General features: G+C 39.0%; 38 protein-coding genes, 3 tRNA genes and 2 pseudogenes. 24 read left to right on the forward strand and 19 right to left on the reverse strand.

Annotated elements, in window-relative coordinates; genetic code table 11:
• Together LGZ98_RS15360 and LGZ98_RS15365 are read right to left on the reverse strand one after the other, a co-directional pair.
• A partial coding sequence (locus LGZ98_RS15360; RefSeq protein WP_262978249.1) for an inverse autotransporter beta domain-containing protein occupies positions 1–2,459 on the reverse strand: 2,459 nt, incomplete at its 3' end.
• A 256-nt stretch (positions 2,460–2,715) separates the two neighbouring features.
• Positions 2,716–4,398 (reverse strand): phage tail protein, encoded by a 1,683-nt coding sequence (locus tag LGZ98_RS15365; protein ID WP_262978250.1) that lies wholly within the window; start codon positions 4,396–4,398, stop codon positions 2,716–2,718.
• 364 nt (positions 4,399–4,762) lie between these two features.
• Here LGZ98_RS15365 and pth point away from each other — a divergent pair, with 364 nt between their 5' ends.
• Entirely contained in the window at positions 4,763–5,353 is a 591-nt protein-coding gene (gene pth, locus LGZ98_RS15370) for an aminoacyl-tRNA hydrolase (protein ID WP_113024373.1), read from the forward strand.
• Between the two features lie 134 nt (positions 5,354–5,487).
• Positions 5,488–6,579 carry a redox-regulated ATPase YchF gene (gene ychF, locus LGZ98_RS15375; RefSeq protein WP_113040690.1) on the forward strand — a complete coding sequence of 364 codons (1,092 nt, stop codon included), beginning with the start codon at positions 5,488–5,490 and terminating at the stop codon, positions 6,577–6,579.
• Positions 6,580–6,829: 250 nt separating this feature from the next.
• On the opposite strand, the pseudogene LGZ98_RS15380 reads toward ychF, so the two are convergent.
• Positions 6,830–7,124 (reverse strand): annotated as a pseudogene (locus LGZ98_RS15380) (transposase); the annotation flags it as partial.
• Between the two features lie 179 nt (positions 7,125–7,303).
• Here LGZ98_RS15380 and LGZ98_RS15385 point away from each other — a divergent pair.
• The 5 genes from LGZ98_RS15385 to LGZ98_RS15405 all read left to right on the forward strand — a co-directional run bounded on the left by LGZ98_RS15385 (position 7,304) and on the right by LGZ98_RS15405 (position 11,892).
• Positions 7,304–7,483 (forward strand): hypothetical protein, encoded by a 180-nt coding sequence (locus tag LGZ98_RS15385; protein ID WP_113040691.1) that lies wholly within the window; start codon positions 7,304–7,306, stop codon positions 7,481–7,483.
• 101 nt (positions 7,484–7,584) lie between these two features.
• Complete coding sequence (locus LGZ98_RS15390) at positions 7,585–8,772, forward strand: hypothetical protein (protein WP_113040692.1); 1,188 nt, start codon at positions 7,585–7,587, stop codon at positions 8,770–8,772.
• Positions 8,759–9,946, forward strand: coding sequence for an MFS transporter (locus tag LGZ98_RS15395; protein ID WP_113040693.1), 1,188 nt, complete (start codon positions 8,759–8,761; stop codon positions 9,944–9,946). The genes LGZ98_RS15390 and LGZ98_RS15395 overlap by 14 nt, the downstream gene beginning before the upstream one ends.
• Before the next feature lie 18 nt (positions 9,947–9,964).
• Positions 9,965–10,648, forward strand: coding sequence for a hypothetical protein (locus LGZ98_RS15400; RefSeq protein ID WP_262978251.1), 684 nt, complete (start codon positions 9,965–9,967; stop codon positions 10,646–10,648).
• A gap of 11 nt (positions 10,649–10,659) precedes the next feature.
• Positions 10,660–11,892: a DUF2087 domain-containing protein gene (locus tag LGZ98_RS15405; RefSeq protein WP_113040695.1), complete on the forward strand. Its 1,233-nt coding sequence runs from the start codon at positions 10,660–10,662 to the stop codon at positions 11,890–11,892.
• Between the two features lie 31 nt (positions 11,893–11,923).
• Here the strand turns inward: LGZ98_RS15405 and LGZ98_RS15410 are convergent.
• A pseudogene (locus LGZ98_RS15410) lies at positions 11,924–12,772 on the reverse strand (IS982 family transposase).
• Between the two features lie 158 nt (positions 12,773–12,930).
• Between LGZ98_RS15410 and LGZ98_RS15415 the strand changes: the two are divergent.
• A complete protein-coding gene (locus LGZ98_RS15415; protein WP_262978252.1) occupies positions 12,931–13,152 on the forward strand; it encodes an AbrB family transcriptional regulator in 222 nt (73 codons plus the stop codon).
• Positions 13,149–13,583, forward strand: a complete 435-nt coding sequence (locus LGZ98_RS15420; RefSeq protein ID WP_113040696.1) for a type II toxin-antitoxin system VapC family toxin — start codon at positions 13,149–13,151, stop codon at positions 13,581–13,583. Before LGZ98_RS15415 ends, LGZ98_RS15420 begins: the two co-directional genes overlap by 4 nt.
• Positions 13,584–13,651: 68 nt before the next feature.
• On the opposite strand, the gene LGZ98_RS15425 is transcribed toward LGZ98_RS15420, so the two are convergent.
• The gene (locus tag LGZ98_RS15425; protein WP_262978253.1) at positions 13,652–14,860 is read right to left on the reverse strand and encodes a phage tail protein; all 1,209 of its coding nucleotides are present in this window, start codon (positions 14,858–14,860) and stop codon (positions 13,652–13,654) included.
• Complete coding sequence (locus tag LGZ98_RS15430) at positions 14,850–15,026, reverse strand: hypothetical protein (protein WP_262978254.1); 177 nt, start codon at positions 15,024–15,026, stop codon at positions 14,850–14,852. Before LGZ98_RS15430 ends, LGZ98_RS15425 begins: the two co-directional genes overlap by 11 nt.
• A gap of 799 nt (positions 15,027–15,825) precedes the next feature.
• Between LGZ98_RS15430 and LGZ98_RS15435 the strand changes: the two genes are divergently transcribed.
• Both LGZ98_RS15435 and LGZ98_RS15440 read left to right on the forward strand, forming a co-directional pair.
• Positions 15,826–16,632 carry a hypothetical protein gene (locus LGZ98_RS15435; RefSeq protein ID WP_262978255.1) on the forward strand — a complete coding sequence of 269 codons (807 nt, stop codon included), beginning with the start codon at positions 15,826–15,828 and terminating at the stop codon, positions 16,630–16,632.
• 694 nt (positions 16,633–17,326) lie between these two features.
• Positions 17,327–18,169, forward strand: coding sequence for a hypothetical protein (locus LGZ98_RS15440; RefSeq protein WP_113040699.1), 843 nt, complete (start codon positions 17,327–17,329; stop codon positions 18,167–18,169).
• An 82-nt stretch (positions 18,170–18,251) separates the two neighbouring features.
• On the opposite strand, the gene vapC is transcribed toward LGZ98_RS15440, so the two are convergent.
• The 3 genes from vapC to LGZ98_RS15455 all read right to left on the reverse strand — a co-directional run bounded on the left by vapC (position 18,252) and on the right by LGZ98_RS15455 (position 20,479).
• A complete protein-coding gene (gene vapC, locus LGZ98_RS15445; RefSeq protein WP_262978256.1) occupies positions 18,252–18,659 on the reverse strand; it encodes a type II toxin-antitoxin system tRNA(fMet)-specific endonuclease VapC in 408 nt (135 codons plus the stop codon).
• Positions 18,659–18,889 carry a type II toxin-antitoxin system VapB family antitoxin gene (gene vapB, locus LGZ98_RS15450; protein ID WP_110090524.1) on the reverse strand — a complete coding sequence of 77 codons (231 nt, stop codon included), beginning with the start codon at positions 18,887–18,889 and terminating at the stop codon, positions 18,659–18,661. The genes vapC and vapB overlap by 1 nt, the downstream gene beginning before the upstream one ends.
• Before the next feature lie 162 nt (positions 18,890–19,051).
• A complete protein-coding gene (locus tag LGZ98_RS15455; protein ID WP_262978257.1) occupies positions 19,052–20,479 on the reverse strand; it encodes an aminotransferase-like domain-containing protein in 1,428 nt (475 codons plus the stop codon).
• 131 nt (positions 20,480–20,610) lie between these two features.
• Here LGZ98_RS15455 and LGZ98_RS15460 point away from each other — a divergent pair, with 131 nt between their 5' ends.
• The 7 genes from LGZ98_RS15460 (at position 20,611) to LGZ98_RS15490 (ending at position 28,542) form a co-directional block, all read left to right on the forward strand.
• Entirely contained in the window at positions 20,611–21,948 is a 1,338-nt protein-coding gene (locus tag LGZ98_RS15460) for a cytochrome ubiquinol oxidase subunit I (RefSeq protein ID WP_262978258.1), read from the forward strand.
• Positions 21,938–22,945: a cytochrome d ubiquinol oxidase subunit II gene (cydB, locus tag LGZ98_RS15465; protein WP_262978259.1), complete on the forward strand. Its 1,008-nt coding sequence runs from the start codon at positions 21,938–21,940 to the stop codon at positions 22,943–22,945. The genes LGZ98_RS15460 and cydB overlap by 11 nt, the downstream gene beginning before the upstream one ends.
• Positions 22,926–23,084 carry a DUF2474 domain-containing protein gene (locus tag LGZ98_RS15470; RefSeq protein WP_071824106.1) on the forward strand — a complete coding sequence of 53 codons (159 nt, stop codon included), beginning with the start codon at positions 22,926–22,928 and terminating at the stop codon, positions 23,082–23,084. The genes cydB and LGZ98_RS15470 overlap by 20 nt, the downstream gene beginning before the upstream one ends.
• A 208-nt stretch (positions 23,085–23,292) precedes the next feature.
• The gene (locus LGZ98_RS15475) at positions 23,293–24,381 is read left to right on the forward strand and encodes a histidine kinase (protein WP_262978260.1); all 1,089 of its coding nucleotides are present in this window, start codon (positions 23,293–23,295) and stop codon (positions 24,379–24,381) included.
• Between the two features lie 138 nt (positions 24,382–24,519).
• Positions 24,520–25,353, forward strand: a complete 834-nt coding sequence (locus LGZ98_RS15480) for a siderophore-interacting protein (protein WP_228902294.1) — start codon at positions 24,520–24,522, stop codon at positions 25,351–25,353.
• Positions 25,354–25,879: 526 nt separating this feature from the next.
• Complete coding sequence (locus LGZ98_RS15485) at positions 25,880–27,799, forward strand: lipase family protein (protein WP_262978261.1); 1,920 nt, start codon at positions 25,880–25,882, stop codon at positions 27,797–27,799.
• Positions 27,796–28,542 (forward strand): hypothetical protein, encoded by a 747-nt coding sequence (locus tag LGZ98_RS15490; protein ID WP_113040708.1) that lies wholly within the window; start codon positions 27,796–27,798, stop codon positions 28,540–28,542. The genes LGZ98_RS15485 and LGZ98_RS15490 overlap by 4 nt, the downstream gene beginning before the upstream one ends.
• A 268-nt stretch (positions 28,543–28,810) precedes the next feature.
• On the opposite strand, the gene phoH is transcribed toward LGZ98_RS15490, so the two are convergent.
• The 10 genes from phoH to LGZ98_RS15540 form a co-directional block, all read right to left on the reverse strand.
• Positions 28,811–29,602 (reverse strand): phosphate starvation-inducible protein PhoH, encoded by a 792-nt coding sequence (gene phoH / locus LGZ98_RS15495; protein WP_113040709.1) that lies wholly within the window; start codon positions 29,600–29,602, stop codon positions 28,811–28,813.
• A 482-nt stretch (positions 29,603–30,084) separates the two neighbouring features.
• Entirely contained in the window at positions 30,085–31,068 is a 984-nt protein-coding gene (locus tag LGZ98_RS15500; RefSeq protein WP_387491251.1) for an endonuclease, read from the reverse strand.
• Between the two features lie 378 nt (positions 31,069–31,446).
• Positions 31,447–32,745 (reverse strand): phage tail fiber protein, encoded by a 1,299-nt coding sequence (locus tag LGZ98_RS15505; RefSeq protein WP_113040711.1) that lies wholly within the window; start codon positions 32,743–32,745, stop codon positions 31,447–31,449.
• A gap of 287 nt (positions 32,746–33,032) precedes the next feature.
• The gene (locus tag LGZ98_RS15510) at positions 33,033–33,659 is read right to left on the reverse strand and encodes a tail fiber assembly protein (protein ID WP_113040712.1); all 627 of its coding nucleotides are present in this window, start codon (positions 33,657–33,659) and stop codon (positions 33,033–33,035) included.
• A gap of 21 nt (positions 33,660–33,680) precedes the next feature.
• Entirely contained in the window at positions 33,681–34,400 is a 720-nt protein-coding gene (locus LGZ98_RS15515) for a phage tail protein (RefSeq protein ID WP_262978262.1), read from the reverse strand.
• Positions 34,401–34,719: 319 nt separating this feature from the next.
• Entirely contained in the window at positions 34,720–35,415 is a 696-nt protein-coding gene (gene aqpZ / locus LGZ98_RS15520) for an aquaporin Z (protein ID WP_228903146.1), read from the reverse strand.
• Between the two features lie 294 nt (positions 35,416–35,709).
• Positions 35,710–36,147 carry a universal stress protein gene (locus tag LGZ98_RS15525; RefSeq protein ID WP_113040715.1) on the reverse strand — a complete coding sequence of 146 codons (438 nt, stop codon included), beginning with the start codon at positions 36,145–36,147 and terminating at the stop codon, positions 35,710–35,712.
• A gap of 242 nt (positions 36,148–36,389) precedes the next feature.
• Positions 36,390–36,728, reverse strand: coding sequence for a hypothetical protein (locus tag LGZ98_RS15530; RefSeq protein WP_113040716.1), 339 nt, complete (start codon positions 36,726–36,728; stop codon positions 36,390–36,392).
• 163 nt (positions 36,729–36,891) lie between these two features.
• Positions 36,892–37,320: a universal stress protein gene (locus tag LGZ98_RS15535; RefSeq protein WP_113040717.1), complete on the reverse strand. Its 429-nt coding sequence runs from the start codon at positions 37,318–37,320 to the stop codon at positions 36,892–36,894.
• A 236-nt stretch (positions 37,321–37,556) separates the two neighbouring features.
• On the reverse strand, positions 37,557–37,781 hold the full coding sequence (locus LGZ98_RS15540) for a DUF2594 family protein (protein ID WP_113040718.1): 225 nt from the start codon (positions 37,779–37,781) through the stop codon (positions 37,557–37,559).
• A 499-nt stretch (positions 37,782–38,280) separates the two neighbouring features.
• Between LGZ98_RS15540 and uvrY the strand changes: the two genes are divergently transcribed.
• From uvrY to LGZ98_RS15570, 6 genes are all read left to right on the forward strand, one after another.
• Positions 38,281–38,946: a UvrY/SirA/GacA family response regulator transcription factor gene (uvrY, locus tag LGZ98_RS15545; protein ID WP_113040788.1), complete on the forward strand. Its 666-nt coding sequence runs from the start codon at positions 38,281–38,283 to the stop codon at positions 38,944–38,946.
• The gene (gene uvrC, locus LGZ98_RS15550; RefSeq protein WP_113040719.1) at positions 38,930–40,762 is read left to right on the forward strand and encodes an excinuclease ABC subunit UvrC; all 1,833 of its coding nucleotides are present in this window, start codon (positions 38,930–38,932) and stop codon (positions 40,760–40,762) included. The genes uvrY and uvrC overlap by 17 nt, the downstream gene beginning before the upstream one ends.
• A 57-nt stretch (positions 40,763–40,819) precedes the next feature.
• Entirely contained in the window at positions 40,820–41,368 is a 549-nt protein-coding gene (pgsA, locus tag LGZ98_RS15555) for a CDP-diacylglycerol--glycerol-3-phosphate 3-phosphatidyltransferase (RefSeq protein ID WP_049581866.1), read from the forward strand.
• Between the two features lie 144 nt (positions 41,369–41,512).
• Positions 41,513–41,588: transfer RNA gene (locus LGZ98_RS15560), tRNA-Gly, on the forward strand.
• Between the two features lie 90 nt (positions 41,589–41,678).
• A tRNA-Cys gene (locus LGZ98_RS15565) sits at positions 41,679–41,752 on the forward strand.
• Between the two features lie 6 nt (positions 41,753–41,758).
• Positions 41,759–41,845, forward strand: a tRNA-Leu gene (locus LGZ98_RS15570).
• Positions 41,846–41,975 lie beyond the last annotated feature (130 nt).

Here is a 41,975-nt window from a genome sequence, read left to right on the forward strand (position 1 = left end):
TTCACTGCCACTGTGCTGGTTAAGATCGCGGTAACCTGCCCCTGCGCGTTACTGACCGAATTGCTCTGTTTTGTCAGGGTTAACCCGTCAACCGCTGGGTCGGTCTGCCAGTCAATGTCGATCGGGTGACCCACCACCAGATTGCCGTGCCCATCCTTCACCGTCGCCGTGAAGGTATAACTGTCGGTACCGTTGTTGTAGCGCTTCTTGTCTTTATCCACGTCCACCGTCACGCTGGCGACATAGTAACTGGTGCTGAACTCCGCAAAACTGACTTTTCCGTTCGCGTTCACCGCCGTCTGCTGGCTGGCCGTTTTCGCCGATACCTGCACATCTTTCACTGCCACTGTACTGCTTAACGTCGCGGTCACCTGTCCCTGCGCGTTACTCACCGAATTGCTCTGCTTCGTCAGTTTTAACCCGTCAGCCTTTGAATCTGTCTGCCAGTCAATGTCGATCGCTTTATCCGCTACCGGCTTGCCATGCCCATCCACCACCGTCGCCGTGAAGGTATAAATATCAGTACCGTTGTTGTAGAGCGGCCCCTCTTTATCCACCGTCACGCCGGTGACTCGATAACTGCTGCTGGACTCTGTAAAACTGACTTTTTTATCCGTAGTAACACGTTCGCCATTAATACTGACACTGACTTGTATATCGGATAATGGCGTTGTACTTGTTAATGTTGCAGTCTGTTGTCCATTTTTATCTGTTGTCTCTGAATCAGGCTTTAATTTCAATCCAGGATCTTTTTTATCCGTATCCCAAATCAATTTTGCATTTTCTATCGGCGTTTTTTTGTCAGCGCCAAACAGAGTAGCTGTATAAACATATTTCGCATTTCCATCAGCAATTAAAGGATCGGTTGTGTTAACACTCAAAGAAATATTACGTTGTAATACATGAGCTTGTATTTGCACCCTTAGCTGATCATCTTTACTTGTACCTGTTATAGTATAGTCATTTTTTCCATTAGGCTGATATTCCGGTAACTGAATGGTATAACCATGAGTACTTTCTATATTTATAATCCCGCCATTCTTCTGGAATAACTCAGGCATATCCCAAATCATATTTTTGAATGGAGTATCAGATTGAATTTGTATTGGTTTAGCCTCACCACCATAACCACTAATTTCTAATACAGGAACCAGTAACCTAAAATGTTGCGGTTTTTTCAAATAATTCAAAATAATATTATTATTTCTTTCAACTAAGTCGTAACGACTCCCTGCCAAGCTTCGTAGTGAAGAAACATTTTCTGGTGAAAGTTGTTCTGATAACGGAACACCAAATCGGTAATTCACATTGAATGAAAATATACCATCACTTTTTCCCTCTTTTCCTAATTTATAGTCAATCCCTGCTGTGATCAGTGGAATCGGGGTATAATTTACCCCAATAGTTGCCGCATAGGGATCTTTTTGTCTCTTGTTCTTTCCGAATAATGCAACATTATCACCAAAATATTGTTCATATTTTATTTTGGCACCGAGTGACGGCATTGAAGGTAAATACATGTCGGCAATAAGGTCATAACCATTGGCAGGGCGCTCATAATAATTGGTTAAATCACGGGAATTATGCCAATTACTCAGGCGAAAATATGCGTTAGCAGACATTTTTAGGTAGTTAGTCCATAGTTCACCACCCAGGCTGAATCGGCTATTATTGCCGGTTAAATCATTATCGTAAAAAGTGTTCGCCCCATACATCCAGTCATTTATAAATAAACGGCTTCCAACACCTAAATTCACGGTGTCACGGCTATCTTTATGACGATATCCATATTGACTGTAAACAAGCCAATGATCTTTATCATCATAAAAAGGAACGAGTAAGTCTACAGAACTTTCATCCAAGTGCCCATGATGATCAACTTTTAGATCAATTTTGGCTGTACCAAACTGGGATAACCATTTCTGAGTATTACTTGTTATCTGACTATTTAACTTGTTGACAATATAATCCTGGGCTAATTTTTTCGGATCTTTATTTAATAACCCAAGGAATTCGGGGCCACGAGAGAGAATTAAAGGAGGAGTATTTTGATTATCATCTTTATGACTATTTTCATATAACTGGGGTATTTTGGGTTTTTCACCACCATCGTTTTTTCCTACTATGCTTCTCTTTGATAAAAAATTACCACATCTCCTCGGCTCTGATCGCTTTTTCTCTTTATAAGTAACGTTTTCGTGCAATTTATTGCCAGCCTGCTCGGTTATCTGTTTTTTGCTATCAATATTATGCTCTATAACTGCTTTTGGGTATTCCTGACAATTTTCAATACCAATCAAAGACTTTACTGGCTCAGATAAAGCAGGATAACTTTTTAGTAGCATAATCGCTGCAAATAAAAAACAAACGATTAGCACACTCTTATTTATACTACGAAAAGTACGATTAATGTTCATCAGTAATACCATAAAGTCATTGCCGTTATATTCAGTTGTCACTACTGAGCACATTAAATTACTTTCTATGATTTTGTATAATGAAAATAAATTATCAGTCGATAACCATAAGTAATCACTTAGCAAAATAAAAGTCGTCGTAAATGCTTTCCTAATACAGCATTAAGTATTTATACCCGTCATCTTTTAAGCTGCCTCTTTGTTGGCTGCACTCGCTCACCCCGGTCACATCGTTATCTATGCTTCCGGGGATTCGTTCCCTTGCCGTCGCGATGCAACTTGAAATCCATAGGGTATATTATGATTTTTCCGGCAGTTGGACTCGAACATTAATCACTCGTCCATCGGGGATATCGCATAGTTCACCATCATTATAATAAATGACTTCTCCATTGCCATTAACGTTCTTGACGCGCCTATTTTGAGCAAATATCGGCGCATCTTTATTTTGACGATGATAACATTCGATGGTTATATTGCCATTAGATGGATCTACTGATTCACAAACCCAAATCAGATTTAACCCGTTGCTATCTGCTGGGACGATAGTACCACCGTGAATTCCCCATGCCCCATCTTTAGCGAAACCGTTGCAACCGCTAATGCGATATTTCCCTGTCTCTATCCGCTCAACAATCATACCTTCCGCTTCACGAGTGAGATCATAAGTTCCGTCTGGATGAATATTCACTACGGGGCTGGATACTTTGAGATTGCCGTTAGTATCGGCGATACAGTTATCATTAAAAACTGCAATAGGATTACCGTTATATTTTAACTTATCGCCAACTGTCAGCCTGCCATATTTTTTTTCATTGCAAATATCAAAATCCGATGATCCGTCACCTGGAAATCCAACGAATGCCGTTCTTGTTGCCCCTTCATAAAACTGCAAATATGCATGTCCGCCTGCATCGTATGCTACGTTAAAAACACCCCCAGCCCCCTTTAAATTCGCCGACCCAGCATCAATCCGACCCGCCGGAGAAACAGAGAAAACCCGATTGTTATTAATATATGCCGCCAACTCTCCACCAATTGTTAATTTGCTAGATTTTTTTTCGTTGCAAATATCAAAATTCGGCGACCCGTCACTTGGAAATCCAACATAAGCCGTTCTTTTTGCTCCCTCAATAAACTGAAAATATGCATGTTTACCCGTATCATGGGTTATGTTAAAAACTCCCGCGTTCCCCCTTATATTCGCTGACGCGGCTTCAATCCGCCCCGCAGGAGAAACAGAAAAAACCCGTTTGCCATTAATATCTATTGTATATCCGTAGGTATCAACGCTACTGCCACGCACAATACCTGTTTTAATATAATTGTCATACCAATTGTAAAGCGTAAACCCGACTATCTCATTTGTCGGTTTGGCGCCCTGTAAAGAAACTAACATCGTCGCATTACGTTCAGTGGGCAGTGTTTCAACCTGTTTAAACCTAAAATACTGTGGATAATTCCCCCCATTGGTCGATACCGCATTTTTCGCCAATTCTACTGTTTCCGATAAGCCGAGGTTTTTCACAAACGCGTTTTTGTCAGGAATATCTGCGCCATTTTGATTTTTTGCCAATCGGTTATTAGCGTTATCATTTACATCAGAAACAAGCTTCTGCGTTACCGCGAGGGTATTGCTATTACCTATTTTATCTGTGAGCTGAGTAACACCTTTTTGTGTTAATGAAGCATCTGGTACTTTTATTGCTATTTTTTGTTCTAACGCTCTATTTAATTGAACAATAAGTTTAGCTACATCCCCATCATCCAGAATATCATTGCCGGAATATGTTGCGATAAAATCAGCCACAACAGATGTTATTGTCGACGACTGACGTAATACCTTGTTGAGTAAATGAGTAGTAATATTTTCTGGTGGAAACCCCGTCTTTAAACTCCGGCTTTCTTCATATCCTTCTTGGCTCACCACATTAGCATTATTACTAATAGAAAAAGCTTTAAAATCATTTTTTTGACTCATATATCCTCCTAAAATAAAAAAACATCATTTCATAATCAACATGTTGAATTATCGTAAAAATCGTTCTGCATAATTTATTTAAATTATAGTCTATCTCGAAAAAACAATAATAAAACTTTCTTATGACTTAGGTAGTTAACTATTTTTGTACCACTGGCAACAATAAAAAATTAAATATTTTCAAACCAGAAAGATATCAAAACTATTTGTGCTTAATCTCTGTAAATGACTATTCTCCTTCCAATTTCCTCTCGAAAATTTTCGTAACAATATTTCCAAGCTTTCAAACTGAACTTTGTACTTGTAGCCGCCGACAGGTAAACTATCCTCCTTTTTGTTTTACTGTCAAAAGTGAAGAAAAATAGTGAGTAACATAAAACTAATCGTCGGTCTGGCTAATCCCGGTGCTGAATATGCCCAAACCAGACACAATGCCGGAGCCTGGTATGTTGATCTACTCGCTCGGAGCCACAATCAATCACTAAAAGAAGAGAGTAAATTTTTCGGTTACACTGCCCGGATTAATATGTGCGGTCATGATATTCGTCTGTTAGTGCCAACGACATTTATGAATCTCAGTGGTAAATCTGTCGCTGCCCTCGCCTCCTTCTACCGTATTCAGCCGGATGAAATTCTGGTGGCTCATGATGAACTCGATTTACCGCCAGGGGTGGCAAAAATGAAGCTGGGTGGTAGTCATGGCGGTCATAATGGCTTGAAAGATATTCAGAACAAATTTGGCAATAACCCTAACTTTTATCGCTTACGTATTGGTATCGGCCATCCCGGCGATAAAAATAAAGTTGTCGGTTTTGTGCTAGGCAAACCACCAGCCAATGAACAAAAGCTGATTGATGATGCGATTGATGAAGCACGGCGTTGTACTGATATCCTGATGAAACAAGATATGGATAAAGCGATCAACCGTTTACATAGCTTCAAAGCCAGCGTTTGATGACATGGAATCGATAAATCTTGTCTGTAAGATCGTGATAACCCGTCATTCCGTGTATAATGGCGCCAATTTTTTTGACTCATCGAAAAGGCTGATACAGCCTTTTGATTTATAAGTAAATTAAGGTGAAAATCATGGGATTCAAATGCGGTATCGTTGGCCTGCCTAACGTCGGAAAATCAACCTTATTCAATGCGCTGACTAAAGCCGGTATCGAAGCAGCAAACTTCCCGTTCTGCACCATTGAACCTAATACTGGTGTCGTCCCTATGCCAGATCCACGGCTTGAACAACTGGCTGAAATTGTGAAACCTCAGCGAATCTTACCAACCACAATGGAATTCGTCGATATTGCTGGTCTGGTGAAAGGTGCATCAAAAGGTGAAGGCTTGGGCAACCAGTTTTTGACTAACATTCGTGAAACAGAAGCTATCGGCCATGTTGTGCGCTGTTTTGTCAATGACAATATCATTCACGTTTCCGGTCAAGTTGATCCTGCTGCTGATATTGAGATCATTAATACCGAACTGGCTCTTTCCGATCTGGACACCTGCGAACGAGCCATTCATCGTGTCCAGAAAAAAGCCAAAGGTGGCGATAAAGATGCCAAAGCAGAATTAGCGGCACTGGAAAAATGTCTGCCTCATCTGGAACAAGCGGGTATGTTGCGGGCGTTGGATCTCAGTACCGAAGAGAAAGCGGCTATCCGCTATTTGAGTTTCCTGACGCTGAAACCCACTATGTACATCGCTAATGTCAACGAAGAGGGTTTCGAAAACAACCCTCATCTGGATGCGGTTCGTGCGATCGCAGAAAAAGAGGGGTCAGTGGTCGTACCGGTTTGTGCGGCGGTAGAAGCGGATATCGCGGAGCTGGAAGATGATGAACGCGAAGAGTTTATGGCTGAACTTGGGCTGGAAGAGCCCGGTTTAAATCGCGTTATCCGCGCTGGTTATCAGTTACTGAATCTGCAAACTTATTTCACTGCCGGCGTGAAAGAGGTTCGAGCATGGACCATCCCAGTTGGCGCAACCGCACCACAAGCAGCCGGTAAGATCCATACTGATTTTGAAAAAGGTTTTATCCGTGCACAAACCATCTCTTTTGAAGATTTCATCACTTACAAAGGTGAGCAAGGGGCAAAAGAGGCCGGTAAGATGCGTTCAGAAGGTAAAGACTATATCGTTAAAGATGGCGATGTAATGAATTTCTTGTTTAATGTCTAATTTATTTTTCATGTCTCATGACATCGCAAGATGTCTCTGAGACTGATTAAAATTCTTAGAATCCACGCAGTTGCGTGGATTCAGATCCCGACTATATATACCCAATGGATTTCAAGATGGATCGCGACGGCAAGGGAGTGAATCCCCGGGAGCATAGATAACTATGTGACCGGGGTGCGCAAGTGCAGCCAACAAAGAGGCAACTTGAAAGATGACGGGTATATATCCTATATTAACGCGATGCTCGACTTTAACGCCCTATAACATTAGCTTGTTGAAGCCAGTCGCGTTGTTTTTTTACCTTGTTTAAAATTAGCAAAAATGCCTAATGTGTGAGAAAGCACCTTTCTGGCAATTCGATTGCTCACATGCCACAGATCCCGCGCCCAGCACTTCTCGATAGTCAATTGCCCGGCGAGTTGACCAATGACCGTTTCAATTAAACGTCGTTTGGCGTTAATGCGCTTTCTCGTTTCTCTGGGGATGGGATCATCCATATTGGCACGTACCGGGGTAATCATTTCAATACCCTCTTTTTTCATTTTATATTATATATATAATATAAATATTTCCATATAAACTTATATTTTGTGACAATGATCAATGAAACAAAAAAAACAATCAATTAACATATAATTAACGTCAATGACGTTATTAAAATGAGTTACCTATTACATTTAAGCCGTATGTAATAAAAATAAATATAACTTAAATGAGGTGAACTATGAAATCCCAAAATCGTATTGATGAAATTACTCTTTCAGATATTACTCCATTAACTAAAAACGTTAAATATGCTCAGCAGGTACATGAAGAATACAACGCAATAGAAGAATTATCACTTTTGGATATTGCTCCATTAACTAAAAACGTGAAGTACGCTCAACAAATCCCTATGGAATAATTATATTATCTTGATCTTTTTTAAGATAATATAAATTTAACAAACAACAAGGTGGTGATTATTTCACTACCTTGTTAACCAAACTTTAAAGGTTATTTCATATGAATGATATTTCTAGTCTGGATTTTTCTCAAAAAATTTGGAATAAAAAACCTGCGGAATTAAATTTAACAAATATAAAATTTTCCGAAAATGAGATATTCGATTCATTAATAAAATATAAAACTTCCCTAGAAGAGTTGAAGTCCAGAAATAGTGTTTCCGAATTTATAACAGCTATAGACGGAAAGTTGACTGAAAAGCCTGTTTCAGATTTTTTGATTGAAAAAGATGAAATTAATTTTGATCAATATATCAAACGACTAGATAATTCATATATAAATCAAGAGTGGTGTATTGCATACTTTGGGTTACATGCCTCTACTCCAGTTATTTGGGATAAAGCTAAAAGTTTTGCTGATTTATTATATAGTTCACTATTTTATAGACCAAGAGGCAGAGTTGATATTGATTGTTTTTTAGGAAGATACTCATCAACTCATACAGGAATACATATAGACTATGCCCATAATTTCGCATTTACATTGAGAAATGGAAAAACAATGTATACATGGGAGCCAGAAAATAAACAATTAATGTATATCCGATATCCTCATTATGAACAATATAAATCTTCTAGTTATATACTCAATAATTCATCTGATAGAGTATGCTATTTCCCACATGATTATCTGCATGTTGCTGAGAGTAAAAACAATGTCTCTTTGGTGATCAATATTGCTTTTTGGGAATTTGATGAAAACAAAAAAAATATAAAATCATTCATAAACAATCAAATAGATAAAACAGTTGATACCTCTATTTATGAACACAATGAATATCAAGGAAATGTGTGTGTTTCTCCTGAGTTACATCAGTATCATACAAAAGGCAAAAAAATATTCGAAGAAGGTACATTAGAAAAATATTTAATAACAACTCAATTAATACGAGATACCAGTAGTTCACTTTGTGTCCCAAGACCTCCGGTACAATTTGATAAAAAAATAAGAACTGTTTTTTTTAATGGGAACTCTTTACTACAATGGTATATCATGAGTTCCAAATTGAATATACTAGTTTCTTCAAATGGGCACTGCATTTTGATAGATTATCATAAAGATACAATTAAATTGTTATATTATATCTTAGAAGGAAAAAGGATAAACTTAAATAAACTCAATGAATTCCATCAGTTGCTGGTTATAAAATTATATGAATGGGGTTGTGTAATAAATGCAGATCATTAAGATAAAATTAATATTCCATATATTATTACTATTATCAATTACATTAGGTAGCTTCTCAGATGAAGCTACTCAAGTAGCTTTAACTTTAAAACTCAACGGCATGTCTCATTCTAATGAGATCGCTATGTTATTTATCGCTTTGCTACTCGGAGGAATAGTTTCCAGTAATTTTGCCAACTTATTTTTTAGGCACATAAATATAAAAAATATAATTATTTATATATTCTATATACAAACGTTTATTATTTTTATGTCCTCCTTTTCAAGCAATATATTAGCTATGGTTATTATCTCATTTTCTCTTGGGTTTCTCGGAAGCATGTTATGGGCAGCTATATTGACAGTGCTTCCTGGTTATTTCAAGGAATTTAAAGAATTAGAAAGAGCTAATAAAATAATTCAAACAATCCGAAATTTAGGTTATGTTATAGGCCCTGCAACTGCCGGAATTATTTTTTCTAAATTTGAGAATAAAACATTTCATATAATAGGAGTATTTACTTTATTTTCTGCTTTGATACTGAGTTATTTATTAGTGTCAGGGAAAGTATTTTCAGAAAATATATCAAATGAGCATAAAACTAAAAATCATAAAAATGGATTCAGAAATACGTTAGCATTATTTAAAACCAGTAATATTAGAAATGCTCTATTTCCACTGTTTTTTACAATAATATTTACATCAGTATTAAATGTACTATTAGTTATATATGTTAATAATATAATCCATTTAGGTAATGAAAAATATGGTTATATAGTTTCTTCAATGAGCGTAGGATTAATTATTAGCCCTATATTATTAAGTGACTATTTTCTAAAATTAGGAAGGGCATCTGGTTCTTCTCTGGCTGCATCAATCATTGGCCTGGGATTAATTTTAATCAGTTTAACGTCTAATTTTTGGTATTTATTAGCCATTGGATTATTAATTGGATTAGCTAATGGTATCCAGAATACATTAATGAGTTCATTTATGATGGCAACTATTCCTGCCTCTAAAAGAGAAGAATATATGCCAGCTTATATTCTATTTATTCAATTTTCAGTTTTATTAGGATTTACTATTTCATATTATATAAAATTCTCTTACATTACAGAATCTTTGTTATTCTCAGGCATAATAACTGTATTCTTTGGTTGTGTTGGGTTTTTAATTAACAAAAAAAATCATTAAATTTAATAGGATATTGCTATGATAGCAGATACGATAAATTATAAAAAATTATTCTTCTGTGATAATACAGGAGGATATAATTGGCAAGTGGCTGAGTATATTTTTAATAGAGAGAAAAAAATCTGTATAGATAATGATTACTCTTTAAGTAAAGTAACTCCAACTCATTTTAACCGCCTAGAATTATATCCAATCAAACCGGATAATACCGTTATCGCTACAGTAAATGAGTCTTGCTTATTTTTTGAAAACACGCAAAGTATTATTGATATAAACAAAAAAAACATGCTGACCATTATAAATAATGACATTGGCAGTTATATTCAAATAGAAAATATAAAAAAAGAGGGGTTTTTAAATTTAATTAAAGACCTTAATTCTTATTTTATAATTCACAATCAGAATATTAAATTGAAATTTATTGCAATAAATTTACATCGTAATGGACTAATTCACTTAAAAAATATAAAAACAAACCCTTTTAATGAAAAAAGAGTAAGTATTATATCCGAACCTTTCACCTCGACACATATAAATAATAATGATATTTTCGCAATAAATACATTAACCGGAAGGATGATAAAAATTAATGAATATTACCTCGATATAATAAAACAGGGTTTCACCGTTAAAATATCCATAGACTTTAATAAAGAATTTGACTTTCTTGTTAAATCCGGCATTTTTAGATTAGTTTATTAAAAGGAAAAAATATGTTTAGAATAGGTATGGGAACTGAAAACTGTAGCCTTATTTTAAAAGGTTTGATAAAAATGCTCAGGCCAAATACAGTCATAGAAATTGGTGCTGGAGATTCAACTATTTCATTATTACAAGCCTTGAAAGAAACCATAGATGAATTCAATCATGATAAAGAGATAATCATGCTTAGTGAATGGAATGAAAGGCATTCTTTAATTATTCCTTTCTCTGTGGATGATTCTTATAACCCAAAATTGATCAGCATTGATGATGGTTCAGGTGAGGGCTCTTCAGCCGAAGATGTTTGGAAATATGTAGAAAATGAACCTTCACTTTCTCAATTAGTTTCATTTATAAAAAAAGATTTTCATCAGATAAAAGATTCAGAAATTTCTAATTGGGGAATGATTGATTTTGCATGGATCGATGCTGGAACTTTAGTTGATGATGTTCGATTCTTATCAAAGATTGTACCTTATTTATCATATGGTGGAATAATTTGCTTACATGAACCACTTATGACAACAACAATAAAGGAATCATCGTTAACAAAAGTAAGAACTGTCCGTAATCCCATTTGGGAGGAGATCTCAACTAATTTATCAAATGATTTTGAATTAATTACTATTCCAGAAAATCATAAATACAGGCAAGCTGGAATTGGTTTATTAAGAAAAAAAGATACATATGAATGTACTAGAAGAACATCATCATTTCAGGATGAAATGCTTACACTCAATGAACCACCAATAAAATTTGCTATTCCTGATATTATTAATAGATCTAACAATAAAATAAATAAATTCTTTAATATTTTCAATGAAGAAGAAAGCAGATTGATTTACGCGCTTATTTTGGCTGGACATAACAGAATTAATGAAGTAAAAAATAATTGTAATATTCCTATTAAAATCATAGAAAAAACAATAAAAAAATTATTAGACACTGAAATTATTTTAATGGAAGATGGAGTATTAAAAGATAACACTGAGTTTTGGAATCATTCTGTATTTAAAAATAAATATCGGCAATCTGAAAGTAAATCATGTCATAATTCAGTTTATAATACAAACACATTATTACTCATTGCTAATCAATTAAGAGATGATGTTTCTTATACAGAAGATCTTATTTCAGATTTTTGTTCTTTATTTGATGATGACTATGCCCGGCTTAGGCGTGCGCTGGTTGATAATCGCCTTCTCACCCGAAATAACGAGGGGATTTATTTTAAGGTTAAGTAAATAACCTCAGCTTTGTTTAAGAATAGCCATGTCACAAGAGCGTAGATTTAAACTCGGTTTTTTTAGGTTGGAAGGTATAAGCAATTAATCCTGATACGACTTCCAGCAAAAAACCGAGTTGGCTACGGTGCCTTGAATGCTCTATCTGAGAAATATTTTTTAGCTGGTCAACAACCGTTTCTATCAGAAAACGCTTTCTTAACATCAGCTTATCCCAGAGTGATAATGCTTTTGCTTTCATATTGCGACGGCTATTTGTGATTAAGATGAGTCCTTCTGCTTCCAAATCATTACACAGGGCTTGCGATACATAGCCTTTGTCACCATACAAATGCCCCGTTATCCCTTTCACTAACGCTTTGACAGGGCTGCGGATCGGTATTTCCTGACATCAACTTAACGGCCAACAGTTCGCCACAATCATTGATAACCAAACGAAGCTTAAAGCCATAAAACCATCCTGTACTTGCTGTGCCATACCTTCAAATACCCGATGCCGGGGAATGCGAAGGTTGTGACAAACCGCAATTTTGGTTGAGTCAATAAAAGCGATCCCGGCTGTCTTAGCCTTGCGAGTGGAATGAAAGGCACATAAGGGAATGAGAGCCCTTCTTTTCAACGTTAACATCCGCGTATAACTGACCAGCTCTGGAACATCTTGATGAAGATATTTTCTAACATGTTGAAGATAAAACGTTTTGAAATCCCGATAGTAGCTCATATGAAATAAAATCAGGATCGTCATCACTTCACTGAGTGAAAGGGAAGCCTGCCGATAACGTTTGAGTAATCCGCTTTCAATTAACTGTTGATGCCAAAGAGGCATAAATTTTTGGCAAAAATCATCGACGCCGCAGTAAAGTTCTTCTAAATTAACCATGCCTGAGGATCTCCACGATAATGTTTTCTTTAACAAAAACTTTGATCGTGCCTCAGGCACTTAGTTCCTTTATTAAGCGAAACTCACGTTATTTACTATTGACAATATGTAAAGATGTGAATATCTTTACCTTTTATATTTAGTAAAGAGGTATTTGTATGCCAATAGTTAGCCAGAAAAGGCAGGTAACGTTACCGCTTGAGCAATGTTTGATTGCCGGCATTCAGCCAGGTGATGAGTATGAGAGTTTCGTCAGCCGAAAAGGCGTCATCTCAATTGTCACAAAGCGCAGAGGGGCCGCGAAGGGGATATTAAAGGGTATCCTGGTCGATCACCAGGTGAGTGAAGAAGAATCACTTGAGAGTGCCATACACAAATGATTGCGGTAGATACAAATGTTGTTCTTAGATATCTTCTGCAAGATGACGCGAACCAGTCTCAAAAGGCCAATGCACTTTTTGAAGGCAAGCAAAAAATCTTGATCACAGATGTGGTCTTAATCGAGATAATTTGGACATTGAGAGGCAAGCGTTACTTGCTACCTAAAGAGGCGCTGATAGAAGTGTTGCACAGGCTCATTGAAGAGCCTAATGTTGTCTTCGAAGATGGTCATGCGCTCTGGTGTGCGTTGGATGACTACATCAATGCCAAACCGATTAAATGCGGCGGCAAGACTAAGCAGGCCGACTTTGCGGATGCATTGATAGTGAATAAGTCTCAGCGGTATGGCATAAAAAACAAAAAATCGGTTTCGCCGCTTTATACATTTGATAAAGCCGCCTTGGAGATCGATGGTACAGAAGAGCCTTAGAGGAAAGGCGTTATGCTGGAGTTAGCTAAAGCCCTTAAAATCCACGCGGTTACGTGGATTTTTATATATTATTCTTGTGATTTTTCCAGCAATTGCACTCGAACATTAATGACTCGTCCATCAGGAATGTCGCATAATTCACCATCATTGTAATAAACGACTTCTCCGTCACTATTAATACTCTTAACACGCCTATTTTGCGCAAATATCGGCGCATCTCTATTTTGACGATGATAACATTCGATGGTTATATCGCCACTGGCTGAATCTACCGATTCACAAACCCAAATCAGGTTTAACCCGTTGCTGTCTGCCGGGACGATAGTACCGCCGTGAATTCCCCATGCCCCATCTTTAGCAAAACCGCTGCAACCACTAATACGATATTTCCCTGTCTCTATTCGCTCGACCGTCACCCCTTCCGCTTCGCAAGTTAACTGGTAAGTTCCGTCTGGGTGAATATCTACCACTGGACTGGAGACTTTAAGGTTGCCATTAGTATCCGGCTTGGCGTTGCTTGTTGACCAGACTTTATACCACGGATTCCATTTATTGATGTTACCGTCACCATTATGCGTTCTATAGTGTAATTCGCTCTTCTGCACATATGAGGAGTGAATCATCAGCTCATAACCCTTAAAGGCCCCATACCCTCCTGAAAATCTCATTCCGGGACCATATACACCTGGACCATTTAACCCTACTGGATAGCCAAAATATGTCGAATTCTGAGGAATATGATCAAAATTATCGATTGTAGAAGCGGTATTATTCCCAACAACAACCGGCTTTGTACTAATCACTTCTAAACCGAGATTTTCCACAAATGCTTTTTTATCAGGAATGTCTGCACCATTTTGATCTTTTGCCAATCGGTTATTAGCATTATCATTTACATCAGAAACTAGCTTCTGCGTTACCGCCAGGGTATTACTGTTACCGATTTTATCCGTAAGCTGAACAACACCTTTTTGTATTAATGAAGCATTTGGTACTTCGGTCGCAATTTTTTGTTCTAACGCGCCATTTAATTGGGCGGCAAGTTTAACTATATCCCCATCGTCCAAAACATCATTGCCGGAATATGTTGCGATAAAATTAGCCACAACAGATGCTATTGTTGACGACTGACGTAATACCTTATTGAGCAAGTGAACAGTAATATCATCTGGTGGAAATCCAGTCTTTAAATCTGGGCTTTGTTCATATTCTTCTTGACTCACTATATTAGCATTATTACCAATAGAAAAAGCTTTAAAATCATTTTTAGAACTCATACACCCTCCAAAATAAAATAATATTATACCCGTCATCTTTCAAGTTGCCTCTTTGTTGGCTGCACTCACTCACCCCGGTCACATAGTTATCTATGCTCCCGAGGATTCGCTCCCTTGCCGTCGCGATCCATCTTGAAATCCATAGGGTATATTTTAATTTAACCACCGTGAAAATCATTCTCCATAATTCACTTCAATCATAGTCTAACTTAGAAAAACAATAATGGAACATTCTTACAACTTAAATTACCAACTATTTTTATAATTGATAGCAATAAAAATTAAACTCCCTAAAACCAGACATATATTAAAATCATTTCTGCCCAATATATGAAAGTGACTCTTTTCCATCCATTTCATCTCGAAAATATTTATAACAACATTTACTTTCCAAGAATAAATAAAATTAACCATGCAATAAAATGTTTTAACCAAGAAGTTAATATAATTGATCGTAATTTCCACTTGTAATTATTAATTTACAATAAATATGAAACAAAATAAATCGATAAATAATTAATAATAAAATTCATTATTAGAAAATAAAAAATAAACAGCCGGATAATATAATGTAAGATTATTCAATAAAAACAACCTAAAGCACAAATTTTATTGCAATGGACTTTACATACTACATTTTTACACTATTATTAAAAGATTAGATATATATTTTTATCTATTGATTAAGATATTCTCGGTTTTCAGGAACATATGCTTATCACATAAATAAACCCTATGTTATTGATATGAAATAAATTATAGTTTCTGAATCTGGAACTCATTTTGAGTAAAGAATGAAAATCAATTAATTATCTAATATACCCTATGGATTTCAAGATGCATCGCGACGGCAAGGGAGTGAATCCCCGAGAGCATAGCAAACTATGTGACCGGGGTGAGCGAGTGCAGCCAACAAAGAGGCAACTTGAAAGATGACGGGTATAAATCCATAAAGGAAAATAGACATGAAAGATATACTCACAAATTCTGATCATAAAATTAAAACTGTCCAAGAGTGGAGAGAATACGTTAAACACAGAGGAGAAAGATATTCTAAAACGCAGCCACATTCAGATAATATTTTTACTCATTTCCTAGAAATTGAGGATCTTTCTGATATACAAAGCCCAGCCAGTGTAGCAGCGACAAATAAATACACACTATTCGCCAAAAAATCGGCCACATCAAATAAATACCCAGTCAGTGTCACTGAGGGGCTGCAAACTATCATTAACTTATGTCGAGTGGCCTCAGGTTACGACCCGCAGGAACCAGAAGGTAATGGCAATGCGCAGAAATTCATCGCATTCACAGAAGAAATAGAAAAGGTTCCCTTTCTCTCTTTACTATGGGCAGATACCAATACGATTACCCAACAAAGTCATGACACAGATGTCTTAATCGATTCTTTTGTTGAAGCCTTTCAAGGGTTATCTCCTCAGGATAAAATTACCATTAAGACTTATTTGAAAAAGTTGATTCATACCGCTTTATCATATGCCGATCAAAAGGAAAAAAAATCCAACCTGGTACAATATGCTCTGACTAAAACCCCAAATGGGGTGTCACTCTTACTCTATTCTTCTATATTGATAATAAAGAAAGTAGATAACAAGGGTACTATTAAATTCACCTCTCATTATAATCTTTGCCAGGCAGAATATAATCTCAGCCAGAAAACGTGGGAAATAGTAAAATCTGTATTCGAGAAAGAGGATAAGATAACCATAGAATATTTAATTGATTGTATGACAACCAAAATGAAAGCATAAACTGAAAACTCTCTGTAAGTAGATTAATTGATTTATATCAACAATATTATTACCAATCTGTGCTAAGATTATTCTAATCATAGTTATTTAATAAAATTATTAAATTCAATAAAAATAGAATATAAAAGAATATAACATACGATCAGAATATATAAAAATGAATTATCTTAAAATGTGAATTTTACATCGATAAATTTTAAAAACTATATTTTAATGCTAATATGGAAATATCACATAAACAACCTTTTATCCGTGAGGAATAAGAGCCTATCCCAATAGGCGTAATTGTTGCAGGCCATTCTTATCAATGAACAGAGAACACGGACAGCGCGGAAAAACCGGAGCGTACACGTAGTACGTGAGGATTTTGAGCACTGCCCAGGTTCGCTCTTTATGGCAAAGAAGGGCAAATAAAATAGCCCTATTGGGATAGGCAGTAAGTTAAATTACACACCCTTAATATTTGATAGTGAAAAATATTCACTTATGGATATACTTAGTTCGCATAAAAATACATTTAACATTTATTAACAAAATTTAAAATAAAAATTACCAAGCTAAAAAAACAGTAATATTAAGTACACGATTATCGATTTATCTCACTGTTAAAAATAGGGTTCAACATTGTTCCCTACTTTCAACAGTACCCTAACATTCAATACCTAACTTAATAAATCTATTAAGGATAAAAATCATGGAAAATATCTTAAATAATCCTGATTATGCAGTCAAAAAAGCCCAAGAATGGATAGAACATATTGAAAAAGGAGGAACAAGATTCCTTAAAGATTGGGAGCGTTCAGGCAATATTACTATGGATTATCCTGATGCCGGAGATTATTCCGATGTACAGAGCCCGGCTAATGGCGCAGCTACAGAGGATTATACACAGCTTGAAAAAAATTCTTCCACATCATCTAGAAATCCACTCAGCATTACCGAAGGCTTACAAACTGTTATTAATATGTGCCGTGCGGTCTCAGGCTATAATCCTTTAGATCCTCAAGGCCAAGGTAATAAAAAGAATTTCTTCTCATTTACCTCAGAATTATCTGGCGTTCCATTCCTTTCTTTACTGTCAACCAGCGTACAAAATGTTATTCAAAAAAGCCATAATGCCGATGTTTTAATCAACTCTTTCCTGGAAAACTTCTTAGGATTATCTAGTCAGGAGAGAGAGCAGATGAAAACCCCACTGAGACAACTGGCTATCGCTGCATTATCCTATGCAGGCAGGAGACAAACTCAATCCAATTTCGTTCAAAGTGTTCTTGCTACATCACCAAGAGGTGGCGTGTCATTCTTCTTATATTGGTCTGAGTTTTCAATCGTCGCTTACGAAGATGATAAAGGGCTTATCGAATTCAAATCTCATTACTTCCTGCCACAAGCAGAATATAACCTGAGGTACGAATCATGGGTAAATGTAAGGCCAGCATTCGAGAAAGCACAGAAGGTATCATTAGAAGATTGGATTGATAGTATGACCACTCGGAGAAAGCAAGGAAGTAATGTAAGAGCGCTTTGTATAGAATAATGTGGTGAAATAACCCCAAAATGGTGTCTGCAAAAATGTCGTGGACACCATAAGTTTCATTGAACCATCGATAATACAGTAATTATTTTTCGTTGACCCAGTTCTCAACACGAAGGCCAGGAACCCGCTCAAATTCGCGCACATTATTAGTCACGATAATCAGCCCTTGGCTTCTGGCATGCCCCGCTATTTGATTGTCATAAGACCCTATGCGTAAACCGCCCCGTTCAAGCTCTGCGATAATCTGACCGGCATGCACAGCAGCCTTACTGTCGAAATCCAATACCTCCAACCTAGCAACGAATCCCTCAATAATCTTCATATTACTTTCTGGATTTCCCGATTTCTCTGCGCCTTTAATCAGCTCCATCAATGTCACCGTGCTGATACACAACTGATCGTGATGGAGCAGAAAAGCTTCACGCACTCTCTGGGGCTGGTTCTTGAGAGTGTAGATGCAAATACAGGTATCAAGCATGTATTTCAGCATCAGAATCCCTCTCGCTCTTGTACTGGCGGCTGCTCGCGTTCTGCCATAAAATCGGCCGTAACACTAGGGCCATCAAACCAACTGTCCCAAGACTCACCAGCCGGAGTGATTATGCGAGTATGGCCTACAGCGACAACATCAACCCACTTCACATCTTCCGGAAAAGCGACAGCTTTAGGAAGCCGGACTGCCTGAGAACGATTGCTTTTAAATACCGTTGTTTGAACCATAAAATGTTCCTCATATAGGGATATACTTACTGTATATCCATGATAAGCACTAAAAAGAGCGTGTCAACAAGATGTACCCAATTTTTCTTAATTGAACACTCTGAGGGTATTGGCTCTGATCTATATAAATCACTAAACAACTATAGCCAGAACCCCGCATCGCTACGCCTTTCCACATTCAGACAGTAAACTATGGCAAATATTGCCTAAAGCCTGCATCGCACGTTCCATTTCCTGATTCCAATCAAAAGAGGCATTCAGACGAAAGGCATGGTTAAACTGTTCACTGGTACAAAACATACTGCCCGGCGCAATACTGATCCCTTCTGCCAATGCCAGTTGATAAAGCCGCTGTGCATTGAACAATGGCTCAAATTCCAACCAGAGGAAATAACCACCTTTAGGGCGATTCACTTTGACTGAAACAGGCATATAGTCACCAATTGCTCGTAACATCAGTTGCTGACGTTGCTCCAATGTGCGACGAAGGCGACGTAAGTGGTTGTCATATCCCCCCTCAGCAAGATAATCCGCAATTGCCAATTGCGTCGGCATGCTGGCAGAAACGGTACTCATCATTTGTAACTGTTGGATTCTCTTGGCATGTTTTCCTGCTGCAACCCAACCCACACGGAATCCCGGTGCCAGACATTTAGAAAACGAGGAGCAGTGCATAAAGTTGTTTTCACTGTCTAACCCTTTCGCCGGTACAGGCCGTTGCTGATCGAAATAGAGTTCACCATAAACATCATCTTCAATCAGTACCACCTGATTACTGTTCAGGATATTCACCAGCCGTAATTTACTTTCAGCAGACATCGTTCCCCCAAGCGGGTTCTGAAAGTGAGTCATTAACCAACAGGCTTTTATTGGGTATTTCTGAATGACCTCCTCCAGCGCATCCAAATCAATACCGTTTTGTGGATCAGTTTTGATGGCTACCGCTTTCAGACGTAAACGTTCAATGGCCTGTAAAGCACCGTAAAAAGCCGGTGATTCAATCACCACCCAATCCCCCGGCTCAGTCACCGATTGTAAACTGAAACTCAGTGATTCCATCGCACCAGCGGTAATGACAATTTCATCAGGAGAGACATGAATACCGTGCATTGCATAACGGCGCGATATGTTACGGCGTAACTTATCATTACCCGGCGGTAAATTGGCTAAAGCGCTATGCGGTGCTATTCGCCTGGCAGCGGCCGCTAACGCTTTGGAAAGTTTAGGTTGAATCAATAAGGATGGGTCTGGAAATGCTGAACCAAACGGAATAATCGCAGGATCTTTGCACGCCTGTAATACATCAAAAATAGAAGCGCTTATTTCTACGCTTTCACTTAAATGTAATCGCTTTCCTCCTTTTGCCGCGGCAAAGGGCTGCAAACGTTTGGCGACGTAATAACCCGATTGAGGGCGGGAAATGATCCATCCCTGACTCTCTAATAATTGATACGATTGAACAACGGTCATCAAACTCAAACCCGATAATTTCACTGATTCCCTCAGTGAAGGTAATCTATCTCCCACCAGCCAGGTACCATCTTCAATATGTTGGAGAATTTGCCTGGCAAATTGTTCATAACGTTTCATTAATTTAGATCTCCCCGCAAACTGTTATAGTCAATATACAAAAAACTGTCACTATTATAGTCATTTTTTTCATGCTTTACTTGTCCGCATACATTTCCTGCCTTTATTTAAATTAAAAATAAGAGGTCACTATGTTTGGTTTAAGTGCCCTGGAACTGGCCAGAATTCAGTTCGCGTTTACCGTCTCCTTTCACATTATCTTTCCGGCGATTACCATCGGGCTGGCAAGTTTTTTAGCCGTACTAGAAGGGTTATGGCTGAAAACGCGTAATGCTGATTACAAAGTGCTATATCATTTCTGGTCGAAAATTTTTGCTGTTAACTTCGGTATGGGCGTGGTTTCCGGTCTGGTTATGGCTTACCAGTTCGGCACTAACTGGAGTTTTTTCTCTGATTTTGCCGGTTCGATCACGGGTCCATTACTGACTTACGAAGTACTGACCGCATTCTTTCTTGAAGCGGGCTTTCTCGGCGTTATGTTATTTGGCTGGGATCGTGTAGGTGAAAAATTACATTTCTTCGCCACCTTTATGGTTGCGCTAGGTACTCTGATATCCACTTTTTGGATACTGGCTTCCAATAGCTGGATGCAAACCCCGCAAGGTCACGAAATTGTCAATAATCAGGTCGTCCCCGTCGACTGGCTGGCAGTGATATTTAATCCCTCCTTTCCCTATCGTCTGGCTCATATGTCTACTGCGGCCTTCCTCGCCTCAGCATTCTTTATTGCAGCTTCAGCGGCATGGCATTTATTAAAAGGCAATGACTCGGCAGCAATGAAAAAAATGCTATCCATGTCGATGTGGATGATCTTGATTATTGCGCCTTTGCAGGCATTGATTGGTGATGCTCACGGTCTCAACACCCTCAAACATCAACCCGCTAAAGTCGCGGCAATGGAAGGCCACTGGGAAAATCTTCCCGGTGAAGCAACGCCGCTGATCCTGTTTGGTATCCCGGATATGGAGCGGGAAGAGACGCGTTATGCCGTCGAAATTCCTTATCTCGCCAGTCTAATTTTAACTCACAGTATAGATAAGCAGGTTCCAGCGCTTAAGGAATTTCCACCGGAAGACAGACCCAATGCGCTTATGGTTTTCTGGTCATTTAGAGTGATGGTCGGACTCGGTGTGTTGATGATAGTTGCCGGCTTTTGGGGGCTTTGGCTGCGCTATAAGAGACGACTTTATCAGTCAAAAAGCTTCCTGCGCTTTATATTCTTGATGGCACCTTCCGGCCTGATCGCCATTCTTGCCGGCTGGTTTACCACAGAAATAGGCCGTCAACCGTGGGTAGTTTATGGCCCGTTGCGCACCAAAGATGCCGTATCCGCACACGGTGAAATACATATGAGCATCAGTTTGTTGCTTTTTATCGCGGTTTACAGCTCGGTATTCGGTGTGGGTTACGCCTATATGATGAAACTTATCCGCAAAGGTCCCAAAAAGGAGCTAAAAAATGGGTATTGATCTGCCGTTAATCTGGTTCATTATCATTGTATTCAGCATCATGATGTACATTGTCATGGATGGTTTTGATCTTGGGATTGGGCTGCTCTATCCCACGGTTAAAAGCGATAAGGAGCGTGATTTAATGATGAACAGTGTGGCGCCGGTATGGGATGGTAACGAAACCTGGTTAGTGCTTGGCGGCGCAGGTTTATTCGGTGCTTTTCCTTTGGCTTATGCCGTTATTGTTGATGCATTAACGATCCCCCTGACATTAATGTTATTTGGTCTGATCTTCCGCGGTGTCGCCTTTGAATTTCGTTTCAAATGCGCGCCTGAGCATCGTCATATCTGGGACAAAGCTTTTATCGGCGGCTCTGTGATGGCGACGTTTGCTCAGGGCGTGGTGGTGGGCGCCTTTATTCAAGGGTTCCCGGTGGAAAACCGAACTTACACCGGCGGCTATTTTGATTGGTTCTCACCCTTCCCCCTATTTTGTGGTTTTGGCCTGATAATTGCTTACGCAGTGTTAGGCTGTGGCTGGCTAATTATGAAAACCGAAGGTCACCTACAACAAGAGATGTACCGAGTCGCCCGTCCGCTCACTTTTCTGATGCTGACAGTTATCGCCATTATCAGTTTATGGACACCATTCATTCATCCGGCAATAACTGAACGTTGGTTCAGCTTACCTAACCTGTTGTTCTTCCTTCCCGTGCCACTGTTAGTGGTCTGGTCTGGCTGGAAACTACTGCATTCCATCAAACGTAAAGCTCATTACACACCGTTTCTGGTAGCACTATTGTTAGTTTTCCTTGGCTACAGTGGGTTAGGTATCAGTATCTGGCCTAACTTGATCCCACCGACCATTAGCTACGAAACTGCGGCAGCACCGCAACAAAGTTTAGGTTTTATGCTGGTCGGCGCCCTACTTATCATTCCAGTGATCCTGGTTTACACCTATTGGAGCTACTACGTTTTTCGGGGGAAAGTTAACCATGAACAAGGCTACCACTAATCAAAACACCCCACGCCCTTCTGTATGGAAACGGATAGGCTGGATGGCAATGATCTGGTTATGCAGTGTGATGGCTCTTTTTGCTGTTTCCACGCTATTTCGTCTTCTGATGACAGCAGCAGGTATGAAATTGAAGTAATTATTAACACTATTTAACAAATTGAGCTAAAGTTTTCATCAGTATTGCAGAACGGAATCTTAACCTGATGAAAACAAGTTCAAATAACACCATCTTCAAAAACCAAAAACTGTTTGTAATCAACTCTGTTATAAATTTATTTTTACTTTTTATACTGTTGTTGATTAATAAACCGTCGATTCCAGATTTAATTTTACCGTTATTGATAATGTTGAGTATTACAAATGTCTACTTTCTGATAAAAGTGGTACATCACTCTGCTCCTGTCAAAGAATGGCAACATGCAAGATACAAAGCAGAAATCAACGCACTGAAACAAAAAAATGGCTATTTGGATTTCCTCTGTCAAAGCCATTTCAAACTACAAAATTGTAAACTGCTACCTGAAAAGCTTCAGGAGATTTTTTCTCACCTCAATCGCCTAATCCCTTTCTGTGAAGCCAAAATCATCTTTTATCCATCACAACAAGAATATTTCTTTCGCAATCCCCACCAATGTCCCTACTTTGATATGCCGCTGATTATGAGATGGAATCTAGATGATAACATTGATAGCTATGGGATACTCTGGATAAAAACACACAGAAATAGTGATCTCACTCCTGATGAAAAAAAACTGGTCCAGGATATAGTGACTTTAATGACAAATAAACTATTACGGGAAAATCAGATCCAATGCCAACACCAGAGTATGTTGGCCGCGGAGAGAGCCGCTATTTCTCGTGAACTCCACGATTCCATTGCCCAATCCCTCTCTTTCCTTAAGATTCAAGTTAATTGCCTATATATCGGCAGTGATAATTTACCCAAGCAAAGTTTAACCTCGCTGAATATGATTAAAGATGAGTTGAATATTGCTTATCGTCAGCTCAGAGAATTACTGGCAACTTTCAGGAACGAACAACCTCAATGTAATCTACAAGAATCTTTACAGACCTTGATTAATGAATTTAACCACCGTCTAGGCTTCAATATTGAATTCAATTACCGCCTGACACATCAACACATTCCTGACAGTTATAGCAAGCATTTGATACAAATCATTAGGGAATGTCTGAACAACTGTTATAAGCATGCCGATGCCAATTGGATCAGTATCCATATTTATCCTGTCGATGAAAAAATCATTACAGTTGTCAGTGACAATGGTCGAGGCATTAATTTGAATTCCGCTAATAAAAACAAATTTGGGCTGGCTATTATGCAAGACAGAGTTTCTATCCTAGGTGGGCAATTACAGATAAAAAACCGTAAACATGGTGGTACAGAAGTAGAAATTCAATTTTCAGTGGATTGAAAAAGGCAGATAAATCCCATTATTGACGGCAACGCAATTTGTTGAATGATAATAATTAGCATTTGCGTTAATTACTGTTACACTAACATTGGCTTTATCAGATAATAACCTTCGGTAAGTTTTCCAGAGGAATTTTACGTGACCAATAGAACAATTGAAGAAAAAAACATTTACCGGCCTGCACCACCTAGACTTGTTCAGGTAAAAAACATTTTCGACGTGACACCTAATATGCGCAGCATGACTTTCACCAGTGAATGTCTGGATAGTTATCCCACTGAATGTGAAGGCGGACACTTAAAGATATTCTTACCGCTTCCGGGGCAGACCAAACCGGTGTTACCGACTTTATCTCCAGAAGGCCCAATATGGCCGCCGAGTGAACTGCGCCCAATAACGCGCACTTACTCGGTTCGGGCTATTCGTACCGAACAAAAAGAGATCGATATTGAATTTGCACTACACCACCATGGCGGCCCGGCAGTGGAATTTGCTTATAGAGCCCAAATTGGTGACTGGATCGGTATCACTAACCCCGGTGGCCCAGATCCATTACTGCCAAAAGTCAGCCACTACTATATGGCCGGCGACCCAAGCTCCCTGCCTGCTATTGCGGCGCTATTGGAAACAGTAAAACCAGATGCGACCGGGCAAGTCATTATGCGTATCGAAAGTGAGCAAGATATTCAGGAATTAAAAAAACCGGCAGGAATAGCCATTCACTGGATCACTGGTGATGTTGAAATAACTGACAAAATCATATCTGAATTCAAATCCTGGTCATTACCAACAGAAGATGTCACTTTCTGGCTTGCTGGTGAAGATAAGCTGGTAAAAGAACTTCGTCGCTATATTCGCCGAGAAAAAGGCTATGAACGCCACCAGCTATATGCCATTCCTTATTGGAAGCATGGCTTTGATGAGGAAGGTTATCATGTCCTGCGTCATGAAGTGGTGGATAGCGACGATTAAGAACCTTATTTAATCCCCCCTCACTTACTGCAATCAGAAAGTGAGGGAATCAGCGATATTGATATTATCAGCAACATCACTTTAAACGAGGTTTTTAAAATCGAAGAAATGCGATTGACGATAACTCAATCCCTATTGAGTTTGTAACACTTTCTTACAAATCTATTTTTTCATAGATTTAAAAAATGAAAATTTTCTCTTGCTATTTACTGATGATTTAATAATCATAACTTGAGTTCCATCATATGGACAGTATGAAGGAAATTACAACTCCTGTTCCCTTTATTCAAAGGGATTAATTGATGGGAATACAATTCTGTCTTCCTGTCGTTCAACTCACTATTACTCACAGCATAAGCGGTGTTTCTTATCTGTGGTAATAGGATTTTTACTATCTTGTTTCTTTAGTGACGCAATCAATCACGGCTATTCCCGACGGGATATTTATGCTGATTTCATCAGCATGATGGTGAAGGTGATTGATAGCCGGACGGGGAAATAACGTTAAAAGAAGGAAGTAAAACTAATGGCTATATCAGATCCACGCTTATGCTTTGATTGTAAACGGTTTCTGAAAAACTGGGTGGAATTTCAGTTGGTGGATGAACAGGGAAAGCCGCTGGTCAACATGCCTTATCGCCTGATCAGTTACGGAACCCCAGGTTATGTGCGCCAAGGGAAAACCGATGGTTTTGGTGTGCTCAGAGAAGAGGAGCTGTTGCCTCATCCGGTGACGCTATATATTAATGCTCAGCCGCTAGCCGATGAGATGGAACAGCGTCCGTTGCGGGAAAAACGGGGAGAGGAATTTTCAGTGGTGAAGCCAAAAGCAGAAGCCGAAGGCTATCAATATCGCTATGTGACTATCGGGCAGATTAGTGATGGGTTGCCGGTATTTGAGGATTGGAAAGACCCTAAAGACATTCCGCCACCCTATCATTTCCCGGACCCGGAACCAAAAGGCTATCGGGTTCATCCGTTAAATCGTCGTTATGTTCTGGAGGTGTGTCCTTTCCGGGCCTGGGTTTTACTGCTACATCATCAGAAGGAGTATTCCATTGTTAATGCCTATAACCAGTGTTTGATGAGCGTGCTGGCCTATGCCGATGGGGATGTCAATGTAGCAGGCTCTGTGAAACACTTTTTTAACCGGCAAATGGTGGATGTTTCAAAATTGCCCTATAAAGTGGAAACATTGTCAGCAACACCTGTAGTTTACGATGTGCCGTTTAGTGAACGTTATACCCGGGTGGAATTTATTGATTCACAAGCGGGGAACAACAAACAGGGTGATACCAAACTGTTTTATGCTGCCAGTCAGAAAGATGTGATTGTTAGTTGGCGAGGAACGGCTAATCTGGATAATTACCTGACTGATGCCACTTTCCAGCCATTGTCTTTAAGTTGCGATGATGACAAATCTCTGTGTAGTGGGTTTATCTACAGTGGTAAAGTGCACAAAGGGTTCTGGGATGCATTTAATTTGGTTGGAGAGTTAATAGTCCCTAGTGATAAAAAGAAAGAAGTATTCAGTGATATCTTGGATTTGGCTAAAAAAGGGAAGTTATTTATTTGTGGCCACAGTCTGGGAGGGGCGCTGGCATTATTGCATAGCGCACAACTGAAAGAACACAATCCTTGTCTTTACAGTTATGGAATGCCGAGAACATTAACTCGCAGTGCAGTAGAGGAATTGTCTTCTATTATCCACTATCGCCATGTTAATGAAGATGATGTAATCCCTTCTGTGCCATTTGAGCAGGATATGGATAATGTTTTTTTCAATTATTGGGCACCAGCGGGGTATGACTGGGCGGTTATGAAGTTGTTGTCGCCGTCACCGATTATTCAGGCAATTAAACAGGCGACAGCCAATAAAGAAATCTATTTGCATCATGGTAAAGTGGTTCATTTCTTTCAAGCCAACAGTTGCCCGGAATGGCTGATTTCCGCCCGGAATGCCTCCCTGATAGCCGGTGTTGCTGAAAAAATATTGGATAACACCACAAAACTCTACTTAATTCCTGAGTTAAATCAGGAAACAGAAAAGGATTTTTCTCTGGCCGGTGAGCGGCAAAATGCGTTGTTTAATCAGCTCAGTCAACAAGAAAAAGACAAACTGTTTGTTGAAAACAGAAGTGCTGATTTAAAAGGCGGATTCGGTTTCTCTAATCATAGCTCGTATAAATATGCGGGTTATATTGACAAGCGCCTCAGAGAGTTATGTGAACCGGATAAGATTACGGTCTATCAGGACAGTCAGCGTCAATTTAAGGCGAAAATGGACAGTTATAAGATGCTTATCCCTGACAATGTTTACTACCGAAATCTCTATTTTCTGGATATGGATAAGCAGTTAATAAAATCACTGACGGTCAGCCAGCAGGAAGAACAAGAGGAACTGGCCTTACAGCATTACTGTGATAAACAGGAACTGTCCGTATGAAAATATTGAAGATAACGCTGTCCTTATTATTTCTCTATTTTATTTACTGGGCGTTTGGTGACACCTTTTTTAACTGGCTGCTTCCCTTTTCATCTGCCGGAAAAGGGCAGTTGATTACGGTAGAAGGAGTGGCTCCGAAGCACACTGAGCCATATGTAGCAGCTATATATAAGTCAAAAGATTGCTTAAAATATCAATTTGATGCGGGTATGTCGCCTTTTAAAGTACCGACTTATCATAGCCTAGGTTTGGATGTAAAAGCTGATGCGAAAACTGGTTACTTTCAGGCAAAATTGCCTTTTAGTGGTGGAGGTTGGTGTAAATGGAAGATTGATAGAGCCTTTGTATCAGTGAGTTATACCGATGTCAGTCATTTGGTAAAAGATGCTGTTCCGTACGAGGGAACAGGATTAACTGCATTTATCAACGACGCGACTCAAACAAATATTAGCGAAATTGCAGCATTGAATACTATAGATTTCAGCCCGGTTATTTACCCTGTATTAAAAGTGGTTGATGGGCGTCCAAATAGAATTTTCTTGCAGGGCGTGGTGGATACGTATCCTTTTAGGTTGAAATTAACTCCAGGAGCGGAATGGAAAATTACCTATAAACCTAAATTAGATGAAACCAAAATGCCTAAAATTATTATCCCACCAGGTAAAGAACCTTCAAGAGTTGAATATCCTGATGGCAGAATTGATTTAAACAGAGACTCTATTGATTACTGGAAAATAAAGTAGAAGTAGTGCCATTCAGGTTATATCACCAGTTTATCTATACCCGTCATCTTTCAAGTTGCCCCTTTGTTGGCTGCACTCGCTCACCCCGGTCACATAGTTACCTATGCTCCCGGGGATTCACTCCCTTGCCGTCGCGATGCATCTTGAAATCCATAGGGTATATATCCAAAATTAAACAGTAAAGGTAAAGGATTTAAAATAGGCGGAATAATCAAGGATCACGCCGTGAGGCGCTCTTGCAAAAGCCCCCACGGCATATTTCCATCAGTTATTTACAATAAGCTAATAACGTTTTCTGGCACAGTTGAGAACGAACACAATCCTCTTGATTAAAATGGATAACACTGACGATTTCATCATCTGAAAATCTTTCCAGTGCATCACGCAATCCTGATACGACTCCAACCGGCAAATCGCATTGACTTATATCACCATTTACAATCACAGTAACATTTTCCCCAAGCCGGGTCAGAAACATTTTCATTTGATTGATCGTCACATTCTGGGCTTCATCCAAGATCACAAATGCATTTTCAAATGTTCTGCCCCGCATATAGGCAAAAGGCGCAATTTCTACTTTGCCAATTTCAGGCCGCAAGCAATATTGCAGAAACGATGCACCCATGCGTTTTAATAAAACGTCATAAACCGGTCGGAAATAGGGTGCAAATTTTTCAGCCATATCTCCGGGCAAAAAACCGAGATCTTCATCCACCTGTAATACAGGACGGGTGACGATGATCCTATCAATTTCCTTATTAATCAACGCATCCGCAGCCATTGCCGTACTGATAAACGTTTTACCGCAACCCGCCTCCCCACTGGCAATAATCAGTTTTTTATAATTTATTGCACGCATATAACGCCGTTGCGTTTCAGTCCGTGGCAAAATTTCCGAAGTATCCCGCTTATCACGTGCCATACCAATGACTTCTACGCCACCGAGTTGTACCAGAGAAGTCACATTATCATCCTGATAACATTGATGATGACGCAAATCCCTTTTCATCATCCGTTTTGCTTCTCGACGTGATTTAATCACTGCTTTCTGTCTACTCATAGCAGTATCACCTTATCGTTGTTTTCACCCATCCGGTGTCATATCACCGATACAATAACTACGTTATTTAATGACGCTGAGCTTCCCACAGGTTCGCATATTATCGGAATATCAATCATTAATGTTACTCACCATTATTTCTATTTAGTGAAAAATAACGAATCATTATGACAGTATAATGACAATCTCTCCGTTATGACAAACACGCCAGGGACGCTCAATTAAAAATAATCGACAGTATCGTTTATTTAGTTTTGCGAGAAATTTAATTCATTGAATAATATGACTTAAATATAAGCTAATGACTTAACACCACTAATTACTTAACATCATAGTAGCCATTATTGATTTGACTACTATGGTATTGATACATTCCGTTACCATCCGGCAAAGAAGTCACTATCTGCAAGCACTTTTCTTCAACGGATGGCAATAATATTATTATTGATGACAACAGAGCAAATAGTTAATTATCTGTTTTATTAAGTACCCTTACAGTTTCCAGCCAATCGAAAACCCGCATTTTTTGCTTCAGTTTCTGTTTTAAAATAGACCGCGTTCTTCTCCTGAATCATCTTATAACCTGAACAATGAGAAAAATGATAGATTTTGCTATTGTTATTCCCTTTAATTAATCCTGTAGAGGATGCATCAGATAACACCCGTTGTCTCTGGGTATCTGTTTGACTATTTCTCTGCCCTTTTCTCTGCTCGCTTTTTGGAATGCCAGCGGCGGAGTTTTTATGCCACAATTGCCATTTCTGTTCACCGGTAACAAAAGGGTTATGATGCCCCATAATACCGGCAATTCGATTATCTCTCTCCTGCTCCCATTTACTCGGTGGATATTGACGATCCCAAGCGATAAATAATTGCTGTTGTTGGCGGGACATGGAAAGATTGTAACGATCGTGCATATAAAAATTGATCCGAGCGACCTGCCCTTTTACTTCATCTCTCGGTTCGAACGTTCGAGATTTAAAATCGACTTTACTGGTACAACGACCATAACTATTCGGCATATTTTTCGGTAACATTCCATAACTGAAATTACTACGATCGCCATTAACCTCACCAATTGATGGGGCCAAATTATGCATATCAGATTCCATTGCCCTGAAAACAGGATCGGAAGAGACACAATTCTTCCTCCCACCATTTCGCCAACATTGCCGCTGATGACCAAAAACCCAGGCAGGAACAATATGTTCCCATTCAATTCGTTCAGCACGATTCTGTTGTGACCTGACTTGATAACCACACGAAGAAAGGATTGTGCGTCCACCGCTCTTACCTGTCCATTGCCAATGACAACCACAATAAAGTGTCCCGGTCTCTGACTTAAATTGATCATGATAAATGCGTTTACGCAATTCAACTTTAGCTTGTTCAAAGGCAACCGGTGCGGCAAAAGAAGATAAAGGAGCAATTAAACTGAAACACCCAATGTGAATTGCCCAAAAAATAACTTTACGTTTCAATGATAACCCCTACTTATATAAAAATATCATTCTGATTTTAACCTTTTATATTGCCTCATAATCGACCTATAAGACAAACATTGTTTCTTTGCATTTCTTCTTAGCAGCTCTTTTAAAAAGAAAGACTATTCAATAGACAGGTTGGGATATCACAAGATAGTGGTTATCCTATTATAGCGGAATGATTAATTGGGTATTATGAAATCAACATATGAACTATATGCTTTAAAAACGAGCGGTTATATCACTCACCATTAATATGAAAAAATAGAGAATGATGCTCAATGTCAACATCCTAATATTGAAGCGCCAAAAAGCCTAAATAAGATACAGGGCCGATATACGGCCCCGTCTTACTACAATCTACAATTTATGACCAAAAGCGCTGCTACTCGCCATTTCTTTCTGTAACTTCTTTCGATTCAAGTTCCAGAGTGAATCTTCTGGCATTTGGACCCTAATATCTAAACGGCAAGAATCGGGAATATCACAGGGTTCCCCATCTTGATAGAATATCTTGTTGCCATTGTCATCAATAGATTTGAGCCGCCAATTTTGAAATCTCTCCGGTAAATGTGCGTGTTGGCGATGGAAAGTCTCAATAATAATAGAGCCGTCAGGTTGAACGTGATCATCAACAAAAATCAGTTCAAGATTATTGTTGTCGCGGGGAACGGAAATACCCCCATTAACACCCCAACCACCATCAGCGTTATAGCCCAGGATATTTGATATACGATATATACCGGTCCCCTGTTTTATCACTTCTGCACCTTCGGATTCGTCATTAGTCGAGAATGTGCCATCAGGGTAAATTTCTATTATCGGAGAGGCTTTCTTGAGGTATCCGTTGGTGTCTGGTTTAGCGTTCTTATCGTCCCAAAACTTACGGGTAGCTTGTCTGTTGCTATCGCTATTTATGCTATCTGTACGATATGTATTGCCTTCATGCTCGAAAACCAGCCTATGGCTCCATACACCATACACGCCTTCACTTGATAAGCCATTTACATTACTAAATCTTAACTGAACGCCATACCCACCAAGTGGCAATCCATATTTAGTGACGAATGGCGCGTTGGGTCCATATCCGGCACAACCATCGTATAAATTTTCCAATCCATCCAAACGAGCAAAACCCATTGAAAGCATTGCATTATTAGTTGATACCGCACCCACATCCGCCGCAGTCAGATTGATATCCCCAGTCAACGCCTTACCGTTTATTTTCCGGCTATCAGGTACTCTAGTATTAATATTTCCAAGTAATGAATTAACTATTTCCTTAATCAACTGTTGCGTCACTGCCAATGTATCACTATCACCCATCACATCGGTAAGTTGCACAATACCTTTTTGTGTTAATGAAGCATTGGGAATTCCTGTTATCGCTTTCTGTTCTAAAGCTTTATTTAACTGTGCAGTGAGTTTAGTGACATTACCATCATCTAAAACATCCTCACCAGTTTGTGTCGCAATAAAATCAGCTACAACCGATGTTATTGTTGATGTTTGACGAAATATCTTATTTAATATGTAATTATCAATATACTGCCTGTCTGGAAACCCACGCGGCAAATTCGGATCTGTTTCATAGTTTTGTTGACTGGGCACATTAGCGTTACTATCAATAGCAAAAGCTTTAAAATCATTTTTACTCATATACCTTCCCCAAATTAAATAATGTTCATTTACAGTCAATAAATCGAATTATTAAAAATAATTCTCCATAATTCACATCAGTTATAGTCTAATTATAAAAAATAATAAAAATATCCTTACTGACCGCCCTCCACTTTTAGCAAAAATACATTTAAAATCGATAACCAAATAAATTTCACAGACCAGAGTTCATTTTTATATGGACTTTCATACAAATTTTCCAATCAAAGCACTGATTAAAAACCAGTGCTTCGTTAATATTTAAGAATTATAAAACTTTAATGGTATTATTCTTGCGGCTTTTCAGGCCAATTAATATCTGGTGCCGATGAAACATCAACCCGACGCAGTAATACCAAATACTTTTTCCAATCTAGCAATAAAGTTTTTTCCGCTTCTGAGGCCATTTCAGTTTCAACCGCATATTGCAATACCGTGATGGCTTCATCAGCTTGCCGACGAAAAATAGCACGCTGTTGTTCTGCCTGTTCAATTTGACTGATTTTTTGAGCTTCAAAGTCCGTTACCCATTTTTCACCATCCCATTGATCAAAATCGGTGGACGGTTGTTCAAATGTTAATGTTTCTGGTAATTCACCCAGCGCAGCCACTTCTTCCTGTGCACCCACTTGCGTGTTGTAAGCTATTTTTCCACGGTGGTCAGGAACAATTTCCCAATAACTCCCGTCCTCACTGCGACGCACAGCCATATCATCAGAATCTGGCAAATCTGGCGCGTCTAAATAAGAATGCGCTGACAAACCGACGCCTTCCGCAACATATTCGAAATCACTACCAGAGAATTCTCTCGAATAGGGATTAGCATGATAAACTTTTATCCAGCCAGCTTGAGTCGCTAATCCATCTTCACCTAATACAGCGGTTTCTGAATTTAAGATATTTTCTTGTGTCATTATTATTCTGCCTTTACGATATTATTCTGCTTTTACGATATAGTTAAATGCGATATTGCGGGGGCGGGTTTCATGACCGCTTGTATTGTTAGCAATTGATGTAACAGTGGCACTATCAAGTACATCACGCCCCAGAGGGAACTGGTATCTATCTACAGGACCTTGATAACTAGAAAGAAATTGCCCATCAGGGAGTCCTTTCGTAAGTTGTATTCTTTTTGTGTTGTCAGTCTGTGCGCTTAAAATAACACGGCCACCATCAACACCACGACCATCATCCCAACCACGAATAAACTCGCCTCTTAAATCAGGTAATCTACCGTCAGGATAAGCTTCTGCTAACTTCGAATACTGTGATCTACTAAAAGCGGAACCATTACAAGTAAAATAACCGGAAGGTGGATGGGGTAACGGCCACGGAATAGGAGAACCAACAGGGGTACCGGAAATATTTGAAGCTTTTTGCTCTAAAGCTTTATCTAAAGCGCTATTAAATAGCACGGTCAGTTTAGCTATATCACCATCATCCAGTATATCTTCACCAGATTGTGTCGCAATAAAATTAGCCACAACAGACGATATTGTTGAGGATTGGCGTAATACCTTATTTAATACATGAGTAGAAACATTCTCAGGTGGAAACCCCGTCTTTAAATTCTGGCTTTCTTCATATTTTTCTTGACTCACTACATTAGCATTCTCACTAATAGAAAAGGCTTTAAAATCATTTCTTTGGCTCATATACTCCTCTTAAATTCAATAATATCATTCAGTAATAAATATATTAAATAGTCGTACAGATAGCCTATCTCAATTGGCGATGATTATAGTCTAGTTCAGGAAAGGAATAATGAAATTTATTTTATAACTTATAGGGTTAATTATTTTTGTATAATTGGCAGTAATAATCATCCAACACATTGCAATAAATCTTCATGATAATATTTCCTACCTTTATTAAAACAAATGAAAAAATAATAGTGACAAAAAGTTCTTTCATTGAAAAGTAAAAAGACCACACTACAGCGTGGCCTTAAGCAAGGTAACTCACCAGTAAAAATCATTGTTTTTCAGCAAATAATAACCTGTAAATTCCCCCTCCAACAATCCCACCAATAATTGGCATCACCCAGAAAAACCATAACTGCTCTAAAGCCCAGGTATTCTGGAATATCGCAACAGCCGTGCTTCGTGCCGGATTGACTGACGTGTTAGTAATAGGAATGCTAATCAAATTAATTAAAACCAGCGCCAAACCTATTGCTAATGGCGCAAAGCCCGGAGGTGCTCGTCTATCTGTCGCACCAATAATAACAATTAAGAAAATAGCCGTTAAAACAATTTCAGCCACAATAGCCGATTGAAGCGAGAATCCACCTGGTGAATGTTCACCAAAACCATTTGCTGCAAAACCACTCGTGGTCGCATCAAAACCCGCCTGCCCACTGGCAATAACATATAATACCGCGCCAGCAAGAATACCACCTATAACTTGAGAAATAATATAAGGAATAACCTCCACTGCCCTGAAACGACCACCAGCCCAAAGACCAATTGTTACAGCGGGATTAAAATGCCCGCCAGAAATATGCCCAACAGCATATATCATCGTCAATACTGTTAAGCCAAATGCCAAAGATACACCGACAAAACCAATCCCTAATTCAGGAAATGCCGCAGCGAATACAACACTACCACATCCCCCAAAAACCAGAACAAAAGTTCCAAGTAATTCAGCCGCCAATTTTCTTAACATGTTTTGTCCTCATCCAGTTATCAAAACGAGTCACCTTGCTGAAATTAACTATAGCCAATAAATTAAAATCATGCTTATTTTTACTATAACCGCATAAGTTGCTGATTCTTGTGGCATCTTTGCCTGATATTCACTTTAATCAGGGATTTTATGCAACATCTATCCTGTGCAGATCAACTTTTTGGTAAAAAATGGATAGCTTAAAATCAATTATCACCAAAATAAGTTCAATATTCTGTTGTGACTGCTCCCCGCCGTCGCGATGCATCTTGAAATCCATAGGGTATAAGTCATTCATCTGACTACCAAAACTGAAATATTTGCATATCCAACAATCCCTGAAGCGTTTGAACCCAATAAATGGGTGGAAATATTAGGCCGCCGGGAACCAATAACAATTAAATCTGCTTTAATCTCATCTGCTGTCGATAATACTTTATCCCTCGGTGACCCAAAGGCTACGGAGAAAGAGACTCGCTCTTTTGGCAAGTCTATTTTCTCAGCCACTTTTGCCAATTCCTCTTCTGATCTTGCAATAGATTTCTTGGCAAAAGAGTTGAGCAAGTCATAATGGTCACTATAACTAATTGAAAATCTTGATATGTCAGGAACGGCATGGAAAAGATGTATATTAGCATCAGATAACTTCGCTAAATACTCTGCATGTGCAATCGCTTTATCGGTCAACTCATCTTCTGAAATATCCACTGGCACTAAAATCGTTTTGTACATACGTACTCCTATATTTATATACCAAACCTAACTACTTCATAGGGTATATACCCGTCATCTTTCAAGTTGCCTCTTTGTTGGCTGCACTCGCTCACCCCGGTCACATCGTTATCTATGCTCCCGGGGATTCACTCCCTTGCCGCCGCGATGCATCTTGAAATCCATAGGGTATAAACTATTACATTATTTGTTGTGAGTTGTTTAACTAAATCAAATAAATTACCGTATAGCTCTATTTTCAATCACTCAGAATTAAGATGCCACTTATGTAATATTCGATGAATGAAAGGTGTGACAACAAGCCCCAAAGTAATAAAGAACACACTTTCCAAAAATACCCCATATATGGCAATAAAATATTTACCGGGTAAACTAATAGGGACGGGATCTAAACCCTGCGATCCCAGCATAGATAAAGCATTAAGCAAAGATTCAGAAAATGTATGCCCCTCTATCAGGTAAAACCCCAGGACACCCGGAATTATTCCAATAAAGAAAAACGTTGCAGCAATAAGGTAAAAACGCACCACCCGCCATAAAAAATGGTCCAAACGAATCAGTTTATCAGTAAATTTTTCCACAATTATTGCATCCTCAACAATTCTACGAAATCTTATGCAATCTCAATGAAAATGAAATCAGAGCAAATTTAATAAAAATAGTGCAACACAGCGTTAGCTAAGACATATATAGCAAGCCATCCGAAGATGGCTAATCAATCTCTCTCATTACGTTTTAACCACCTTACCTGATAACCAAAACAGATGTTGTCGAATATTTGACAACACCTGATGCATTAGATCCTAATAAGTGCGTTGTAATATTGGGCCTTCTAGAGCCAATAACGATAAGATCAGCATTAATTTCTGTCGCTGCTGCTGTTATTTCATCTCTTGGCGACCCAAATGCAATGGAATAGGATAACCTGTCAGCAGGAAAATCGATGGTATCAAGCAGCGTTTTCAAATCATCTTCGGCTTTAATTGTCGCTTTATCCTTAATTTCATCATATCCCAACGAATATGCGTTAACAATCGCGGATGAAATTGGCAGTACATGAAGAATATGGAGCTTCGCACCTGTTTCTTTTGCTAAAGACAGTGCATGCTTAACCGCTTTACTCGTTAGTTCATCTTCTGAAATATCTACCGGTACTAAAATAGTTTTGTACATACGCACGCTCCTATATTTACATACCAAACCAGACTACTACATTTAGTATACGCTATATCCTGTTAATTACTATGAGCTATTTTCCTCTTCCCACACCTTTATCTATAACCAGACAATTAATATCATTTTTAATTTATTTACCTTACACCTTTAGTTTCATATAGTTATGATCATTAAATAGGTAGCAAAAGTGGGATATGTACAGGGGCAATAACATTAACCCCTGAGACCCTACCTCACTGCCGATATAACACTTTTATTTGCTGAACGGTATTTTCAAATATCTTAGCCTGTTTTTCATCGCCCATTTCTGCAATAACATGTTCCAAATTCAGTACAACTTTCCCTGCATGAGCTTGCCCCATAGTTTTAAGCATAGAAGCCAACAGAACTTTCAAACATGTCACCTCTGTTGCCAAGGTTTCAGTATCAGATGAAGGAATTAAATCGATTTTATTCATAGTCGTTACCTGTTTACGTATTAATTACGTTATGAAAATAATAATTATACCACATAATTCACCCCCTATTTTTATACATTTTCCAAATAGATCTACGCCAAAAAACGTTAAATTATTGTTAAAGCCATTTGTTTTATAAATATTTATTTAGTTATTAATTTTATCATAATCAGAATATATAGGACATTCTGATTTCAAATAAATAACACTTGTTATCATATAAAATAATTCTCTTTTGTCTTTGGAGGAGATAAGTATAATATTCACATTTCTGATGAACTTTTAGGATAATCTATCTATTTTATTGTTTTATATAATCTTTACTATACCTTATGGATTTCAAGATGCATCGCGACGGTAAGGGAGCCAATCGCCGGAAGCATAACGAACGATGTGGCCAGGGTAAGTGAGTACAGCCAACAAAGAGGCAATTTGAAAGATAACGGGTATATCAATGAAGCTCATGTATGAGCATATAGAGCCAGTTGGAGACACTTTTTTGATAAATATTTTGTTAGTCGATGATCATGAGCTGATCAGAGTTGGTGTAAAACGTATTCTTGATGACGTAAAAGGAATAACCGTAGTAGGAGAAGCTAATTGTGGTGAAGATGCGATAAAATGGTGCCGAGCTAATAAAGTAGATATCGTGTTAATGGATATGAACATGCCAGGCATTGGTGGCCTGGAGGCGACAAAAAGAATCCTACGTTATTGTCCCGATGTCCGTGTCATCATGTTGACTGTCTATACTGAAAACCCTTTACCAATGAAGGTGATGCAGGCTGGCGCCAGAGGATATCTCAGTAAAGCCTCGACCTCTCAAGACATGGTTAATGCAATTCGTGCAGTTAATGCCGGCCAGCGCTATATTGCTCCCGATATTGCTCAACAGATGGCCCTTAGCCAAATTAGCCCACAGCAAGACAATCCATTAAGTTGTCTGTCTGATCGTGAATTACAGATTATGCTGATGATCACGAAAGGACAAAAGGTGAACGATATCTCTGAACAACTTAATCTCAGCCCAAAAACCGTTAATAGCTATCGCTACCGAATGTTTAGTAAACTAAATATCAGCGGTGATGTAGAATTAACACATATAGCAATACGTTATGGGCTATTCGACACAGAGAGTCTATTAAATAGTGACGGAACAATTTGATTCAAAAACATTTTTAAAAACAGTAACCAGTCAGCCTGGCGTTTATCGTATGTATGACACCTCAGGCACGGTTATTTATGTCGGTAAAGCCAAGGATTTAAAAAAACGGCTTGCCAGCTACTTTCGCACACAGATCGCCAGTCGTAAAACCGAATCTCTGGTTAAAAATATTGTTCAAATAGATGTTACAGTTACGCATACCGAAACTGAAGCACTGCTGCTGGAGCATAATTACATTAAGCTCTATCAACCCCGATATAACGTTTTACTGCGAGATGACAAATCCTACCCTTACATTTTTCTCAGCGCAGATAAACACCCACGACTGACAATGCATCGGGGAGCTAAACATTTCAAAGGTGAATATTTCGGCCCATTTCCAAACGCTCATGCGGTACGAGAATCATTAATCTTACTGCAAAAACTTTTTCCTATCCGACAATGTGAAGATAGCGTCTACCGCAATCGCTCGCGGCCATGCCTGCAATATCAAATTGGCCGCTGCCTTGGGCCTTGCGTTAAAGGGCTGGTAAGTGAAGAAGAATATCAGCAGCAAGTTGATTATATTCGTCTGTTCCTTTCAGGCAAAGATCAGCAAGTTTTAACCAGATTAATTGACCGAATGGAACAAGCCAGCCAGCAACTGAAATTTGAAGATGCAGCAAAATACCGTGATCAAATCCAGGCCGTTCGTCAGGTTACTGAAAGACAATTTGTTTCAGGAACAGGCGATGACCTCGATGTTATCAGTGTTGCCTTTGAAGCGGGCATGGCTTGCCTGCATGTACTGTTTATACGTCAGGGCAAAGTACTGGGTAGCCGAAGTTACTATCCTAAAGTCCCGACTGGGACAAAGCTTGATGAGATTGTACAAACATTCCTTGGTCAATTTTATTTACAGGGCAGCCAAAATCGGACTTTGCCCTCAGAAATTTTGCTGGATTTTACTCTGCCAGAGAAAGACATTTTGTCTGATTCTTTATCTGAAATATCCGGGCGAAAAATTCATATTCAAACCCGGCCCCGCGGAAATAAAGCCCGTTATCTGAAACTTGCCCGCACAAATGTAACAATCGCCCTAGCAACCCGCTTATCACAACAATCAACTATTCACCAAAGATTAGACGCTCTCACCAAATTAGTTAAATTAGCAAAAATTCAGAGAATGGAATGTTTTGACATTAGTCACACTATGGGGGAACAAACTGTTGCATCCTGTGTCGTCTTTGATAGCAATGGTCCACTACGTTCTGAATACCGGCGCTATAATATCAGTGGTATTACTCCCGGTGATGATTACGCTGCCATGAATCAAGTATTACGCCGTCGATACGGAAAAGCATTAGATGAGTCAAAAATTCCCGACATTATTTTCATCGATGGCGGTAAAGGGCAATTAGCTCAGGCAATAGATGTCTTTCAGTCTCTTGATGTTGAATGGGATAAAATGCGACCTCAATTAATAGGCATTGCCAAAGGCAGTGATCGCAAAGCCGGGCTTGAAACACTATTTTTCGCGACGGAGGATAAAGGTATCGCATTACCGCCGGACTCTCCTGCCCTGCATGTGATTCAGCATATTCGTGACGAATCACATAATCATGCAATAACCGGGCACCGTCAACGTAGATCTAAAGTTAGAAACACCAGTACGCTGGAATCTATTGAAGGCGTTGGGCCAAAACGCCGACAAATGTTACTGAAATACATGGGAGGTTTGCAGCCTTTACGTAATGCAAGTGTCGAAGAGATCGCAAAAGTACCGACTATTTCCTATGCATTAGCAGAAAAAATTTATAATGCATTGAAACACTAAGTACATTGATGCACCATACTTATAAATTCCACTATAGCCAGATAGTTAAGAAGCACTATGCAATTAAATATACCAACATGGCTCACTCTATTTCGTATCGTCCTGATCCCATTTTTTGTCCTGGCATTCTATTTGCCATTCACATGGGCGCCGATGGTTTGTGCCATAATTTTTATTGTCGCTGCGGCGACAGACTGGTTTGACGGTTTCCTCGCGCGCCTTTGGAAACAGACAACTCGCTTTGGCGCATTTCTTGATCCTGTCGCGGACAAAATCATGGTTGCTGCCGCATTAGTCTTAGTTTCCGAACACTATCATACATGGTGGATAACCCTCCCCGCAGCAACCATGATAGCGCGTGAAATTATCATCTCTTCTCTCAGAGAATGGATGGCTGAATTAGGCAAACGCAGTAGTGTTGCCGTTTCCTGGATGGGTAAGGTAAAAACGACAGCACAGATGGCGGCGTTAGTTGCTTTATTATGGCGCCCTAATTTTGAATTCGAATTGGGCGGATTCATATTACTTTATGTTGCTACGGTGATGACATTTTGGTCAATGTTTCAATATGTAAACGCGGCTTGGTCTGACTTGCGTGAAGCTTGATCGAAATGACGTAAAAACCATCGAACAAACACAGCGTAACAATAATTGTGTTGACTCGATACGTGAAGTAAGTAGAATGCAACGCATCGAACGGCACATGAGATTTACGAAAACAAATAAGTAAATCAGCCAGTTCAAAGCGGTGCGGGAATAGCTCAGTTGGTAGAGCACAACCTTGCCAAGGTTGGGGTCGCGAGTTCGAGTCTCGTTTCCCGCTCCAAGTTACTGTTCAGAAGTTTGATAGTAACTTAGCGACTAAAGGTTTAGTAGCTGAATTATTCGTTGAATAATTATTCATTGAATATAGAAAGGCGCGTTGGCAGAGTGGCCATGCAGCGGATTGCAAATCCGTCAACCTCGGTTCGACTCCGGGACGCGCCTCCAAATTCAGCCCAGGTGGTGAAATCGGTAGACACAAGGGATTTAAAATCCCTCGGCCTTAAGGCTGTGCGGGTTCAAGTCCCGCCCTGGGCACCATATAGAAACTTACTGTAAAACAGTGAGTTAGGAAAAAGAAAAGGCCACCGCAAGGTGGCTTTTTTGTTGATACAAATCACACTTCACTATTCATTCACTATATCTTTTCGCTATATTTTTACTTTGGCAC

Source organism: Photorhabdus kayaii (assembly GCF_025384895.1).
Taxonomy (GTDB): Bacteria; Pseudomonadota; Gammaproteobacteria; order Enterobacterales; family Enterobacteriaceae; genus Photorhabdus; species Photorhabdus kayaii.

Excerpts from the sequence above, each read along its gene's own strand:
- LGZ98_RS15365 (WP_262978250.1), bottom strand. The coding sequence starts at position 4,398 with ATGAGTCAAAAAAATGATTTTAAAGCTTTTTCTATTAGTAATAATGCT.
- ychF (WP_113040690.1), top strand. The coding sequence starts at position 5,488 with ATGGGATTCAAATGCGGTATCGTTGGCCTGCCTAACGTCGGAAAATCA.
- LGZ98_RS15385 (WP_113040691.1), top strand. The coding sequence starts at position 7,304 with ATGAAATCCCAAAATCGTATTGATGAAATTACTCTTTCAGATATTACT.
- LGZ98_RS15390 (WP_113040692.1), top strand. The coding sequence starts at position 7,585 with ATGAATGATATTTCTAGTCTGGATTTTTCTCAAAAAATTTGGAATAAA.
- LGZ98_RS15395 (WP_113040693.1), top strand. The coding sequence starts at position 8,759 with ATGCAGATCATTAAGATAAAATTAATATTCCATATATTATTACTATTA.
- LGZ98_RS15400 (WP_262978251.1), top strand. The coding sequence starts at position 9,965 with ATGATAGCAGATACGATAAATTATAAAAAATTATTCTTCTGTGATAAT.
- LGZ98_RS15405 (WP_113040695.1), top strand. The coding sequence starts at position 10,660 with ATGTTTAGAATAGGTATGGGAACTGAAAACTGTAGCCTTATTTTAAAA.
- LGZ98_RS15415 (WP_262978252.1), top strand. The coding sequence starts at position 12,931 with ATGCCAATAGTTAGCCAGAAAAGGCAGGTAACGTTACCGCTTGAGCAA.
- LGZ98_RS15420 (WP_113040696.1), top strand. The coding sequence starts at position 13,149 with ATGATTGCGGTAGATACAAATGTTGTTCTTAGATATCTTCTGCAAGAT.
- LGZ98_RS15425 (WP_262978253.1), bottom strand. The coding sequence starts at position 14,860 with ATGAGTTCTAAAAATGATTTTAAAGCTTTTTCTATTGGTAATAATGCT.
- LGZ98_RS15435 (WP_262978255.1), top strand. The coding sequence starts at position 15,826 with ATGAAAGATATACTCACAAATTCTGATCATAAAATTAAAACTGTCCAA.
- LGZ98_RS15440 (WP_113040699.1), top strand. The coding sequence starts at position 17,327 with ATGGAAAATATCTTAAATAATCCTGATTATGCAGTCAAAAAAGCCCAA.
- vapC (WP_262978256.1), bottom strand. The coding sequence starts at position 18,659 with ATGCTGAAATACATGCTTGATACCTGTATTTGCATCTACACTCTCAAG.
- vapB (WP_110090524.1), bottom strand. The coding sequence starts at position 18,889 with ATGGTTCAAACAACGGTATTTAAAAGCAATCGTTCTCAGGCAGTCCGG.
- LGZ98_RS15455 (WP_262978257.1), bottom strand. The coding sequence starts at position 20,479 with ATGAAACGTTATGAACAATTTGCCAGGCAAATTCTCCAACATATTGAA.
- LGZ98_RS15460 (WP_262978258.1), top strand. The coding sequence starts at position 20,611 with ATGTTTGGTTTAAGTGCCCTGGAACTGGCCAGAATTCAGTTCGCGTTT.
- cydB (WP_262978259.1), top strand. The coding sequence starts at position 21,938 with ATGGGTATTGATCTGCCGTTAATCTGGTTCATTATCATTGTATTCAGC.
- LGZ98_RS15470 (WP_071824106.1), top strand. The coding sequence starts at position 22,926 with ATGAACAAGGCTACCACTAATCAAAACACCCCACGCCCTTCTGTATGG.
- LGZ98_RS15475 (WP_262978260.1), top strand. The coding sequence starts at position 23,293 with ATGTTGAGTATTACAAATGTCTACTTTCTGATAAAAGTGGTACATCAC.
- LGZ98_RS15485 (WP_262978261.1), top strand. The coding sequence starts at position 25,880 with ATGGCTATATCAGATCCACGCTTATGCTTTGATTGTAAACGGTTTCTG.
- LGZ98_RS15490 (WP_113040708.1), top strand. The coding sequence starts at position 27,796 with ATGAAAATATTGAAGATAACGCTGTCCTTATTATTTCTCTATTTTATT.
- phoH (WP_113040709.1), bottom strand. The coding sequence starts at position 29,602 with ATGAGTAGACAGAAAGCAGTGATTAAATCACGTCGAGAAGCAAAACGG.
- LGZ98_RS15505 (WP_113040711.1), bottom strand. The coding sequence starts at position 32,745 with ATGAGTAAAAATGATTTTAAAGCTTTTGCTATTGATAGTAACGCTAAT.
- LGZ98_RS15510 (WP_113040712.1), bottom strand. The coding sequence starts at position 33,659 with ATGACACAAGAAAATATCTTAAATTCAGAAACCGCTGTATTAGGTGAA.
- LGZ98_RS15515 (WP_262978262.1), bottom strand. The coding sequence starts at position 34,400 with ATGAGCCAAAGAAATGATTTTAAAGCCTTTTCTATTAGTGAGAATGCT.
- aqpZ (WP_228903146.1), bottom strand. The coding sequence starts at position 35,415 with ATGTTAAGAAAATTGGCGGCTGAATTACTTGGAACTTTTGTTCTGGTT.
- LGZ98_RS15525 (WP_113040715.1), bottom strand. The coding sequence starts at position 36,147 with ATGTACAAAACGATTTTAGTGCCAGTGGATATTTCAGAAGATGAGTTG.
- LGZ98_RS15535 (WP_113040717.1), bottom strand. The coding sequence starts at position 37,320 with ATGTACAAAACTATTTTAGTACCGGTAGATATTTCAGAAGATGAACTA.
- LGZ98_RS15540 (WP_113040718.1), bottom strand. The coding sequence starts at position 37,781 with ATGAATAAAATCGATTTAATTCCTTCATCTGATACTGAAACCTTGGCA.
- pgsA (WP_049581866.1), top strand. The coding sequence starts at position 40,820 with ATGCAATTAAATATACCAACATGGCTCACTCTATTTCGTATCGTCCTG.